The 57,671-nt window shown below is 61.2% G+C and carries 50 protein-coding genes (2 of these 50 only partly in view); 31 read left to right on the top strand and 19 right to left on the bottom strand.

Going from position 1 to position 57,671, the window contains the following annotated elements; all coding sequences use genetic code 11:
* The 4 genes from ABEH28_RS22010 to gloB all read right to left on the bottom strand — a co-directional run.
* Positions 1-563, bottom strand: partial view of an extracellular solute-binding protein gene (locus ABEH28_RS22010; protein ID WP_346631086.1) — the 5' portion only. The gene continues 1,333 nt to the left of window position 1, outside the view; the window shows 563 of its 1,896 coding nt (coding positions 1-563); the start codon lies at positions 561-563; its stop codon lies off the left edge, out of view.
* Complete coding sequence (locus tag ABEH28_RS22005) at positions 560-2,389, bottom strand: extracellular solute-binding protein (protein ID WP_346625393.1); 1,830 nt, start codon at positions 2,387-2,389, stop codon at positions 560-562. The genes ABEH28_RS22010 and ABEH28_RS22005 overlap by 4 nt, the downstream gene beginning before the upstream one ends.
* 146 nt (positions 2,390-2,535) lie before the next feature.
* Entirely contained in the window at positions 2,536-4,149 is a 1,614-nt protein-coding gene (locus ABEH28_RS22000) for a LysM peptidoglycan-binding domain-containing protein (RefSeq protein ID WP_346631085.1), read from the bottom strand.
* A 99-nt stretch (positions 4,150-4,248) separates the two neighbouring features.
* Positions 4,249-5,028 (bottom strand): hydroxyacylglutathione hydrolase, encoded by a 780-nt coding sequence (gene gloB / locus ABEH28_RS21995; RefSeq protein WP_346631152.1) that lies wholly within the window; start codon positions 5,026-5,028, stop codon positions 4,249-4,251.
* Between the two features lie 99 nt (positions 5,029-5,127).
* Between gloB and ABEH28_RS21990 the strand changes: the two genes are divergently transcribed.
* From ABEH28_RS21990 to ABEH28_RS21975, 4 genes are all read left to right on the top strand, one after another.
* Entirely contained in the window at positions 5,128-5,886 is a 759-nt protein-coding gene (locus ABEH28_RS21990; protein ID WP_065986459.1) for a methyltransferase domain-containing protein, read from the top strand.
* 46 nt (positions 5,887-5,932) lie between these two features.
* Positions 5,933-6,385 carry a ribonuclease HI gene (gene rnhA, locus ABEH28_RS21985; RefSeq protein WP_192174096.1) on the top strand — a complete coding sequence of 151 codons (453 nt, stop codon included), beginning with the start codon at positions 5,933-5,935 and terminating at the stop codon, positions 6,383-6,385.
* A gap of 258 nt (positions 6,386-6,643) precedes the next feature.
* Positions 6,644-7,390: a DNA polymerase III subunit epsilon gene (dnaQ, locus tag ABEH28_RS21980; RefSeq protein WP_192174125.1), complete on the top strand. Its 747-nt coding sequence runs from the start codon at positions 6,644-6,646 to the stop codon at positions 7,388-7,390.
* Positions 7,391-7,481: 91 nt separating this feature from the next.
* On the top strand, positions 7,482-8,048 hold the full coding sequence (locus ABEH28_RS21975; RefSeq protein ID WP_346631084.1) for a GNAT family N-acetyltransferase: 567 nt from the start codon (positions 7,482-7,484) through the stop codon (positions 8,046-8,048).
* Positions 8,049-8,127: 79 nt separating this feature from the next.
* On the opposite strand, the gene ABEH28_RS21970 is transcribed toward ABEH28_RS21975, so the two are convergent.
* Positions 8,128-8,340, bottom strand: a complete 213-nt coding sequence (locus tag ABEH28_RS21970) for a hypothetical protein (protein ID WP_192174094.1) — start codon at positions 8,338-8,340, stop codon at positions 8,128-8,130.
* 331 nt (positions 8,341-8,671) lie between these two features.
* Here ABEH28_RS21970 and ABEH28_RS21965 point away from each other — a divergent pair, with 331 nt between their 5' ends.
* Both ABEH28_RS21965 and ABEH28_RS21960 read left to right on the top strand, forming a co-directional pair.
* The gene (locus ABEH28_RS21965; RefSeq protein WP_282372575.1) at positions 8,672-9,235 is read left to right on the top strand and encodes an NAD(P)H-dependent oxidoreductase; all 564 of its coding nucleotides are present in this window, start codon (positions 8,672-8,674) and stop codon (positions 9,233-9,235) included.
* A 227-nt stretch (positions 9,236-9,462) separates the two neighbouring features.
* Complete coding sequence (locus ABEH28_RS21960; protein ID WP_346631083.1) at positions 9,463-14,760, top strand: DUF6543 domain-containing protein; 5,298 nt, start codon at positions 9,463-9,465, stop codon at positions 14,758-14,760.
* A 59-nt stretch (positions 14,761-14,819) separates the two neighbouring features.
* On the opposite strand, the gene ABEH28_RS21955 is transcribed toward ABEH28_RS21960, so the two are convergent.
* The 3 genes from ABEH28_RS21955 to egtB form a co-directional block, all read right to left on the bottom strand.
* Positions 14,820-15,971: an acyl-CoA dehydrogenase family protein gene (locus ABEH28_RS21955; protein ID WP_346631082.1), complete on the bottom strand. Its 1,152-nt coding sequence runs from the start codon at positions 15,969-15,971 to the stop codon at positions 14,820-14,822.
* Between the two features lie 3 nt (positions 15,972-15,974).
* Positions 15,975-17,072 carry an enoyl-CoA hydratase/isomerase family protein gene (locus ABEH28_RS21950; protein ID WP_192174091.1) on the bottom strand — a complete coding sequence of 366 codons (1,098 nt, stop codon included), beginning with the start codon at positions 17,070-17,072 and terminating at the stop codon, positions 15,975-15,977.
* Positions 17,073-17,430: 358 nt separating this feature from the next.
* Positions 17,431-19,578, bottom strand: a complete 2,148-nt coding sequence (gene egtB, locus ABEH28_RS21945; protein WP_346631081.1) for an ergothioneine biosynthesis protein EgtB — start codon at positions 19,576-19,578, stop codon at positions 17,431-17,433.
* 459 nt (positions 19,579-20,037) lie between these two features.
* On the opposite strand from egtB, the gene ABEH28_RS21940 reads away from it, so the two are divergent.
* From ABEH28_RS21940 to ABEH28_RS21925, 4 genes are all read left to right on the top strand, one after another.
* Positions 20,038-21,210 (top strand): XdhC/CoxI family protein, encoded by a 1,173-nt coding sequence (locus ABEH28_RS21940; protein ID WP_282371709.1) that lies wholly within the window; start codon positions 20,038-20,040, stop codon positions 21,208-21,210.
* A 94-nt stretch (positions 21,211-21,304) separates the two neighbouring features.
* Positions 21,305-22,984 carry an MFS transporter gene (locus tag ABEH28_RS21935; protein WP_346631080.1) on the top strand — a complete coding sequence of 560 codons (1,680 nt, stop codon included), beginning with the start codon at positions 21,305-21,307 and terminating at the stop codon, positions 22,982-22,984.
* 119 nt (positions 22,985-23,103) lie between these two features.
* Entirely contained in the window at positions 23,104-24,219 is a 1,116-nt protein-coding gene (locus tag ABEH28_RS21930; RefSeq protein WP_244656017.1) for an HlyD family secretion protein, read from the top strand.
* Between the two features lie 237 nt (positions 24,220-24,456).
* On the top strand, positions 24,457-25,668 hold the full coding sequence (locus tag ABEH28_RS21925) for a cytochrome c biogenesis protein DipZ (protein ID WP_346631079.1): 1,212 nt from the start codon (positions 24,457-24,459) through the stop codon (positions 25,666-25,668).
* Positions 25,669-25,700: 32 nt separating this feature from the next.
* Here ABEH28_RS21925 and ABEH28_RS21920 read toward each other — a convergent pair whose 3' ends face one another.
* Complete coding sequence (locus ABEH28_RS21920) at positions 25,701-26,243, bottom strand: cytochrome b (RefSeq protein WP_192174085.1); 543 nt, start codon at positions 26,241-26,243, stop codon at positions 25,701-25,703.
* Positions 26,244-26,245: 2 nt separating this feature from the next.
* Positions 26,246-26,398, bottom strand: a complete 153-nt coding sequence (locus tag ABEH28_RS21915; protein WP_346631078.1) for a hypothetical protein — start codon at positions 26,396-26,398, stop codon at positions 26,246-26,248.
* Positions 26,399-26,804: 406 nt separating this feature from the next.
* On the opposite strand from ABEH28_RS21915, the gene ABEH28_RS21910 reads away from it, so the two are divergent.
* The 6 genes from ABEH28_RS21910 to cysC are packed head-to-tail and all read left to right on the top strand — an operon-like array spanning position 26,805 to position 32,123.
* Entirely contained in the window at positions 26,805-28,031 is a 1,227-nt protein-coding gene (locus ABEH28_RS21910) for a transaldolase family protein (protein ID WP_346631077.1), read from the top strand.
* Complete coding sequence (locus ABEH28_RS21905; RefSeq protein WP_346631076.1) at positions 28,028-28,765, top strand: sulfotransferase family protein; 738 nt, start codon at positions 28,028-28,030, stop codon at positions 28,763-28,765. The genes ABEH28_RS21910 and ABEH28_RS21905 overlap by 4 nt, the downstream gene beginning before the upstream one ends.
* The gene (locus tag ABEH28_RS21900) at positions 28,762-29,493 is read left to right on the top strand and encodes an SDR family oxidoreductase (RefSeq protein ID WP_346631075.1); all 732 of its coding nucleotides are present in this window, start codon (positions 28,762-28,764) and stop codon (positions 29,491-29,493) included. Before ABEH28_RS21905 ends, ABEH28_RS21900 begins: the two co-directional genes overlap by 4 nt.
* A gap of 45 nt (positions 29,494-29,538) precedes the next feature.
* Positions 29,539-30,741: a hypothetical protein gene (locus tag ABEH28_RS21895; RefSeq protein ID WP_346631074.1), complete on the top strand. Its 1,203-nt coding sequence runs from the start codon at positions 29,539-29,541 to the stop codon at positions 30,739-30,741.
* Complete coding sequence (locus ABEH28_RS21890) at positions 30,710-31,492, top strand: class I SAM-dependent methyltransferase (protein WP_346631073.1); 783 nt, start codon at positions 30,710-30,712, stop codon at positions 31,490-31,492. The genes ABEH28_RS21895 and ABEH28_RS21890 overlap by 32 nt, the downstream gene beginning before the upstream one ends.
* 28 nt (positions 31,493-31,520) lie before the next feature.
* A complete protein-coding gene (gene cysC / locus ABEH28_RS21885) occupies positions 31,521-32,123 on the top strand; it encodes an adenylyl-sulfate kinase (RefSeq protein ID WP_346631151.1) in 603 nt (200 codons plus the stop codon).
* A 164-nt stretch (positions 32,124-32,287) separates the two neighbouring features.
* Here the strand turns inward: cysC and ABEH28_RS21880 are convergent, their stop codons facing one another.
* A complete protein-coding gene (locus ABEH28_RS21880) occupies positions 32,288-32,527 on the bottom strand; it encodes a hypothetical protein (RefSeq protein ID WP_346631072.1) in 240 nt (79 codons plus the stop codon).
* Between the two features lie 49 nt (positions 32,528-32,576).
* Positions 32,577-32,840, bottom strand: a complete 264-nt coding sequence (locus ABEH28_RS21875; protein ID WP_346631071.1) for a hypothetical protein — start codon at positions 32,838-32,840, stop codon at positions 32,577-32,579.
* A 372-nt stretch (positions 32,841-33,212) separates the two neighbouring features.
* On the opposite strand from ABEH28_RS21875, the gene ABEH28_RS21870 reads away from it, so the two are divergent.
* Both ABEH28_RS21870 and ABEH28_RS21865 read left to right on the top strand, forming a co-directional pair.
* Entirely contained in the window at positions 33,213-33,911 is a 699-nt protein-coding gene (locus ABEH28_RS21870; protein ID WP_346631070.1) for a haloacid dehalogenase type II, read from the top strand.
* 46 nt (positions 33,912-33,957) lie between these two features.
* Positions 33,958-35,136 (top strand): MFS transporter, encoded by a 1,179-nt coding sequence (locus tag ABEH28_RS21865; protein WP_346631069.1) that lies wholly within the window; start codon positions 33,958-33,960, stop codon positions 35,134-35,136.
* Between the two features lie 216 nt (positions 35,137-35,352).
* On the opposite strand, the gene ABEH28_RS21860 is transcribed toward ABEH28_RS21865, so the two are convergent.
* Positions 35,353-35,976 carry a glutathione S-transferase gene (locus ABEH28_RS21860; protein ID WP_346631068.1) on the bottom strand — a complete coding sequence of 208 codons (624 nt, stop codon included), beginning with the start codon at positions 35,974-35,976 and terminating at the stop codon, positions 35,353-35,355.
* Between the two features lie 369 nt (positions 35,977-36,345).
* Between ABEH28_RS21860 and ABEH28_RS21855 the strand changes: the two genes are divergently transcribed.
* The 8 genes from ABEH28_RS21855 (at position 36,346) to ABEH28_RS21820 (ending at position 48,725) form a co-directional block, all read left to right on the top strand.
* A complete protein-coding gene (locus ABEH28_RS21855) occupies positions 36,346-37,143 on the top strand; it encodes a hypothetical protein (RefSeq protein ID WP_192174072.1) in 798 nt (265 codons plus the stop codon).
* 890 nt (positions 37,144-38,033) lie between these two features.
* A complete protein-coding gene (gene wecB, locus ABEH28_RS21850; protein WP_282371737.1) occupies positions 38,034-39,251 on the top strand; it encodes a UDP-N-acetylglucosamine 2-epimerase (non-hydrolyzing) in 1,218 nt (405 codons plus the stop codon).
* A gap of 46 nt (positions 39,252-39,297) precedes the next feature.
* On the top strand, positions 39,298-41,511 hold the full coding sequence (locus ABEH28_RS21845) for a hypothetical protein (protein WP_346631067.1): 2,214 nt from the start codon (positions 39,298-39,300) through the stop codon (positions 41,509-41,511).
* A 12-nt stretch (positions 41,512-41,523) separates the two neighbouring features.
* On the top strand, positions 41,524-43,632 hold the full coding sequence (locus ABEH28_RS21840; protein ID WP_346631066.1) for a glycosyl transferase family protein: 2,109 nt from the start codon (positions 41,524-41,526) through the stop codon (positions 43,630-43,632).
* Positions 43,629-46,205: a bacteriophage N4 adsorption protein A gene (locus ABEH28_RS21835; protein WP_346631065.1), complete on the top strand. Its 2,577-nt coding sequence runs from the start codon at positions 43,629-43,631 to the stop codon at positions 46,203-46,205. The genes ABEH28_RS21840 and ABEH28_RS21835 overlap by 4 nt, the downstream gene beginning before the upstream one ends.
* An 8-nt stretch (positions 46,206-46,213) precedes the next feature.
* Complete coding sequence (locus ABEH28_RS21830) at positions 46,214-46,879, top strand: alginate O-acetyltransferase AlgF (protein WP_346631064.1); 666 nt, start codon at positions 46,214-46,216, stop codon at positions 46,877-46,879.
* On the top strand, positions 46,876-47,865 hold the full coding sequence (locus ABEH28_RS21825; protein WP_346631063.1) for a twin-arginine translocation pathway signal: 990 nt from the start codon (positions 46,876-46,878) through the stop codon (positions 47,863-47,865). Before ABEH28_RS21830 ends, ABEH28_RS21825 begins: the two co-directional genes overlap by 4 nt.
* Positions 47,862-48,725, top strand: a complete 864-nt coding sequence (locus ABEH28_RS21820; RefSeq protein WP_346631062.1) for a hypothetical protein — start codon at positions 47,862-47,864, stop codon at positions 48,723-48,725. The genes ABEH28_RS21825 and ABEH28_RS21820 overlap by 4 nt, the downstream gene beginning before the upstream one ends.
* A 33-nt stretch (positions 48,726-48,758) precedes the next feature.
* On the opposite strand, the gene ABEH28_RS21815 is transcribed toward ABEH28_RS21820, so the two are convergent.
* The 4 genes from ABEH28_RS21815 to ABEH28_RS21800 all read right to left on the bottom strand — a co-directional run bounded on the left by ABEH28_RS21815 (position 48,759) and on the right by ABEH28_RS21800 (position 51,890).
* Positions 48,759-49,529: an SDR family NAD(P)-dependent oxidoreductase gene (locus tag ABEH28_RS21815; RefSeq protein WP_346631061.1), complete on the bottom strand. Its 771-nt coding sequence runs from the start codon at positions 49,527-49,529 to the stop codon at positions 48,759-48,761.
* Positions 49,530-49,844: 315 nt separating this feature from the next.
* Positions 49,845-50,576 carry a carbon-nitrogen hydrolase family protein gene (locus tag ABEH28_RS21810; protein WP_346631060.1) on the bottom strand — a complete coding sequence of 244 codons (732 nt, stop codon included), beginning with the start codon at positions 50,574-50,576 and terminating at the stop codon, positions 49,845-49,847.
* Between the two features lie 180 nt (positions 50,577-50,756).
* A complete protein-coding gene (locus tag ABEH28_RS21805; RefSeq protein ID WP_346631059.1) occupies positions 50,757-51,644 on the bottom strand; it encodes a serine hydrolase domain-containing protein in 888 nt (295 codons plus the stop codon).
* Between the two features lie 45 nt (positions 51,645-51,689).
* Complete coding sequence (locus ABEH28_RS21800; RefSeq protein ID WP_282371993.1) at positions 51,690-51,890, bottom strand: hypothetical protein; 201 nt, start codon at positions 51,888-51,890, stop codon at positions 51,690-51,692.
* 35 nt (positions 51,891-51,925) lie between these two features.
* Between ABEH28_RS21800 and ABEH28_RS21795 the strand changes: the two genes are divergently transcribed.
* Positions 51,926-52,225, top strand: a complete 300-nt coding sequence (locus tag ABEH28_RS21795) for a hypothetical protein (RefSeq protein ID WP_346631058.1) — start codon at positions 51,926-51,928, stop codon at positions 52,223-52,225.
* A gap of 65 nt (positions 52,226-52,290) precedes the next feature.
* Here the strand turns inward: ABEH28_RS21795 and ABEH28_RS21790 are convergent, their stop codons facing one another.
* Complete coding sequence (locus tag ABEH28_RS21790) at positions 52,291-52,668, bottom strand: DoxX-like family protein (RefSeq protein ID WP_346631150.1); 378 nt, start codon at positions 52,666-52,668, stop codon at positions 52,291-52,293.
* Between the two features lie 5 nt (positions 52,669-52,673).
* Positions 52,674-53,126 carry a thiol-disulfide oxidoreductase DCC family protein gene (locus tag ABEH28_RS21785; RefSeq protein ID WP_346631057.1) on the bottom strand — a complete coding sequence of 151 codons (453 nt, stop codon included), beginning with the start codon at positions 53,124-53,126 and terminating at the stop codon, positions 52,674-52,676.
* Positions 53,127-53,321: 195 nt separating this feature from the next.
* Here ABEH28_RS21785 and blaOXA point away from each other — a divergent pair, with 195 nt between their 5' ends.
* The 4 genes from blaOXA to ABEH28_RS21765 form a co-directional block, all read left to right on the top strand.
* Positions 53,322-54,236 carry a class D beta-lactamase gene (gene blaOXA / locus ABEH28_RS21780; protein ID WP_346631056.1) on the top strand — a complete coding sequence of 305 codons (915 nt, stop codon included), beginning with the start codon at positions 53,322-53,324 and terminating at the stop codon, positions 54,234-54,236.
* A gap of 72 nt (positions 54,237-54,308) precedes the next feature.
* Positions 54,309-54,806 (top strand): HIT family protein, encoded by a 498-nt coding sequence (locus ABEH28_RS21775; protein WP_346631055.1) that lies wholly within the window; start codon positions 54,309-54,311, stop codon positions 54,804-54,806.
* Positions 54,807-54,996: 190 nt separating this feature from the next.
* On the top strand, positions 54,997-55,905 hold the full coding sequence (gene glsB / locus ABEH28_RS21770; protein ID WP_192174060.1) for a glutaminase B: 909 nt from the start codon (positions 54,997-54,999) through the stop codon (positions 55,903-55,905).
* A gap of 262 nt (positions 55,906-56,167) precedes the next feature.
* Positions 56,168-57,671, top strand: partial view of a PAS domain S-box protein gene (locus tag ABEH28_RS21765; RefSeq protein WP_346631149.1) — the start only. The gene runs 1,916 nt beyond the window's last position; only the first 1,504 of its 3,420 coding nucleotides appear in the window; its start codon is at positions 56,168-56,170; its stop codon lies beyond the right edge, outside the window.

Genomic DNA, 57,671 nt, shown 5'->3' with positions numbered 1-57,671 from the left:
TTGTGCTTGAACTTGAACAGCACCGTGGTCGGGTTTTCGGCGACGGCCTGATCGACGTCCGCGTAGTAACTGCGGTACAGCGGGGAGCCGTCCTTGATCAGGGTCTCGAAGCTGAACACCACGTCTTCGGCGCGAACCGGATGGCCGTCGTTGAATTTAGCTTCGGGGCGCAGGTAGAAACGCACCCAGCTGTTGTCCGGGGCTTTTTCGATCTTGCCGGCGATCAGGCCGTACTCGGTGAACGGCTCGTCCAGGCCCTGGCGGGCGAGGGTGTCGTAGATCAGGCCGATGTCGTCGGCAGGCACGCCCTTGCTGATGAACGGGTTGAGGCTGTCGAAGCCGCCAAAACCGGCGCTGCGCAGAATCCCGCCTTTGGGCGCGTCCGGGTTCACGTAATCGAAGTGCTTGAAGTCCGCCGGGTATTTCGGCGCTTCGTTGTACAGGGTGATGGCGTGTTGCGGGGCCGCCTGGGCTGCACCGGTCACGCCCAGCAGAAGCGGGGCCAGCACGAACGGACTCAGAAACAGGCCGCCGGCGCGGGTCAGGGAGCGCAGGGCAGTCATTGGGTTTTCTCCGAAGGCTTGAGCCACCACGCACGCAGGCCCAGGGTGTAGGGCGGGGTGGTGACCATGGCGAACCGGTTGCGGTACGCCAGACGATGATTATTGAGGTACCAGTTGGGGATCATGTAGTGCTGCCACAGCAACACGCGATCCAGGGCGCGGGTGGCCGCCACCTGGTCATCCCGGGTTTTTGCCGCCAGCAACTGGTTGAGCAGGTTGTCGACCACCGGGTTGGCAACCCCCGCGTAATTTTTGCTGCCTTTGATGTTGGCCTGGCTGGAATGGAAATACTGCCATTGCTCCAGCCCCGGACTGAGGGTCTGGTTCAGGGTCATCAGAATCATGTCGAAATCGAACTGGTCCAGCCGCTGTTTGTATTGGGCGCGGTCGACGGTGCGCAGGTGCGCGTCGACGCCGATCCGCGTGAGGTCTTCGATGTAAGGCTGCAGGATTCGTTCTAGGTTGGGATTGACCAGAAGTATTTCGAAACGCAACGGCTGCCCTGCGCTGTTGGTCAAGCCGCGCTCGGTGAATGTCCAGCCCGCGTCGGCCAGCAGTCCCAGCGCCTTGCGAATTGAGTCCCGGGGCACGCCGCCGCCGTCGGTTTTCGACACCGCGAAGGGCTGGGTGAACAGCCTGGTCGGCAACTGCTCGCGGTAGGGCGCGAGCATGAGGAATTCGCGGCCGGCGGGCAGTCCGCTGGAAGTGAATTCGCTGTTGGGGTAGTAGCTCGTCGAGCGCATGTAGGCGTCGTTGAACAGCGTGCGGTTGGTCCACTCGAAGTTGAACATCAGCCCCAGGGCTTCGCGCACGCGGATGTCGGCGAACGCGCCGCGACGGGTGTTCATGAACAGCCCTTGGGTCTGGGTGGGGATCTGGTGCGGGATTTGCGCCTTGATCACCTTGCCCTCGGTCACCGCCGGGAAGTCATAACCGGTGAGCCAGTTCTTCGCCTGATGCTCGATGTAGATGTCGAACTCACCGGCCTTGAACGCTTCGAACGCCACGTCGGCGTCGCGGTAGAACTCCACCTCGACGCGGTTGAAGTTGTACTTGCCGCGATTGACCGGCAGGTCCTTGCCCCAGTAATCCTTCACGCGTTCAAACACCAGACTGCGCCCCGGCCGCACCTGGGTGATGCGATAGGGGCCGCTGCCCAACGGAGGCTCGAAGGAGGTGGCCTTGAAGTCGCGGTTCTTCCAGTAATGCTGCGGCAGAACCGGCAGCTCGCCGAGGCGCAGAATGAGTAATGGGTTGCCGGAGCGCTTGAACACGAAACGAATGCGATGGCGGTTGAGGATGTCCACCCGCTGCACTTCCTGCAACGCGGTGCGGTACTGCGGGTGACCGTCCTTCAGCAGCGTTCTGTAGGAAAACGCCACGTCGTAAGCGGTAATCGGCTTGCCGTCGTGAAAGCGCGCTTCGGGGCGCAGGTTGAAAACGACCCAGCTGCGGTCGTCGCTGTATTCGACGGTTTTGGCGATCAGGCCATAACTGGAGGTCGGTTCATCACCGGAGGGGTCGTATTGGCCGGTGCCGACCATCAGCGGTTCGTTCAGCTCGCTGACGCCATACTGGCCGAAGTTGGGCGTCGAAATCGGGCTGCTGCCCTTGAAGGTGTAGGGGTTGAGGGTATCGAACGTGCCGTTGGCCATGATTCGCAGGGTGCCAGCCTTCGGCGCCTCAGGATTGACCCAGTCGAAATGCGTGAAGCTGGCAGGGTACTTGAGGACGCCGAATTGTGCGTAACCATGGCTTTCGCTGATGGTCGCGGCGGCTGTCGTGCTCAAGACCAGGCTGAAAGTCAGCAGCAGGTGACGTATCAAGTCGGCGGTCGATCCAGGCAGCGGTCGGTCACAGTAACAGCTTGTATCGGCTGGAAAAAGGGTGGGGCGGGCGGCTGGAGGGTGCCGACCTGGGCGAGAGCCTGGGGGAGCGCGCTGGCTCCCACCAGAGCGCGGCGGGCGCTAGATCAATGGGGCAAATAAACCGTCAACGTCTGCCCTGGCTTGAGCGCCTGGCCGCTGCGCGGATTCCAGCGCTTGAGGTGCTGCATTTCGACGTTGAAGCGCTTGGCGACGAGGTACATCGAATCGCCTTTCTGAATCTTGTACTGCATTGACTTCTTGCCGGCGTCCTCGCCGCTGGCGCTGCTGTCGGCCTTGGCCACGGCACGGGAGCTCGCTTTCGCCGGTTTGCTGTTGTCCTGCATAACAAGCGTCTGGCCGACCTTAAGGTTCTGGCCGGACAGCTTATTCCAGTGCTGCAAATCCTTGACGTCGACCTTATTGATGCGCGCGATCTGCACCAGGTTGTCGCCCTTCTTCACCCTGTAGCTGCGGGTGCGCGCGGGCTTCTCGTCCACCTCGGCAACTTCTTCGAACACCGGCATCGCATATTGCATGCCCGGTTGCACCGGAATCGTCAGCGCCTGGCCGCGTTTCACCTGGTTGCCGGACAGCTTGTTGATGTCCTTGAGGGTGCTGGTCGAGACCTTGTAGCGGCTGGCGATGCTGGCCAGGCTATCGCCCGGGCGTACGCGGTATTGCTGCCAGTCGACCAGCTCTTCGGGCTTCATGTTCGACAGGTTCGCCGTCAGCAACTGGGATTTCGACGTAGGCACCAGCAAGTGCTGGGGACCATCGATGGTCAGGCGCTTCTTGAACGCAGGGTTGAGCTGCACCAGTTCGTCTTCGTCGATGTTCGCCATGGCGGCGACTTTCGACAGGTCCATGCGCTGATTCAGCTCGACCACCTGGAAGTACGGCTTGTTGTCGATCGGGTTGAGGTTGACGCCATAGGCGTCCGGCGACATGACCACTTGGGACAGCGCCAGCAGTTTCGGCACGTAGTCGCGGGTTTCCTGCGGCAGCGGCAGGTTCCAGTAATCGGTGGGCAGGTTGAGCTTTTCGTTGCGTTCGATGGCGCGGCTGACTGTGCCTTCGCCGGCGTTATAGGCTGCCAGTGCCAGCAGCCAGTCGCCGTTGAACATGTCGTGCAGCTTGGTCAGGTAATCCAGCGCTGCCGTGGTGGACGCCGTGATGTCGCGGCGGCCATCGTAGAAATTGGTCTGGCGCAGGTTGAAGTAGCGGCCGGTGGACGGAATGAACTGCCAGATCCCCGCCGCATCGCTGCGCGACAAGGCCATCGGGTTGTACGCGCTCTCGATCACCGGCAGCAGCGCCAGCTCAAGGGGCATGTTGCGCTCTTCCAGTCGCTCGACGATGTAGTGCATGTACAAGCTGCCGCGGTTCCCGGCCGTTTCGAGAAACGACGGGTTGTTCGCGTACCAGAGGCGTTGCTGATCGATGCGCGGGTTGAGGTCGTTGCCGTCTTGCAGCTGGAAACCCTGACGCATGCGCTCCCAGACATCATGGGGCGGGGCCAGCGGCACGGGTTTGCGCGCGATATAAACAGGTTTTGGTTTGGTGCTGGCGACGGGATGTGCAGCGCTGGCGCCGTTGCCGGATTCCAGGCCGCCGGTGCTCTGGCAGCCTGCCAGTGTCGCGCTCGCGACCACCGCGATTGCCTGGGCCAACCGAGTCAATGTGTCGGAATTGAAGGTTTTACGTATAGATGACGACATTGGCTGGGGGATAGTTCCAGGCGAAAATGTCGGGCGATTCTAGAAAGTGGCTGCTGAACGGTCAACCTTTCAGAATTTCCGTGCTGATTCGCCGCCTGTTTAGAACTTATCTTTCCATGCCCGCAGCACCGCAAAGACCTCTGTGGGCGTTGCGTTGTGGGTTCCGCTCCGTTCGTCTGCTTTTTGTTTCACGGAGATGACGGAGGCTCGCAGAAACGGATTGGTCTTGCGCTCGAGCGCCAGCGTCGACGGCACGCTGATGCGATTTTGCGCACGCCATTGCGTCACTTGCTCGAAGCGTTCCACTACGTCGGCATTCTCCGGCTCGACCGCGACGGCAAAGCGCAGATTGCTCAGGGTGTATTCGTGGGCGCAGTAGACGAGGGTGCTGTCGGGCAGCTCGGCGAGCCGGCTCAGGGAGTGATGCATCTGCTGCGGGGTGCCTTCGAACAACCGCCCGCAACCGGCAGCGAACAGCGTGTCACCGCAGAACAGCAGCGGCTGTTGCGCGTCGGCGTGGTAAAAGGCGATGTGGCCCAGGGTGTGGCCGGGGACTGCATGGACGGCAAAGGTCAGGCCGAGTACGGTGAGCTGATCGTTGTCGGACAGGGCCACGTCCCGCGCCGGAATCTTCTCACTGGCCGGGCCGTAGACCCTGGCGCCGGTGAGCGTTTTAAGTTGCGCGACGCCGCCGGTGTGGTCGGCGTGGTGATGGGTGATGAGAATGTCGGTCAGGCGCCAGTCCGGGTTGCGTTCCAGCCAGGCAATGACGGGGGCAGCATCGCCCGGGTCAACCACGGCGCAGCGCTTGACGGCATTGTCTTGTAACAACCAGATGTAGTTATCGCTGAAAGCGGGCAGGGCATCGACCTGTATCATGGCGCGGTTCGCTTGGCTGGAAACATAGAGAAGCATCTTAGGGTCTGAACTGACTCGAGGCGAGTCTCTATCGCAATGACCCTCTCATGGAGACCGGAAATGACCGATGAAGCGTTCGCCCAGGCCGATCCTGAATGGCTTGAGCTGATCAGCGCCGCCCGCGACTGGCTGTCCGGGCCCCTGGGGCAGTTGTTGCTGGAAGAAGAAAGCCGCGTGCTGGAACAAGAGCTCGAACGTTTTTTTGGCGGCTATCTGGTGCATTACGGCCCGTCGGCACAAACGCCGCCAGCCGCAAAGCAAGTGCAGCGCAACGTGCGGCTGGGCGCGCCGTTGCCGGGCGTTGAAATTGTCTGCGAAGAGCAGGCCTGGCCGTTGAGCGAGCACGCCGCCGATGTGGTGGTCATGCAGCATGGCCTGGATTTCTGCCTGTCGCCCCACGGCCTGTTGCGCGAAGCCGCCAGCAGCGTGCGTCCCGGCGGGCACCTGGTGATCGTCGGGATCAATCCCTGGAGCACTTGGGGCATTCGTCATTTCTTTGCCAACGATGCCTTGCGCAGGGCCCGCTGCATCTCGCCTTCACGGGTCGGCGACTGGCTCAACCTGCTGGGCTTCGCGCTGGAGAAACGCCGCTTCGGGTGCTATCGTCCGCCGCTCGCTTCGCCCAAGTGGCAGGCCCGTCTGGCCGGACTCGAACGTCTCGGCGATGGCTGGCAAAGTCCCGGCGGCGGCTTCTATCTATTGATCGCGCGCAAGATGAGTGTCGGATTGCGGCCTGTGCGCATGCCGCGTCGCGAGCCGATGGGCAAACTGCTGCCGTTGCCCATGGCCAAGGTCAATCGGCGCACGCCCGAGCCTTGATTGTCCGGCTGGCGCCACGCTTTCTCAATTTTCTGGAAACATCGTAATGAGCGATACCGTAGAACTCTTCACCGATGGCGCCTGCAAGGGCAACCCGGGCCCTGGCGGCTGGGGTGCGTTGCTGGTGTGCAAAGGCGTTGAAAAAGAACTCTGGGGCGGTGAAGCCAACACCACCAATAACCGCATGGAGCTGCTCGGCGCCATTCGCGGCCTGGAAGAGCTGAAGCGGCCATGTGAAGTGATCCTGGTGACCGACTCGCAGTACGTGATGAAAGGCATCACCGAGTGGATGACCAACTGGAAGAAGCGCGGCTGGAAGACAGCGGCGAAGGAACCGGTTAAAAACGCCGATTTGTGGAAGCAGCTGGACGAGCAGGTCAGCCGGCACAACGTGAGCTGGAAGTGGGTGCGCGGGCATATCGGCCATCCCGGCAACGAACGCGCCGACCAGTTGGCGAACCGTGGGGTGGATGAAGTGCGCGGTATCAAGCACGGCTGATGGCTGAGTCCTGCGCGGGATCTCCGTCGTCCAGATGCTGCGCGGTCGTGGAGCAAACACGGACCCTGTGGGAGTGAGCTTGCTCACGAATGCGGCATTCCGGCTGCTAGAGATTGAGTGGAGGCACTGACCTCTTCGCGAGCAAGCTCGCTCCTACACTGGCAGGTGCGGTCTGGCGAGGCTGCCCACATCCCAAAACCCCCATGCTAATATCCGCGCCTGAAGCTGAGGCGGTAGGCAATGACTGTACAAAACATCATCACTGAACGAAGGGTTGTCCTCGATACCGAGACCACCGGTATGCCCGTCACGGATGGCCATCGGGTCATCGAAATCGGCTGCGTCGAGCTGGTTGGCCGGCGTCTGACCGGGCGGCATTTCCACGTTTACCTGCAACCGGACCGGGAGAGTGACGAGGGCGCCATTGGCGTTCACGGCATCACCGACCAGTTCCTGATCGGCAAACCGCGTTTCGCCGAAGTCGCCGACGAATTCTTCGAGTTCATCAAAGGCGCTCAGCTGATCATCCACAACGCGGCGTTCGACGTCGGCTTTCTGAACAACGAATTCGCCCTGATCGGCCAGCACGATCGCGCCAACCTCAGCAGCTACTGCACCATCCTCGACACGTTGGCCATGGCCCGCGAGCGGCATCCGGGCCAGCGCAATAGCCTCGACGCCCTGTGCAAACGCTACGACGTCGACAACTCCGGCCGCGAACTGCACGGCGCCTTGCTCGACTCCGAGATTCTCGCGGAAGTCTATCTGGCGATGACCGGTGGCCAGACGACCCTGTCGCTGGCCGGCAACAACGATGGAGAGGGCGGCGCTGATCGTCCTTCCGAGATCCGCCGGATCGCCAATCGCACGCCGGGCCGCATCATCGTCGCCAGCGAGGCCGAGCTGGCGGAACACGAAGCGCGTCTGGCCGTGATCGCCAAATCCGCCGGTGCCCCGGCCCTGTGGACTCAGTTGCTCGAAGCGCAGACTCAGGCCGAAGCCTGACGATGGCAGCGGCGTTCAAGGCCCTGCTTGCGCCAGGCAGCGGCCTTGAGAGAAGGTGATGTCGATCCGGTAATGGTGCAGGAGGCCCATGGTGAACACGTCCAGCCCGACTTTCAGCATTCGTGTCGCTGACGAGTGCTTCGAGGATTACATCCTCAACAGCGAATTCACGTTCACCGTTACCGGTTATGCCCGGGTCCAGATCGGCGAGCCCGTGGCGCAGTGGCCCGTCGAAGCTGTCGAGCCCTACCTGAAAAACTACGGTATCGATTCCGAAGAGTTCTGCCATTATCGGGACGCCGCCGACAGCACTGTGCTGGTGGCCTGGCTCGATGAACAGCCGGTCGGGCATGTGGTGGTCAGCCAGCACTGGAACGGTTTCGCCCACATCGATGAGCTGGCAGTCGACAACGGCGCGCGGCGCAATGGCGTGGCGCAAAAGCTGCTGGACGTGGCGCAGTTCTGGAGCCGCAAGCGTGGTCTGCCGGGCATCACCCTGGAAACCCAGAACAATAATCTGGCGGCGTGTCGGTTATATGAGCGCTACGGATTTGTGGTCGGCGGGGTGGATCATCTGCGTTATCGCGCGATAGATCCGGGTACGCAAGAGGCTGCGATTTTCTGGTATCTGCTGTTCGACGGGCCTGTCGTCGATTGAAGCTGCAAGCCCTTATGTCCTGACTCGTGGCCGCGCGGCGTGAGCGGCCTGTGTAAAGAACCGGGCTAGCAGCAGCGCCTCAGCGCTCTCTTGTCAGTACGACCTTGCTTTGAATCAACTCGAATTCCTCTCCGCTCAAGTGCTTGACGCGGTCGCCAATGGCCAGGCGATAAGTTGAAACGGGCTCCTTGCCATCAGCCTCATCGGGCTGTGATTCACGGAATTCATGCACCGAGTAAACGCGTCCCTCCGCGTCCCGCGCATGAAATTGCCCAACTAGAACTGAAGCCATTTGCTTTGTAACCTCTGGAAATAACTGCTCGTTTTCGCTCGCATCCTAACACCGCGAGTGAATAAACCGTGTCCGCTTGTAAGGTAATTCCCAAATTTCTATTAGGACCTTATTCGCCTAAGGCAGTCAGACCGCGGTTTTCAGGGGGAGTTTTCGGCCCTCGGAAAAATAGTCGCGAGCGACGGTCGCGCGGCCCGCGCGACGCACATGCGCCGATAACCCACGCTACAGCATCGAACCCTTCGATGATTAGCAACGGAAAAACAACACAGAATTGCGCACATGTTTCATCTATAACTGTTATCTCCTCCAACAGCAGAAGGTCCGTTTCATGAGCCAGGTTCATTCGATTGCAGTCATCGTCGGCAGCTTGAGGAAAGATTCCATCAACCGCAAAGTGGCCCGTGCACTGGCCGAACTGGCGCCGCCAAGCCTGAAACTGAGCATCGTCGAAATTGGCGACCTGCCGCTCTACAACGAAGACATCGACCATGATTCGCCGCCCGCCGCGTACACCGCCTTTCGTGAAGCCTTGCAGGGGGCAGACGGCTTTCTGTTCGTTACCCCGGAATACAACCGCTCGGTGCCGGGCGCGCTGAAGAACGCCATCGACGTCGGCTCGCGCCCCTACGGCAAAAGCGCGTGGGGCAGTGCGAAGCCGGCGGCGGTGGTCAGCGTTTCGCCGGGCGCCATCGGCGGTTTTGGCGCCAACCAGCACCTGCGCCAGTGCTTCGTGTTCCTCGACGTGCTGTGCATGCAGCAGCCGGAAGCGTACCTGGGCAACGCGGGCACCTTCTTTGACGAACAGGGCAAGCTGAACGAGAAAACCCGTCCGTTCCTGCAGAACATCATCGACGCCTTCGCCGGGCACGTTGAGCGCACGTCGAAAGCCTGATCGGCTGGACTGTCTTCCGATGAAAAGGCCTGCACGCCACTCTACGTGCAGGCCTTTCGCATTCATGGCCGGACGTCGCCGCGTCTTCGCCATTCAATCCTGAATTTCCCTCCCCGTGTACAGCGTTATGTACCGCAGTTGCGGTGGATTTCTTCCCTACGCTCCCAGCCTTTCCTGCCCCTGCCTGGCCGATGCCAGCCGCGGGCGTTTGTGCTCAAGGAGCTGCAATGCCTACCGTTACCACCACGTACTTCAACAGCGCGTCACTGCGACAGCGCTTTCTCGACGAAGTCGACCGCGCCGTTGCTGCCGGCGTGCTCCGCTCATCTGAACAGACCTGGCTTAAACGCGCGGCAGGCGCGATGGGCGCCGATGATCCCGATCCGGTCAGGGTCGATCGGTTGCTGCTCAATGACGGCCTGCCTACTTCGCTGGAACTCAGTGCTGCGCTGATGTTCAGCCACGGCCAGACCAGCGACCCACGGATATTCCTGTTCACGCTGGCGTCCGGCGTCGAAGCCTTCGACGGTCGCCAGCAGTTGCTGGAGGCGTTGCTCGGCCGGTTTGCAAACAACGACCCTTCGGCAGCGTTCGAGTACGAGAAAATCGACGACAACGTTTTTCAGGCCCAGATGCAGGCCATCGTCGAATATCAGGCAAATTCGGTCAGGCAGTTCACCGAGCGACTGAAGCTGACGCCAGACCTGGTCGGCGCTGTCACCTCCGCGTTGGCCCTGCAACTGCGTCGGCTCTTGCCGGATCAGCAGATTGATCCGGCGAGGCACCTCATGCGGATGGTGCAACCGGCTTTCGGTGCCGGCGACGAGCTTGTGCTGATGACCCAGACGCTCTCTCAAACGGCGTTTGAAGCGTTTTGCCATGCCGAGCAGGCGCCGGGCGTGACGCCGCAATTCATGGATGCACAGGGCCGAGTGGTGAGCGAACGCGATGCACAATTGTTCGCTCAGGCCATAACCGACACGATGTCTGCGCTGCCGGACCAATTCGCCTGGCTGCTGCGTGATTACTGGAGCCAGCAACGCGGGACCGGTTCCTGCCGCGACATGGCGGTTCAGGTCTACGCGACCAGCCTGTGCCATGAACTCTACCGTTACGGCCACGAGGGTAATCTCAGTCGGCAGGAGCACGAAATGTTGAGGCCGTTGCTCATGTCCGGACCGCAATACATTTCGTCGGAAGCTCAATTGCGCTGCAGACGTCTTGTGCTGCACCTGGCCGACGGAACAACCACACAACTGGCCGGTACACTGGTGTTCGATTTCTCCCCGGCCGAGCTGCCGCTGCTGTGGTTTACCCCGGAGCACGGCCTGCGCCGATTTGCCAACCTGACGGCACTGAGTGCGTTTTGCTCAACCCCGGAAGGGCGCGAAATGTTGCGCCCGGTACTGGCCCTTGTGGACCAGCCGCTGTTACTGCGTGAAGGTGATTTGACCCTTACGCTGGATAGTATCGACGGGCCCTTGTTCCGCGAACGGGTGGACTCCGTCCTTGCGCTCCAGCTGCGTAACCTGCAGTACGTGAAGGGTTTGTCGGCTGAGCCCGTGAAGGTCTCAGCGATGTATGACGATGCGCTGGACGTGCGTTACCTGATCGACCCGCGTCAGGTGCATTTCACGGCGGGGCGCTGGCGGCACGATCAGCCGATGGACTTCGCTGCCGTCTGGTGCAGCAGCGCCAACGATGACCTGATTCAGGTCGTCCCGGCGCCAGAGCCTGACAGCGCCGTCCTTGAACCTTCCGCCTCCGGACCTTCCCGGCCCACTGCGCTACAGCCGTCGCCCCCGTCGTGGCTGGAGAGAACCCAGGTATCCGATGCCAGTGCGGCCCACCTGCGCCAGTTGGACAACTTTCTGGTCAGCTACGCCGAGCAGGCACTGCAAAGCTATCTATGCGCGGCTTCGGCACGCGGCCTGCGCGCGAGTGAGATACGGGTGCGCTGGCTGGAATCGCTGCCGGTTGCCGCCTCCGATGTCGAGCCGAGTTCTGTCGCCATCAGTGAGTCCTTGCGCGCCACGTCAATGGATCTGGTGGCGCTGTTGCTTGAGCGCGTCAGTGGGCACCGTCCTGATCCCCTCTCGCACACGGCGCAGGTGCTGCTCACTTCTCAAGCTGCAGGGGCGCACCTTGATGTCGAACTGATTAACGTCATGCTCGAGCGCGTTGCTTCGGACTTCGTCGAGCGCTACCTCGACCGATTTGGGCGATCGCGCACGGCCCTTGCGCGTCTGGGCGACAGGCAGCTGCAACCGGTTGCCATGGCGTTGGTGCTCAGGGAAGACGCGTTGCGCCTGGACCTGGCGCTGAGGCAGCGAATGGAGGTGGTCCCGAGCGAGGCGGCGCACATGGTCATGCAAGTGCTCAACGCGCCTGTCCGTGCGCAGAGATCAGAATCGGGCCTGTCGATGACCGAGGTGTTTTCGCTGTCGGTGGTATATGGACCCGGCGCCGAGGCCACCCTCAGCGATTCAATGGTGCTCTGGCAACCGCGGCGGACCGGTGCAGGTTTGATGTTCTGGAGCAGCGTGCAGGGCTGGGAGCCTTTCGAATCCGTGCAGGCATTGACCGACAAACTAGGCAGTCGATTGCGTAGCGTGCACAGCGAGCGCTGGTTGGCTCTGGTGGGGGAGCGCGACCGTACGCTGTTGCGCAACCACCTGCGGGCGCAACCGGCGGAGCAGGTCCGCTTTGATTTCAGTCGCTGCAATGGCCATGCGATCGAGGCGTTGCAACAGACTGTGTTTAACCGCCAGTTACAGAACCTCCAGCAACTGTGCGCCCGTGCCCGGCGTTGTCGTTTTGAAGCCGGGCTGTTCACTCGCGTTGCCCGCGCCACCGAACTGGATGCGCAATTGGTCGACATGCTCGACGCTCTGGCGGTCCGAATCGACAACACATTGTTTGAAGAGCTGTTGCCGGACTGGTTCAAGTCTGCATCGGCCAGCGACATTCGTGCGTATAACGAGATATGGCGTCGCTTTTTTCTCGCCAGCGAAGGTGACGAGGATTTTCTCTTTGACCTCCCGACGCTGACTGAATACGCGCGCAGCAGGCTGTTGGATCAGATGCGCAAGAATTTCCCCGAGCGCGATCTGGACCCTGACCAGATCACCGTTACCCAGCGTCGCTACGTCGCCGCGCCCCCCGGCGTTGGGCAGATCCCGTCAGCGATTCCCGCCGCCACCCTTGAGCACAGTGAGTCTCTCACTGATTACGCCATCAATCGCTTCGTTGATTTTCCAGAAGCGGCGTTGAGTATCCACTCTGCCGAATACCCCGATATCGGCCGCCTGATGACCCCGGACTATGTGCGCAGGACTGTCCGTGGGCTGGACGTCGGCGCAGGGTTCCGAACGCTGTTGCGGCAGACGTTGACTCCAGCGGACGTCAACTGGGGAAAGCGCAACACGCTATTTGTCAATCAACTGCCACCGATGATGCAGGCGGTGGCAATGCAGCAGAAGCTGCAAGGAAAGCTGAGTCCCCGAGCCTGCGAATTCATCTCGCGGGTGGTTGAAATGCCCGACGGTATTGCCCGCGAACCGTTGGACGGTGAGCGCACGATCATCAGTACCCTGCGGCTGGTCGCCGATGAGGGAATGACGCCCGATGCTGTCAAGGGCGTTTACCTGATCTGTGCCGAGCACCCTGACAGCGGCCCGGTGATTTTGCACGCGGTGTTCCACCCGGATTTAGTCTTCCGCGAGTACGCCAGCCTGTCTGCACTGCTGGCCGATCTGCGCAGTGACGCAACGCTGCAACACCTGGTGTTCGAGCGACTGGACCCGGAGGTGCGCAAGCGATATGAGCACGGCGGGTTCATCGAGCCTCATCTGCCGTTCTTTGACCAGGGGCCGGGCGATGTGCCCACTCACACACCGGGGCCGGTCACGGTTTCGCTGGCTGAAGAAAAAGGCAACTCGCTGCAGTTCATGTTCACCGACACCGTGAGCCTGCTGGTGGACATTGGCGCGTCCGATACGGTCACCACCGAAGAGGCCGATCAGGCGTCGCGCAAGTTTCTGGCTTCGCTGGGGTTGGAGCAGGCGCTGAGCATTGTGCCCGGCAAGTTTGCCGCCATGGTCGCGTTTTGGCAGAGCCATACGCTGTTTCGTGCATCGGCTGCGTCGGCGGCCGGGCGTCACTGGGGCGAGGCTATTTCCGAATTTTCTGCCGCGTTGGGCGTGATGGTGACGGCCAGGGAACAGGCCGAGAAGGACGAGCTGATCGGGGGCGATCTGGTCACGGACGAGGAGTTGACGCCGCCAGAGTTTTCCTGGGGCGGCGTCACACTCACCGCCGAGCAACTGAAGCGTTTGCAGGCGCTGGAAGCCCGAAACATCTCGCTGAAAGACCTGCGTCGCGATGAATTGCTGAGTCTGTTTATGGACCCCGCCAACGGAAAGGCCTATGCGGCGGTCGCCGGACGGGTCTATGAGGTGCGCCGCCAGGCCAAGGATGGCAGATGGATGATCATTGGCGCTGACCGCACACTCGGCCCGCGCCTCAGGCTGGATGACAATCAGCGCTGGCAGTTGGACATCGAGTCCGGTCTGAAGGGCGGGGGCGGCGCAATGACCAAGCTGCGCACCCACGCGGCGGACGTCAGCGCCGATGACGTGTTGCTCATCGAAGCCAGTGGCATGCCCGAGATACGCAAGTTTTTTCGGGAACGCGCGCAGCATATCGGCGAGGCTCATCTGCAGGCCAAACGCTACCTTGAAAACGCTCTGGATAACCTGAACGTGCATGAGCCTGGGACTCCACTGCACCCGCGCGTCTCGCAGATCATCGGTGATTTTTTCGGTGTCAGTACGCCCGATCACGAGTTGCTGGTCGATACCGAACGCGCGATCAAGACGCTGTTCGATGAGGTCATGGATGCGTCGTTGTCGCCTTACTCATCGCCCCGGTTTGTGGTGGGCACCAACCGCGCGGGCCACGCAGCCACCATGGGCTTTGTGATCAAAAGAGACCCGAAAAAGCGCGTGTTCCTGACTGACCGGTATTTCGATGCGCCGCAGTTTCCGCTCACGCCCGAGGCGGCCACCCAAGGCTTTGATTGCCCGGCCCATTACCGCGCCGCGACGCTGATCCACGAACTCTCGCACCTGGCGCTCGATACCCACGACATTGCCTATCTGGAAAGCACGGCACCGTATCCGGACCTGTTGCAGGAAAACACCGCCAACAACATCAAGCTGAAAGCGGATATCCAGCTCATGCAAACCCATGGCCTGTCGCATCTGAGCGGAAGAGATGAGCTGTTTTTGCATTTGAAGGAGGGCGAATGGCGTGATTTCGATGAGGAGGAGGGCTTCGAGCATGATGCAATCCTGAAGCTCACCCGCAGCAAAACCATGGATGAAGCCCGTGAGGCGTTTCTCGGCGATGCACGCAAACGCAGTCGAGTTCTCCTGGCCAATGCCGATTCGGTGACCCTGCTTGTCCTCCAGTTGGGAAGACGCAGCTTTGTCGCGCCAAGCCCCGCGCCGGGCGGTCGTTGAGTGACAGACGCCGAGCCCTGAGGGGTTCGGCGTTTCTGGGGGGGGGAGGGGCCTGACCCTTACAGCGCGTAGTGCCGCAGCTCGCGGGCGATCAGCAAACGCTGGATTTCGCTGGAGCCTTCGTAGATTTGGGTGATCCGCGCGTCCCGGTAGTATTTCTCCACCGGATAATCCTCCAGATAGCCATAGCCGCCGTGGATTTGTATCGCTTTGGAGCAGACCCACTCGGCCATTTCCGAGGCGAACAGCTTGGCCTGGGACGCTTCGGACAGACAGGGTTTGCCGGCCGTTCTCAACCGCGCGGCGTGCAGGACCAAGAGGCGAGAAGCATTGATGCGGGTGTGCATGTCGGCCAGCAGATTGGCGATGCTCTGGTGCTCGATGATCGGCTTTTCGAACTGCACGCGGTCACGGGCGTAACCCAGTGCCGCCTCAAATGCCGCGCGAGCGATGCCCAGGGCCTGGGCAGCGATGCCGATGCGTCCGCCTTCCAGGTTTGAAAGGGCGATGGACAGTCCTTTGCCCCGTTCACCCAACAGGTTTTCCGCCGGAATCCGGCAATCGCTCAGGGTCACGGCGCAGGTGTCGGAGGCGCGGATGCCCATCTTGTGTTCCATACGGTCGACGCGATAACCGGGGTTGTCGGTGGGCACCAGAAACGCTGACAGGCCGCGCTTGCCCAGCTCCGGATCGGTGACGGCGAAGACAATCGCCAGCTGCGCGCGCTTGCCGTTGCTGACGAACTGCTTGGCGCCGTTGAGCACCCATTCGCCGTCTTTCAATTCGGCACGGGTGCGCAGGTTGTGGGCTTCGGAGCCGGCCTGGGGTTCGGTCAGGCAGAAGCAGCCGATGGCCTTTCCGCTGGCGAGCTTTTCCAGCCACTGTTGTTTCTGCCCGTCGCTGCCGTAGTTGAGCACCGGCCCGCAGCCCACTGAACTGTGCACGCTCATCAGCGTACCGGTGGCGCCGTCGGCGGCGGAGATTTCTTCGACCGCCAGCGCGTAGGCGACGTAGTCGATGTAGCTGCCGCCCCATTCATCCGGGACGACCATCCCGAGCAGGCCCAGTTCGCCCATCTTCGCCACCAGCGCGTCGTCGATCCAGCCGGCTTGTTCCCAGGCTTGGGCATGGGGCGCGATTTCATTGCGCGCGAAGTCCCGCGCCATGTCGCGGATCATCACTTGCTCTTCGGTCAGTTCAAGATCTTGCATAGGTCACCCCTCATGACCGCTGAAGAAGCTTGCCACGTGCTCGGCATCCAATGCCTGCACGCTGGAAGGGCTCCAGTGCGGTTTCTTGTCTTTGTCGACGATCAAGGCACGCACGCCTTCGATCAAGTCACCCCGTTCAAACCACTGGCGGTCCAGATGCAGCTCCAGGGCGAAACAACGCTCCAGCGGCAGATGCCGGCCGCGGCGCAGCAGCTCCAGGGTGACCGCCATCGCCAGCGGTGAACGGGTTTGCATCAGATGCGCCGTGTCGAGGGCCCAGGCATGGGTGTCGTAGACGCTGACTTCCAGCAATTGTTCGATGATGCTCGGGACGTCCGGCAGGCCGAAGAAATGATCGATGGCCGGGCGCAGTTTTGCCAGCGGCGGCGCAGGCAAGTGCTGCACGCCGAGTTTCGCCAGCGCGCCCTGCAAGTCCTTGAGCGGGGTCAGGCTCCACTTCAGGTTATTGAGCTGCAGATCGAGGTCATTGAGGCGTTCGCTGTTGAGGTACCAGTCCGCCATCCCGCAATACAGCGCATCGGCGGCCTGGATCTGCACGCCGGTAACGCCCAGATAAATCCCCAACTCGCCGGGCACACGGGGCAGAAAGTAGCTGCCGCCCACGTCAGGGAAATAACCGATCGCCACTTCCGGCATCGCCAGACGGCTGCGCTCAGTGACCACGCGAAGGTCCGCGCCCTGGGCCAGGCCCATTCCACCGCCGAGCACGAAGCCGTCCATCAAGGCGACGACGGGTTTGCGGTAATGATGAAGGGTGAGGTCCAGCGCGTATTCTTCGACGAAGAAATCCAGGTGCTCGGTTCGGCCGGCCTGAAAGCTGTCGTACAGCGAGCGGATGTCGCCGCCGGCGCAGAACGCCTTTTCGCCGGCACCGCGCAGGACCACGGCGTAAACGTTGTCATCCTTTGCCCAGGCGTCGAGCTGGTACTGCAGCTGCCGGACCATGTGCAGGTCGATGGCATTGAGGCCCTGGGGGCGGTTGAGGGTGAGGTGACCAATGTGATTGCGTACGTCGGACAGAACGCTCGCGCAGGCGGATTGCTGCGCCGCGTATTCGGCAGGTATGACCTGAGCCGTCATCGCTGACTCCCTGTTGATTATTGTTGTACTCAATCCCCGGCTGTACCGCCGGGGTCCGTGAGGGTGCTAACGGATGCTACCAGCGCCATTTTGCAAATGACAATGAAGTTTCCGGCAGGGATGAGCACATCAGCGCTGTCACGCCTGCAAGCTGAACAACGCCATCGCTGGCTGACCACCGACTTGTAGGAGCGAGCTTGCTCGCGAAGAGGCCCTTACACCCGATATATCTTTAGCGCCTGAGATGCCGCCTTCGTGAGCAAGCTCACTCCCACAGGGTCCGCGTCTGCTGCGCCATCTGTGGTAGCCGAGCCACATTGGGAAATCCTGGAAGTTGGAGGATTTCCGTTGCCCCCTGTCACGCCTGCAAGCTGAACAACGCCGTTTGTGGGGTGTCGCTGATCCAGCATTCGCTGACGGTCCAGCCCGCACGCGCGGCCAGTTCGGTGAACGATTCAACCGTGAACTTGTGGGAGTTCTCGGTGTGCAGGCGTTCCCCGGCGGCGAAGCGGAAGGTGTGGCCAGCAACGGTGACGCTCTGCTGTTTGCGGCTGACCAGGTGCATTTCCATGCAGGCCTGTTCCGCGTTCCAAACGGCCAGGTGATCGAAGGCAGACACGTCGAAGTCGGCGTGCAGCTCGCGATTGATGCGGGTCAGCAGGTTCTTGTTGAACTGCGCGGTCACGCCGTCGGCGTCGTCGTACGCGGCCACCAGCGTCTGCTCATCCTTGACCAGATCGACACCGACGATGAAGTGGGCGTTTTCCCCCAGCACATCGTGGGCGCTGTGGAGGAAATCAACGGCCTGCTCGTGGCTGAAGTTGCCGATGGTGGAACCCGGAAAGAAACCCACGCGGGTGTGGCCGTCGGCTTCTTCAGGCAGGGTGAGCACCCGGGTGAAGTCGTCGACTTGTGGCGCGACGATCAGCGCCGGGTAACGCTGGCGCAATGACCGCGCGGCCTTGTTCAGTGCTGTCGCACTGATGTCGATCGGCACGTACACCGCGATGTGCGGCGCGGCATCCAGCACCAGACGGGTCTTCTCGCTGGCGCCACTGCCAAATTCCACCAGTGTTGCGCCCGCCGGAATGGTCGCAGCGATCTCGCCGGCGATGCGTTTCAGCAACCCGGTTTCGGCGCGCGTCGGGTAGTACTCAGGCGTTTCGCAGATGGCTTCGAACAGGTCGGAACCCGCTGCGTCATAGAAATACTTGGGCGACAGTGTTTTCTGCGGGGCGCCGAGACCGGCCACCACATCGCGGGCGAATTCGCTGTCGTTCGGGTCAACCACGCCGGGTTGACGGCTATCACGGGCCAGGCGCAGGCCCGAGACCATCCAGCGTTTGTCGGCGTGGAAGAAGTTGCGGTAGGTCAGGCGGCAATGATCGGGCGATGTGACGCTGGCACCGCCGCGCAGGACCATCTGATTGACCATGAACTTGCCGTTGTACTCACCGACTGCGCCCACTGAGGGCTTGAAGCCGGGGTAGGCGCTGTAGGCACTTTGCGTCCACTGCCAGGCGACGTCGTCCACTTGCTCCAGCAAACCGGCGCGGGCGGCGGCTTCCCATTCGGCTTCGGTGGGCAGGCGCGCATCGGCCCATAGCGCAAACGCGGCGGCTTCGTAATAACTGATGTGCGTGACCGGCGCCGAAGGGTCGATCGACTCAAGGCCGCGCAGGCTCATGCGCTTCCAGCCGTTCTCGTCGTGCTGCCAGTACATGGGTGAATTCCAGCCGTTTTCCTGCACCAGGGTCCAGCCTTCGGACAGCCACAAGGCTGCGGTGTGATAGCCGCCGTCGGCAATGAAGCTCAACCACTCGCCGTTGGTCACCAGCCGGTCGCTGATTTCGAAGGACTGCAGATAGGTGGTGTGGCGAGGGCCTTCGTTGTCGAACGAAAAGCCGTCACCGTCGTGGCCGATTTCGGTCAGGCCGGCGCTCAGCGGCTTGAAATGACCACGACGGCCCGACAGGTCTTTCGGCCAGCGCGGGCTGTAGGCCGGTTTCAGCGACGACAGGCTGAACAGATGAAGGATGTCCATCAACAGCAGTTCCTGATGCTGCTCTTCGTGGGCCAGGCCGAGTTCGATCAGGCTGGTCATTTCGTCGCTGAGCGGCGTCATCAGCAGCGTCGTCATGTTTTCGTCGACGTGCCTGCGATAGGCCAGGACCTGATCGACGCTCGGCCGGGTCATCAGGCCGCGCTGCGGACGCGGATGACGCGGGCCAACAGCTTCGTAATAAGAGTTGAACAGGTAGCCGAACGTCGGATCGAACGCTTCGTAGGCCGGCAGGTTCGGCGCCAGCAGAAAGGTTTCGAAGAACCATGTGGTGTGCGCCATGTGCCATTTGGCCGGGCTGGCATCGGGCATCGACTGCACCACCATGTCCTCGGCGCTCAAGGGCTCGACCAGAAATTCGGTACGGTCGCGCACGCTCTGAAAGCGCTGGCACAGGGTGTGGGTGGAGGATGTTTCGCGAAGCTGGCGTAATTGGCGCGTCATCAGGTGCTCTCCGGCGTAGCCGATGCCCGGTGGACCCGGTGGAGTGATTCCACGCAGCCAGGCGGTACGGCGATTCAGGGTTTGAGGCGTGCGTTGTGCGGAATGTTCAACCGAAATATCCAAATGAAGGACGGCCACTTCCCACGAGTACGTTGATGCCTTGGATCATCAGCGTTTTGCATGGATTTAACGGCACGCACCGAGTGTAGTCCCGGCACGGGCTGATTCGCGCAGTCGGTGACCGATGGCCAATCTGCGCGCCGTCTGCGGTAACCTGCTGGCCATTCGCTGCAAGTGCACGGCGCACAACACGTGTTTCGCGGGCAAAAGCTGAACCTGCGCGGCGACTCACAGTCTGCACAACAGCACTTGCGTCACGGATGGCAGTGGCTTTTCAGGGTATGTGTCAGGTGACAAATGAATCACGCCAGATGAATGAACCGGTTTTTGGGGACGCGCATGAATGATCTATCCAGTCTGCTGGGGGCGCTTGATGAAGCGCAGACCGGGCAGCAGGAAGTGGTGATCGCCACGGTGGTCAAGGTCGAGGGTTCGGCTTACCGACGCCCGGGTGCGCGGATGGTGATCGCGCCGATGGGCGAGGCGACCGGCACCGTCAGCGGCGGCTGCCTCGAAAGCGACGTCAGCAAAAAGGCCTGGTGGCTGACCGCCAATGGCAAGCCGTCCCTGCGCACGTACAGCACCGGCGAGGACGACGACGAACTCGAAGACGCCGAGCTCAGCTTTGGCCTGGGTTGCAACGGCACGGTGCACATCCTCTTCGAACGGATAGATCCCCAGGCGGCAAGTCTGGTGGCGGACGTGTTGCGCGAGGTCAAGGCCAGCGGTGTTGGCGCTGCGCTGGCGACGGTGATTGGCACACAAAGCGAACGTCATACGGCGCTGGGCGAGCGGGTGGCGATTCGTTCATCCGGGCAGGTGCAAATCGACATGCGTGAGCGCTGGCTGGCGACGGCGGTGGCCGAGGACCTGAAAACGGTGCTCGCTGCCCGCCGCTCCGCCACCCGTACCTACGACAGCGCGGACGGCGCCGTTGAGGTGCTGTTGGAGTACATCGCAGCGCCGCGCCGGCTTGTGATCTTCGGTGCCGGGCATGACGCGATGCCCTTGGTCAGCATGGCGCGGCTGCAGGGCTGGCACATCACGGTGATCGATGCGCGCTCGCATTTCGCCCGTCCCCAGCGTTTTCCGGAGGCCGATCAGGTGCTGTCGGCGCCGCTGCAGCCAATGCCCGAATTGCACGCGATGGTCGCCGACGCTGCCGTGGTGGTGATGACCCACAGCCTGAGCCAGGACCGCCACTGGCTGGGGCAGGTGCTGCAATCGACGCCGCGCTACATTGGCCAGCTCGGACCACGCAGCCGCACCGAACGTTTGCTCGACGAGCTGCCGGATCAGGCCCGTGAAGCCGCTGCTCAGGCCAGCCTGCATTACCCGGTCGGGCTGGACCTGGGCGGTGACGCGCCCCACAGCGTGGCGTTGTCGATCCTCGCCGAGATCAACGCGGTGTTCAACGGCCGCAGCGGCGGGATGCTCAAGCACCGGCAGGCGAGCATTCATGCGGTGGATGTCACACTGGAGCAGGCGCGGGAGCTGAGAATGATTAGCTGAGCATGATCAGCTAGCCTTCACAGGCGGCCGCTTTCATAGCGGCTGGCCCCATCGCTTTTCAGTGGCTCGGCACGGCATTCATCAGGTCCGCTCAATGAACGACAAGTACAGACCCCACGACTGGGCTCCCCACGAGCGACCGACGTTGCCGGGCTCGCCGTCGACGCCCTTGCACGCGACGCCCAAGCGCTGGGCCTATGCCATCGTCGGGGTGATCGTGGCGTTGACCGGCGGGCTGGGCAACGCGCTGGTGGTCGCCAACCTTCAATACCTGCAAGGCTCGCTGGGCGCCACCCAGGCCGAGATCGCCTGGCTGCCCGCCGCGTATGTCATGACCAATGTGTCGATGAACCTGCTGCTGGTGAAGTTTCGCCAGCAGTTTGGTCTGCGCGCGTTCACCGAAGTATTTCTGGTGCTGTACGCGCTGGTCACCTTCGCGCACCTGTTCGTCAACGACATCGAATCGGCCATCGCCGTTCGCGCTGCCCACGGCATGGTCGGCGCGGCACTGAGTTCGCTGGGCCTGTACTACATGATTCAGGCCTTCCCGCAGAAGTGGCGCATGAAAGCCCTGGTGCTGGGCCTCGGCACCGCTCGACTGGCCACGCCGCTGGCGCGACTGGTTTCCGAAGACCTGCTGCAGATTGCCGAATGGCGCGGGCTTTACCTGTTCGAACTGGGCATGTGCCTGCTGTCCCTGGGTTGCGTGCTGATTCTGAAACTGCCCCCAGGCGACCGCTTCAAAGCCTTCGAGAAACTCGACTTCCTGACCTTCGCCTTGCTCGCTTCAGGCTTCGCTGCGCTCTGTGCGGCGTTGTCGCTGGGGCGGATTGAATGGTGGCTTGAAGAGCCCTGGATCGGCATCGCCCTGGCGTCGTCCATCGTGCTGATCCTTGCCGGGCTGTGTATCGAGCACAATCGCACCCGACCGTTGTTGATCACCCGCTGGCTGGGCAGTGGCCGGATGATCCGCTTCGCCTTCGGCGTGCTGCTGACGCGGATCGTGCTGTCGGAGCAATCCACCGGCGCGGTCGGTTTTCTTCAGGGGATGAATCAGGGCACCGAGCAGCTGCACACGCTGTACCTGTTCATGCTGTTGGGCAGCGTCGCCGGCCTTGCGGTCAGCGCGCTGACGATTGATCCGCAGCACCTGTTCAAGCCGCTGATCATTTCCCTGGCGCTGATGGCGATCGGTTCGAGCATGGACAGCTTCTCCACCAGCCTGACCCGTGAACCGCAGATGTATTTCAGCCAGTTTTTGCTGGCGTTCGGCGGCACCTTCTTCCTCGGTCCGACCCTGGTGCTGGGCATCAGCGGGGTGATCAGCAACCCGCGCAACATGGTCAGTTTTTCGGTGATGTTCGGGATTACCCAGAACGTCGGCAGCCTGATCGGCTCGGCGCTGCTGGGCACCTTTCAGGTCTGGCGCGAGAAATTCCACTCGGCGCACATTGTCGAGCACGTCACGCTGATCGACGCTCAGGTGCAATCGCGCCTGCAAAGCGCGAGCGGTGCGTATATTTCGGCCATCGCCGACCCGGCCGCGCGTACCAGCCTGGGCATTCGCTCGCTGGCAACCGCCGCCACCCGTGAGGCCAATACCCTGGCCTACAACGACGTATTTATGCTGATCGCAGTCATCGCGGTGCTGACCATGATCTGGATCACCAGCCGCGCCACCTGGCTGTGGATCACCACCGAGCCGGTCGCGCCGTTTACGCCGGCCACACCTTCGGCATCTCCCTTTACACCTTCTGGCGCTCAACCTTCATGACAGAACCTGGCAAACCTTCTGGCACCCCTCCAAACAGCGCTTCAGGCGGCCCTTCTGGCAATGCGGCGCCCAACGCCGCCCCGTCACAGGCAACTTCCGCAGCGCCCGCGCCGGCGGTCATGCCGGCCACCACGCAACCGCGTTCGGCGCGCATACGCCTGGTGTCGGCGATTCTGTTCGGCGGCATTGCCCTGGCGGGTGTGCTGGTCGTGCTGTACGCGTGGCAGCTGCCTCCGTTCAGCAGCCCGATCGAAAGCACCGAGAATGCCCTGATTCGCGGGCAGACCACGATCATCGGCCCGCAACTGAGCGGCTACGTCTACGAAGTGCCGGTGCAGGATTTCCAGTGGGTCAAGCAGGGCGATCTGCTGGTGCGCATCGACGACCGGATTTATCAGCAGCACCTGGATCAGGGCATTGCTCAGTTGGGCGTTCAGCAGGCCGCGCTGGCCAATAATCTGCAACAGCGGCGCAGCGCCGAGGCCACCATTGCCCAACGTCAGGCCGCTATCGCGAATGCCCAGGCGCAGAGTGACAAGGCCGCTGCCGACCTTCGCCGCGGTCAGGCACTGGTGACCGATGGCTCGGTGTCGAAAAGCGAATTTGACGTGACCCGCGCCGCGGATGCGCAGGCAAAAGCGGCATTGGCCGAAGCCAAGGCGGCGCTGGAGATTTCCCGTCAGGACCTGCAAACCGTGATCGTCAATCGCGGCTCGCTGGAAGCGTCGGTGAAGAATGCCGAAGCTGCCATCGAGCTGGCGCGCATTGACCTGACCAACACGCGCATCACTGCGCCGCGGGACGGTCAGCTGGGGCAGATCGGGGTGCGCCTGGGGGCGTACGTCAATTCCGGCGCGCAGTTGATGGCGCTGGTGCCGCGCCCGCGCTGGATTATCGCCAACATGAAGGAGACCCAGATGGCCAACGTGCGTCTGGGTCAGCCGGTGAGTTTCACCGTCGATGCCCTGGAAAATCTGAAGATGCGCGGCCGGGTGCAGCGCATTTCCCCCGCAGCGGGGTCCGAGTTCAGCCTGCTGCCTGCCGACAACGCTACCGGCAACTTCGTCAAGATCGCCCAGCGCATTCCGGTGCGCATCACCATCGACGACGATCAGCATGACGTGGACCGCCTGCGCCCGGGGATGTCGGTGGTGGTCAGCATCGACACCAGTCAGGACGGCGCCGTGCCGCCGGACCCCGTGGATGGCAAGGTGGATTCGGTGAACGGCCGCTGAATCGGCCCGCCTGTATCGCCGTGTATCCCGCTCCACGGCAGATACGTGCTGATTCATTCACTGATTTCCCGGACACACCGGCGACACCTCCCGGACGTTGAATGGCGGCTCCGAGGCAACACGCCTCGGCCGCCCTTACATCCAACGTGCCCAGTGCCCGGAGCCCGCCATGAACTGGAAGAAACTTACCTCCGCCTTTCTGTCCGCCACGCTTATCAGCGATGTGAGTGGCCGGCCATGTTTCTGATCGCCTTTCTCGGCGGCATCGTCACGGTGCTCAGCCCCTGCATCCTGCCAGTCGTACCCTTTCTGTTTGCCCGGGCCGATCGGACGGCGGGTTCGGTACTGATGACCCTGTTGGGGCTGACGCTGACGTTTGCGCTGGTCTCAAGTCTGGCGGTGGTCAGCAGTGACTGGGTCGTGGCGGCAAACGGTATCGGCCGCAATATCGCGCTGGTGATCCTCACGCTGTTTGCCCTGTCGCTGCTTTCCGCCCGCGTGGGCCACTGGCTGATGCTGCCGCTGGTGTCGCTCGGTAATCGGCTCGACCCGGCGACGCGGCGCTTGTCCGGTCCGTCTGCCTCATTACTGATCGGCGTTGCCACCGGGCTGCTGTGGGCGCCGTGCGCCGGGCCCATTCTGGGGATCATCCTCACCGGGGCCATGCTGCAAGGGCCCAGTGCGCAGACCAGCCTGTTGCTGCTGGCGTACGGGCTAGGCAGTGCGGTGTCGTTGGGGGTGCTGATCTTCGCCGGACGCGGGTTGCTCGCGCGGCTGAGACTGTCGCTGCCGGTCACTGCCTGGCTGCGGCGTGGCGCTGGCTTCGCTGCGTTGCTGGTGGCCGTGACCATTGCCACTGGCTCGCAAAATCAACTGCTTGCCGGCACCTCATCCGAGGGCGCAGCAGCGGTGGAAAAGGGCCTGCTCAGCGGCGTGCCCAAAGTCATCGATTACGTCGTCTCCAGCGTCAAAGCTGCAGCGGCACCGGACGTCAGCAGCCAGGGCGCGATGCCTTCGTTGTCCGGCGCTACCGCGTGGCTTAACTCGCCGCCGCTGAGTGAGGCATCCCTGCGCGGCAAGGTTGTGCTGGTCGACTTCTGGACCTTTGACTGCATCAACTGCCAGCACAGCGTTCCTTACGTCAACGAATGGGCAAAGAAGTACGAAAAGGACGGCCTGATGGTCATCGGCGTGCACACGCCCGAATACCCGTACGAACGGCTCATCGACAACGTGCGCAAGCATGTCGCCAGGCTGGGCCTGAATTACCCGATCGCCATCGACAACGACTACGCCATCTGGCGCGCTTTCGACAATCAGTACTGGCCTGCGCATTACCTCATCGACGCCGAGGGGCAGATCCGCTACACCCACTTTGGCGAAGGCGCCTACGACACCCAGGAGCAAGTCATTCGCCAGCTGCTCGACGAGGCCCACGCAAAGGGCTGAAGCGAGAGGCGCTGACGAATGAAAGGTCGCGCTTACACCATGCGTTTGACAGTGTTGTCCTTGCGCACGAAGTGGTGCCAAATCGCCGCGACCACGTGCAGGCCGATGACGTAGTAAAAAATCGTGCCCAGCAGGATGTGGTAATGCTCCAGTGTTTCGGCGGTGTCCTTGGACATGTCGAACGGCGCCGGAATGCTCAGGGAGGTCAGGGGGATGGGCAGGGCGCCGCGTTCCAGCAGCACGGTGAACAGACCCAGCAGGGGTTGCGCGAACAGGAAAGCGTACAGCGCGTAATGGGACAACGTAGCCGCCAGACGCAATACGCCCTCCAGGGGCGGGGTGATGCCCGGCGGCGTATGGCGGTGGCGCTCGGCGATGCGGAAAAACGCCATGACCAGCACGACGATGCCGACCCAGAAATGCGTTTGCACGACGAAGGTTCGCGCGTCACTGCCACGGGCCAGTTGGGTACGGCTCAGGATCAGCGCGTAGGCGAGCACAATCAGGATCGCCATCACCCAGTGAAACCAGCGGGCTTTGTAGCTGTAGCGTTCGGTATCGGAAGGTTTGCTCACGGTCAGGTCTCTTGGTCTGTTTTTTTGATCTGGCGCGGCGCAGTCACTGCCGCAGCGCTTTCATAACCCAACGTCTGGCGGCCGTCGAGGAGAACGTGCAATTCGAACGGCGCCTGGGGCCTCACCCCCTTGCCCTTGAAACCTGCCCGTCCCATTAACTCCTCCTTCCGAATGTCTAACTAACTTGAATGGTATGACTAACTAATTTAGAGATTGTGGCGCCGATATACATTTTGCTTATTTCCGCTCGATACTATTCTGCACATGTTCCTGTACTTCATTTTTAATGTCATTCGTTTGAGTAACTTCAAATAGTGGAAGAATTTTAAATATCCCTTCATATTCATATTAGAAATAAACAACGCCTGCACCTATTCTGATTTGGCATTAAAATTCCGTTGAATTCCGTTGAATTCCGTTTGACAGGTCTGCCGCTTGGATCCATCTTAATGCCTCGACGGCTCAGCCCCCTGACTATCAGCTTGAAAAAGCTGGCATTTTGCCCATATTCAACCGGGGCCTCGACGTTCGTGAATCTATCGAAAAGGGAAGGGCATCTTCATGGATGTTTCAGGCTTCGTTCACCTTTTAAAACGTCATAACTCCGATGCGCAAGTCTGGTTTGATTCGTCGCCGACTGTATATAAAGGCTGCGTGAAGAAGTTGCTGTGGGCTTATCCGGATACGCACAATTTTATTACCGGATTATTGCCCGATGAACCGGATAGTTCGGATGCCGGCGTCAGCGGGGCCACCACCAACCCGACGCTGATCAGTCAGGCGGTCATGAGCAATGCAGCTCATTACCGTGATTTTCTCCACACCCTGCCCCCTTCGATGTCGGCAGACGCTCGGCTGCGACAGCTCTACGACCAGGTGGTCATCGACAGCGCCCAACCGTTGCTGCCGCTGTTCAAGCGTTCAAGAGCCCGATACGGCTGGCTGTCGGCGCAAATCGAGGGCGGGCACTGGATGAATCAGGACGCGCTGGTTGTCCGCGGCCTTGAGCTGGCGGCGCTGGCGCCGAACATCATGATCAAGATCCCGGGCAGCGCCCAAGGCTATCGCGCCATCGAACAATTGGTGGCGCGGGGTTGCTCGATCAACAATACCTTCTGTTTTACCGTTTCCCAGCTGGATGCCTGCCTCAAGGCCATTCACGCCGGGCGTCAGCGGGCGCTCGTCAACGGGGTGAGCACGGAGCGGGCGCGTTACGTGGTCAGCTTCATGATCGGTCGGCTGGGTGCGGAAGCGGAATTCGAGCGGCAAGCGCGGGGCAGTCGTATCCACCTCAGCCGCACGGATAAACGCTGGGCCGAGCTGGCGGTGTATCAGGCGATGCAGGCCCTGATGCGGCGGCGCGAGACACCAGCGCAACTGTTGTTGTGCAGCATTAGGGTCGACACCGATGCGCGTGGGCGCGAGCATTGTTGGCACCTGCAGCGCACCGGGGCCGACACCACGCTGTACACGCTGACACCCCAACTCATCGAGTTCCTCGTGCGCCGTCAGCAGGCCGGGCACAGCATCGCCCCGGCGACGGAATGGGTGCAGATTCCCGGCAAAGTCCTTGATCGTCTCCTGGCCATTCCGTATTTCAACCAGGCGTACTTTGAACGCGGCCTCACCCCGGACGAATACGCCCGTCATCCGGCGTTCCTGACTGCAGGCAATGACGTACGCCTGGGCGTGCAGCGCCTGCGGGGTTTCATCAACGACACCCTGGATCCGCCAGGTGTCACGCCTCGCATTGCGCGTCGTCCAGCGACCGTGGAGGGGCGGGCATGAACCGGATGATTGGCCTCTGGGCCCATCCGCGCTCGCGATCGACGGCGCTGGAAAGGGTGTTCATCGAGCGCGGTGATTTCGAGGTTTTCCACGAGCCGTTTTCGCACATGGCGTACGACGAACAATCAGCCATTCCCCATGGGGACCTCAACTGCGGGATGCCCCGTGACTACGAGTCGATCAAGGCGCTGTTGCGTGACACCCGCCAGCGCGCCCATGTTTTCCATAAAGACATGGCCTATCACTGCCTCGACCGGTTGAAGGCCGACGCCGAGTTTCTAACGGAGCAACAGAACGTCTTCATCATTCGCGATCCGGCCCGGGCGATTCTGTCCCATCACGCCATCTTCCCGCAGATGCCGGCGCACGCGATCGGTCATCAAGCGCTGTACGAAATCTTCCGCGAGGTCAGGCGGCTGACCGGCCACACCCCCTGTGTGATCAACGCCGAGGACCTGGCAAGCCACCCGGAGCGCACCGTGCGCAGGCTTTGCGACCACCTGCAACTGGATTTCATGCCCGAGGCATTGAGCTGGAGTGCAACGTGCCCCGAGCAATGGAAGGCCTGGCGCAGCTGGCACAAGGAGGCCGAGAACAGCACCAGGATCATGCCCGGCAGTGCTGATTTCGATGAGCGTCCTCTGCACGCCAATCCCCACCTCATGACGTATTACCAGCTGCATCGACCTTTCTACGAGCGTATGAATCAGTTCACCGAGCAGGGACAGCCATGAAAAAAATCGTCATCACCGGCGCCGCCAATGGCATCGGCAAGGCCACCACCATAGCCTGCGTCAAAGCCGGCTATTACGTCATCGCAGCGGACATTGACCGGCTGGGCCTGCAGTCGCTTCAGGCAAGCCTGCCGCTGCACCGATTCGAAACCCACCTGGCGGATTTCTCCCAGGCGCACGTCTATCAGTCGTTTATCGGCAACCTGTACGACCTTCACAAACACCGGGCGCTGTATGCCTTGGTCAACAACGCCGGGATCTATCACGGCAAAAGTGTCTACGACTACAGCGACTCGGAAGTGGACGAGATCTGGGCCGTCAACCTCAAGTCGCTGGGGTGCCTGTCCAAGGACTTCGCGCGGCGGGAGTCGGCGGCGGGCTACTCGCGCAGCATCGTCAACATCACATCGGTGGCAGGGGAGGTCGGGAGCATGGATGCGTGGTACGGCGCGACCAAGGCGGGCGTGATCGGCCTGACCAAATCCAACGCCTGGAACTTCGCTCCCCGGATCAGGGTGAACGCCGTGTCCCCGGGGCTGATTCGAGACACCTCGATCCATGATCGTATTCCCGATCCCCGCCGCAGGGAGTACGAGCGACAGGAAATCATCAAGGAGCCCATCCAGCCAGACGGCGTCGCCGACGTCATTCTGTTTCTGCTGTCGGAACAGAGCCGCCACCTGACCGGAAAAGTCATCGCAGTGGATAACGGCGCTTACCCGCGCTAGTGATCGGGAACACCACCGTCCCTCACGTCTTTCAGGGAGAACACCATGCACCGCAAAAAACTGCTCATCGTTGGCGGCGGCAACCTGTGCCTGCAAATCCTGCAGATCCTGGCCCCGCGCAATCAATTTGAATTCCACGTCGCCAGTCGCGATCTCGAAAAGGCCACGCGGATGTGCAATCTGATCCGACTGGCCGCGCTGCAACAGAACGTCACGGTCCAGATTCACAGCCATCAGATGGACCTGCGCGAATCGTGCATCAGCCGCAATGCGGAAACGCTGTTACAGATCCGGCCAGACATCATTCTCAACTGTGCCTCGCTGCAATCCTGGCGGGTGATCACGCAACTGCCGGCCGAACGCTTTGCTGCTCTTGATCAGGCGCAGCTCGGGCCCTGGCTGCCGATGCACCTGGCGCCGGCCTACGCGCTGATGCGAGCCGTCAAACAGTCCTGTCCGAAAAGTCTGGTGGTCAACGCGGCGTTCCCCGATGCAGTCAATCCGATTCTTTACAAGGTCGGCATGGCGCCGGACATCGGCATCGGCAATATCGCCAACCTGATTCCGGCCACCCGCAGCGCCGTAGCGCATCTGTCCGGCTGCCTGCCAACGCAGGTCTGCGCCAAACTCGTTGGCCACCACTATTTCAGCCACAGCGTCCCCCGCCATGGTCTGCCGCCGCAACGGCTCGAAGCCAGCTTCAACCTGACGTACTGGATTGATGGCGAAGAGCGCACCGACGAACACACGGCGGAGGCTATTTTCGGTTGCGTCGCCCGTGAATTCAGCCGATTGGGCGGCGTTGACGGGCAATATCTCACTGCCGTGTCGGCCGTGACGGTGCTGGAAAATCTCCACGCCGAGCATGAGGTGCGGGTCCACGGTCCAGGCCCTCAGGGGTTGCCCGGCGGTTATCCGGTCAAGGTCGGCATGGGCAAGGTGCTGCTCGACCTGCCGTACGGCGTGACCCGGGAAGAGGCGATCAAGGTCAACGAAGCGGGGCAGCGGCTGGACGGCATCAAACTGATTCGCGCCGACGGCACGGCGGTGTTCGGTGAGGCACAGATGCAGGTCATGCAGCGTGAGCTGAATTTCGCCATGGCCGAGATGCGCGTCTGCGACGCCGCCGCCTGGGCGGAGGAACTGGGTAGCAAATACCTGGCGTATGCCGAGGGCGCTCAGCACAACAGCGGTCATCACACAGGAGTCGCCGCCCATGCCGCCGGTCATCGCGCTTTCGCCTGCTGACCGACTGGCCGTCGCCGATCACGACTATGCCGGGCAATACGCCGTGGACTTCGTCGAGCGCTGGGATGAATTGATCGACTGGGACAAACGCGCGGCCGGCGAGGGGTCGTTCTTTTATGATCTGCTGCGCCGGACGGGGGGCTGGCGTGTGCTGGATGCCGCGACGGGCAGCGGCTTTCATGCGGCGCAGTTGCACAAGGCCGGCTTCGACGTCACCGCCTCTGACGGGAGCCCGACCATGGTGCAGCGGGCCCGACGCAACTTCGATCGGCTGGGCGTCGACGTGCCGGTCCATCGTTGCGACTGGCAAGCGCTGGATGCCCGCGTACTGGGGAAGTTCGACGCGGTGCTGTGCCTCGGCAGTTCGCTGTGCCACGTGTTCGACCGCGAGGCTCGCATCGCCGTGCTGAAAAGGTTTCGGCAGATGCTCAAACCCGGTGGACTGCTGCTGATCGATCAGCGCAATTTCGAAGCCATCCTCGCCGGCCGCTTCAGGTCATCGGGGCGCTATTACTACTGCGGCGACACCTCCAGCGTCAGCCTCGGCGAGCTGGACGAGTCGGTGTGCGAGTTCGTCTACCGCTTTGCCGACGGGGCGCAGTATCGGCTGCGGGTGTGCCCGATTCGTCCGCGCCAGTTGCAGGACGAACTGCGCGCGGCCGGCTTCCGCGCCCCCCATGCGTACGGCGATTTCAAACCGATCTACGACGTCATGAACGTGGACTTCATTATCCACCAGGCCCACGCCTGACCCTGACTCAAGGAGGAGCATTGTCATGATCAGCCATACCCCTGGCCTGACGCAGCACCACAACCTGGTGCCGTATCCGTTCACTCAGATCATTCCGCCCACGTGCGTCGCCAGACCCCGGGTCATCTGGTTGACCGGCCTGTCGGCGGCGGGCAAATCCACCATCGTCGACAGCCTCAACCCGGTGCTGCGCGCACGCGGGTTGACGACCTGCATTATGGACGGCGACTCCCTGCGCACCGGTCTGTGCCGCGACTTGAGTTTTTCTGCGGAGGATCGTGAGGAAAATGTGCGGCGGGTGGCGGAAGTCGCGGCGTTGATGGTTGAAGCGGGGTTGACGGTGATGGTGGCGTTGATTTCGCCGACCCGCTCGGCTCGGAAGTTGGCCCGCTCGATTGTTGGCGATGCGCGGTTTGTGGAGGTGTTTGTGGACGTGCCACTGGCGGTGGCTGAAGCGCGGGATCCGAAGGGGTTGTACCGCAGGGCCCGGGCTGGGGGGATTCCGGGGTTTACCGGCGTGGATTCGGCGTATGAACCGCCGGTGTTTCCGGAACTGCATATTCGCAGTGATCAGGTTGAGGTGGGGCGGGCGGTGAGGATGATTGATGACTGGTTGTTGGCGCGGGGGTAGGCGATGGCCGCATGGGTTGCGATCCAACACCCCCGCCGTGCGAGTCCGTGATTCCCCTCGCCCAGATCGATCTCCCCCGGCTGAAGGCGGCCCCACTAAATCAACGTATTCATCCGGTGGGGCCTTCTTGAGACGAGCCGCTCCCATAGCCGCTGAGCGCGCAGTTACTTCTCCTTGATGTGGGACAACGCCTTGTTCGCCTGGTCGGCGCATTTCTTGAAGTCGCCCGATTCATGGGCTGCTTTGGCCTGTTGATGCTCATGGTGACCTGACGAGGTGAAGTCAGCCTCCGTCGCTGCCTTCAGCTTTTCGAGTGCCGCTTCGCACTCGTGGTGATCATCCTTGGCAAACGCAGGTCCTGCGACGATAAGTGCTGCAAGCAGAGATAAAGAAAGAAAACGCATTGACCACTCCTTTCAAATAACAGCCTTTAATAAGCGGAAATTGGCGTAATCAAAGATGCTTCTTGGCTTCTTTATCCAGATGCTTATCCGCTTTATGACGCTCCTCGTCGTCATGTTTAACGCCTTTATCCACCTCGCTGGCGTCACGCTTGACGCCTTTGTCGGCTTCTTTGGCATCATGATCGATGCCGTTATCCAGCTCACGGTTGTCATGACGAATGCCTTTTGCCACGTCGTCTTCGGCGAGGGCCAAAGGAACAACGGACGCAGTCATCAGCGCAGTGATGAGCGCAGACGAAACGAGCTTGTGCATGGTAATACTCCTGAGCGAACGTCGAGGTCCTCATGACCCCATCGCTTTTCAGCGTAGACAAAGTCCAGCAAGATGAAAGGGGTTTGGCGACCTCATCGGTGGCGGGGCCTCTTCGGTTGGAATCTACTAAAAAAAAGACCCGAACAATGACCGCACATTCTCACCTTCAAGCATTCCTGTGATCGGTCATGGCGGGAATGTGCTTGGGTTTAGCGCAACCACGTGGTGGTTCGAAGAAACCGACTGCGCTCGACCGATCAGACGCGCATTCCCGCGCAACTCTTCAAGCATGCTGACTACTGAGTTTAAGCGCGTACCCGTACATTCCTGATCAGCACGCGATCTCACTGCGCAGCCTCGGAGAACACGTCCATGCTTGAGCTTGATTCCCGCATCAAAGTCATCACTTTTGACTGCTATGGCACCCTTGTTCAATGGCATGACGCCGTACGGCGAGCGGCTGCCTCCATCCTTGAGCGGCATCTGACGGTTAAGGCCTCGAAGGAAAGCATCGCAAGTTTCGCGGCTCGCCTGCGTGAGGTAGCGATGGAGCATCAGCAACAATCGCCTTTCCTTGAGTACGAAACGGTACTCGATGCGAGCCTGAACCAGGCGTTGCGTGAAACCGGTCATGACGCCACGGCGGCAGATCTGGAAACATTGCTCGCGACCCTGAGGAGGATCGAGCCCCACCCTGACGTACCCGAAGCCCTTGCCCGGCTGCGCCAGCATTACCGGATTGCCGTCATCAGCAACACCTCGGATGAGCTTATCGCCGACACCATAACGGCAATCGGTACGCCAATCGATTTCGTCATCACGGCCCAGCAGGCGAGGGCGTACAAGCCTGATCACGCGCTTTTCCGCCACGCTTACGCCACGATGGGTGTTACAAAAGAGGAGACGATCCATGTCGCCATGGGCCAGTTCAGTGACTTGAAAGTCTGCCAGGAACTGGGAATCCGGTGCGTCTGGATTGATCGAGAGGGCGAACCCCTCGATCCCGCCTGGAAACCTGACGCCGTATTGAAGGACCTTTCCGGACTGCCGCAGTTGCTGATGCCGTCCTGACACGCCGGCTCGACTGTCGGACACCACGCTTATAAGGGGGGCTCACGTGCTGGTTACCGGAATCCTCTGGATAGCGTTTTTCATCATCAACTTCAACGTAGTGATGATGATTCCGCTGCTGCCTTTCATTCAGCGTGATTTGCACCTTTCTCCCAGCGAGTCCGGGTGGATTTTGGCTGCTTTTCCAGTGGTGGCGCTGATCAGTAACCTGGCGCTTGGCCCGCTGATTGATCGCCTCGGCAGGAAGCTGTTCATCATCGTGGGGGGCGTGGCTTGCTGCCTCACGCTGCTGCTCACCGCCGCATCCCACAGTGCTTCGATGATCGTGCTGAGCCGTGCGGCGACAGGCCTGTTCATGCCGATGATCGGCGCATCCATTTTTGCCGCCCTGGCGGACTATGTCCCCGAGGCCAAGCGCGCCAGAGCGGCCGGGTATGTCACCACCGCAGCGCCGATTGCCTTTCTGTGCTCACTCTCCATGGGCGTCGTTGTGGGAGGGCTGCTGTCGTGGCAAGTCACGGTCATCGGCCTGGCGGTTGTCTGCGCCGCTCTTGCCGGTCTGGCGCTCACCTTCCCGGCACCGCCTTCAGCCTCGTTGTCCTCCTCCACAATTAGCCGGGCCATGTACAAGGAGCGATTGACGTCGCTGTCGGCCAGCCCCGGAACCCGCCCGTTGATGGCGGCGTACTTTTGCTGGTCGATTGGCGTGTACGTCTTTCTGGGGCTTTACCCGAGCTGGCTCGTGCAACACGGGCTTTCATCATTCAGCGTCGATACCGTCGGCTCGGTCATCTTCATTGGCGAGGTCGGCGGACTCTTCGGCGCGATGCTTTCCGCGAGGCTTGCCAGCCGATTCAACAGTCCGTTGCGTTTGTGCGCCGTCGCCTCGGTAGCGATCGCGGCGGTGATTCAGGTGATCCCATGGGGCGAAGGCTCGCCGTTTGCACAAGGCGCGGCCTACATGGCCTTCGCGTTCGGACGAGACCTGATGCTGGCGCTGATACTGGGCGATGCCATGCGGCTGGTTGAAGCGTCGCGAAGAGGAAGTATTAATTCATCGCTCAATGCGGTGTATCAAACGGGGGGCACGCTGGGTGGGTTGTTGAGCGCCTGGCTGTATGGCTTGAGCGCCGGGTATTTTGCGAATGTGGTGGTCGCTTCGTTGGCGTTTGTGGCTTCTGGGGTTTTGCTGCATGGAATTTCGGGGGCGAGGTTTCGTTCTTGAGCGCGGGGCGGTGTATCTACGAACTAGACTTCTTGCTCCCAGGCAAACGCTGATCATTAAGCAAGACGTGTTGAGCAGACGCATACGCAGAAGGGCTTGCCGCGAACCTACTTAGCTAACAACCGTCGGCGCTATGCGCCGACAGTACTTTTTTACACACTCTGGGCCGAAAGCTGCAACAGGCGCTCCTTACGGGTACCCCTTTTAATATCGACCCTAGGGCTCCCCATTTCTGCCATGCAAACGAAAGCCGACGCGCTCGTTGAGCCTCTCATAATAATCCCTCACCGCTGGCAATTCAGGATGTTCCATCGGGGTTTCAAACCATCGATTGACCGAGAGACCAATCGGTATGTCAGCCAGCGAAAACCTGTCACCGGCGACATATGCGCCCGTCGAAGCCAACTGGCGCTCCAGTATTTGCATGTGCCGGGCCCAATCCGCGCACCCGGCGGCAAGCGCGGCAGGATCTTGATGGGCAGGCGAATACCTGACTAACGACATGAATGCGTAGCTCCAGGACCGGTTGAGGTCTGAGGCTTGCCAATCGGTCCATTGGTCGATTCTTGCCCTTATTCTCGCTTCGGTGGGATACAGCCCCCACGCCTCATAGCGCGTGGCAAGGTAGCGAATGATGGCGTTGGATTCCCACAAAGTGAAACCATCATCCTGGATGACCGGGACCATGGCATTGGGATTCAATGCAAGGAATTCGGGCGAGCTGGTGGGTTTGAAACCTGCGCCCCAGTCTTCACGCTCGAAAGGGATGTTGATCTCTGTACAGGCCCACAAAACCTTTCGCACGTTGATCGAAGTCGCTCTGCCCAGAATCCGCACCATGTCTTAGTCCTCGTCTTGAGATGGGAAATCGTCTATGGCGATGGTGCATGGGTCAAGGGGCATTTTGTTGAACGCTTATGGCCGTTCTCTTTCGGTCATCGTTTGCAGTAGCGCTCTCGCGGAAGCGCGCGACGGGAAGAACATTCGTTTGCGGATGTATCCGCATGCACCGCAAAGATAAGCATCCTTCGGCCCCATTTCTTTACGCGGAACCGATCTGCCCTCCCGCGCCACACAAGGGCTACCCACTCACCACGCGAACCTCACAGCGATCGCCCCGTTACAACATCCAGCACGCCTGCACCTGTGCAAGCGGTCATGAGTGGGCTTGGGGCACTGCCAACCGACCTTTCAGTTTGGAGAAAAAACGTGAAATTACCCGGACTCGGCGCCTCGCCGCCCAAGACACCTGATATCACTCCCCATGCCTCCAGGCCCGACGGCAAACCAACCCCTGATGCTGCAAAGCCGTCGAACACCCCCACTGATTCCGGCAACGGCGGCAGCCGAGCCACCGGCAACTTCAGCAACGTGGCTCAAGGCACCGGGGCTCTGGCCAGCGGCGGCTCAGCGATTTATCGGGCTGATCAGAGCACACAGAATTCGCAGTACGCCACGCAGTCCGCCACGGGCGCGGTCAACTATGGCAGCCCTGCCGGGAATGGCGGGCCGGCCGTTATGCAAAACAAGTCGCTGGCTGAGCAAAGTCAGGGGCTGAGCAACAGCGGTGAGGCGTCGAAGCCGTCTTCTCCCTTGATGGAGCTGCTTGATAAGTTAATCGGGGCGCTGCTGCAGCCGTTCGGCGGCGGGGCGAGTGCGCATTCCGCCGGCGATTCGGCCCGGAGTCAGACCAGGGATGCCCATGTGGACGAGAAAGGTGCTGACAAGAACGGCCTGGCTTCCGCCGCTGGCGAAGTGGGCAAGGCAATGTGGATGGTCCCCGGTTTGAGTGGCGTGGCGACAGGCATCGGTGAGTCTGATGGCAGTGTTGGCGGGATACTCAAAGGCGGTGTCGAAGGCGGTTTGCATATCGCCGAAGGTGGGGCCAAAGGCCTGATCGGCGGGGGCGGCAATCCGGTAGCCATGGCGGCTGGCGCCTATGCCGGCGCCTTGTCAGAAACCAAAGCTGCACCAGAAGAGGTGCGCACCGTAGCGGGCACGCTCTAAACGATTCTTGCCGCATGCTTCTTTCTGGGAGGCATGCCTGGCAGGAGCGGCAGTCAGGTTGGCGCGCGTCGGCTGTGGATGTTTCCTTCCCCTTTCCCCTTTCCCCTTTGCGCCCGACGTGGGCTTCCAGGGTGGCCTGTTGGCGGGCGACAAGGTAGCGCGAGATCGAGGCGAGGCACGGTTTAATGCACACCGACCCTGACCCTGACCATTCGAAGCGAATTTCCCCCCCCCCGAAGGCATCACGCTGAACAGGTAAGTACAGCGAAGATGCCTTGCGCTGCATGAAAGCCACCGCGCGGCGACCTCATATATTTCCTTTCCGATACATAACGGGCTTGCAACTCGACATGTATTGTCAGACACTCTCGCTATCGGTTTCGACAATATACAGGCGCCATTAGGGTGACTATGCAAAGTGCATTGGATTAACTGTCTCTATGCAAACCCTGGTATAGCTTTCGGCGCGACAACGGTATATAAGAAAAGATCCAATTTTGCAGACGAGCGGCGCGTGTTAATGCTCGTTTCCCCGGAAACACTGGCGCAAACGCCTGTTTAGTTGCTTCGTAAGTTACCCTTCTCAACTAAAACAAAACCCCTAAGTGACTGTCCATTACTTCGAAAGTTTCACACTGGCGAATTAAACATTCATTTTGCATATCTGCCTTTGCAGTCATCGATATTAATGTTAATAATCCGGCCTGCTCCGGGAAGCAAGGCAATGCGCCATCTCACACGAAGTGAAATATCAAGCCTCCATTCTGATTAAGTCCCCGGCCCCATAAACTCAATATCTCTGTTTGCTCAAGAGGCGATCACGCCTGGAGCATCGAGAAGGCGCGGACAAGCCGTGTGAGGAGGGCATCATCGCTCGTAGTCATTCCGGGATTAAAATCCTGTCGATTTTCGGTACACGTCCGGAAGCCATCAAGATGGCGCCGTTGGTGAAAGCGCTGGCTGCAGAGCCGGGTATTCACTCGCAGATCTGCATCACCGGCCAACACCAGAGCATGCTCAAGCAGGTGCTGGAGCTGTTCGATCTGAAAGCCGATTTCACGCTGGATGTGATGACGCCGCATCAGACCCTCAACTCGCTGACCGCCGCGCTGTACGGAGCGATTGATCCGGTGCTGGAAATCACCCGGCCCGACCGTGTGCTGGTGCATGGCGACACCACGTCCGCCATGGTGGCGTCGATGTGTGCCTTCCATCGCCGCATCCCTGTGGGTCATGTCGAAGCCGGCCTTCGCACTGGTGACATCTACAGCCCGTGGCCTGAAGAAATGAACCGCCGCTGCATCGATTTGAGTGCCGACCTGCTGTTCGCCCCGACCGATGAGTCGCGCCGCAATCTGCTGGGCGAGCGCTTGCAAGGGCGTTCGTTCGTGACCGGCAACACGGTCATCGATGCCCTGCAGTTGACCGCTCGACGCATTGAGGAAAACGCTGAACTGCGTACCCGGCTGGATCAGCAATTCTCGTTCCTGCGGGGCGACCGCAGAGTCTTGCTGGTGACCGGCCATCGTCGGGAAAACTTCGGTGACGGCTTCCTGGACATCTGCAAAGCCTTGCGTCAACTGGCCAAGCGCAGCGATATCCAGATCGTTTACCCGGTGCACTTGAATCCCAACGTCCTGGGCCCGGTCACCGAGCACTTGGGCGACCTGGCCAATGTGCACCTGATCGAACCGCTGGATTACCTGGCGTTCGTGCGCCTGATGCAGCGCGCCCACGTGATCCTTACCGATTCCGGCGGCGTGCAGGAAGAAGCGCCGAGCCTGGGCAAACCGGTACTGGTCATGCGCGAGGTGACCGAGCGGCCCGAAGCCGTTGCCGCCGGCACCGTGCGGCTGGTCGGGACGTCACCGGACTCGATCATCAGCGGCGTCAACGCGCTGTTTGACGATGACCTGCTGTGGCGACGCGCGTCCCAGGCGGCCAACCCCTATGGCGACGGCAAGGCCAGTTCGCGCATCGTCGATGCCTTGATGGGCCGCCCGGTCAACGACTTCGTGGTCGGCCAGCTGCACGTGCCCAAATACCTTGAGCATGGGCAACGCGCCCCGACACCGGACAGCGACCGTCCGGCTTCCACGTACCAATAACGACCGATCGAACGACCGCCCCTCTATCAGCTTGAGATCTGCCTTAATGAAGTCTTCCGTTGCCACCCAAACGGGCGCGCTTAGCGCCCTTGTCTGTGGCGTGAGCCTGCTCGCGCTCGTGCCCAACTTTGCCCTGGCGGCGGACAGCCCGCTCACCGAGGCGATCAACCGACTCAACGCCGATACCCAGCAACACCGGGAGATTCGCCTGAGCGATCTGGGCATCGATGCACCCATCGTGCTCGGCTCCACGGATTCGCGCCGCGAACTGTACCTGCCGGTTCCAGCCGGTGTGCCATTGACCGACGCGTCGCTGACCTTCGATGCCAGTTACCTCAACGGGGAGGGCGGTCGCAACACCTTGCTGTTGTCCCTGGACGGTTATCCGGTACGGGCCGAAGGGCTCAGCGAAGCGCAAGGCAACGCCAGCTCCACGCTGGGCGTCGACAAAGCCGCTCGCAACAGCGGTTCGGTGCGCCTGGGCGTGGCCTGGTCGTCGATCGTGTCTCGCGTGTTGTGTGAAGACGAACGCGCGATTGGCAACGTGCTGCGCATCGAACCCGACACCCGCCTCAATTACAGCTACGACGCCAACCTGTTGCAAGACGTCGGCGCTGCCTGGGCAGCCTTGCCGGGCAAGCCGGGCATCATGGTCGCTCCGGGCAGCCTGACAGCCGGCTCTTACGACGCCGCCTGGCGCCTGGGCGTAGCCCTGGAACGGATCGGCAAACATGCGCGCATCCTGTCGTTCCCTGCCGTACAGGACAGCGTTGACCTCAGCGCCCTGCGCATTCCGGCCGAACTGCAGAGCATTCCGGCCTTCGCCGCCCTCAACGGCAAGGGCTCGCATACGCTGGCGAACCCGGCGGAAATCGGCGCATTGCTGATGCTCGGCCAGACCCCTGATGTGCAGGCCGACCTGGCCATCAACGACCCGCAATTGCTCAAGGCAATCAACGAATCTCTGGACGCCCTGCAAAGTCAGATTCAAGGTCTGGATGCCTCAGCGGGCGGTGCGTTTACTCAATGGCGCGAACGTCACGTGAACGCCGGTATGGCCGCCAAGGGTACGGACAATGTGCGTCTGGCGCTGCTCGGCACCCGTCCGGTACTGATGATCGCCCCTGACGCGGCCGGCAAGGCCATGGCCCTGTTCAGCAGCGCCTGGAACAAACTGGCCCGCAGTCGCACGCTGACCGTCAGCGAAGCGCAGATGCCGCTGAGTGCCGACGGCCGTGTGGCCCTGAGCAATCTGGGCGGCAACCCCGGCACCATCGACGTGCTCGCCAAGTCCGACTGGAGCGCTTCGTTCCCACTGGGCAGCGTGGCCTACGACGGTCGCCTGCCCGTCAAGGCCGTGATCGATGTGTCCGCCGCCCCTGGCGCTTCGGACACCGCTCCGGTGGCGTCACTGTTCCTCAACGACTACCTGATCGGCGCGCAACAGTTGCTTGCCAACGGCGAGAAGCAACGCATCGAAGCGCGCATCCCGAGCTACGCCCTGGGTTCCAGGAACGTCCTGCGGGTCTCGTTCCAGCGTCAGCCCGTCAGTGATCGCTGCCTGGAAACGCCGCAAGCGTTCCCGGTTTCCGTATTGCCGACCAGCCACATCGTGCTGGACAAGATTTCTCTGGATGACGGTTTCTCCGGCATGGCCGCCCGTTACGCAACGAACACGCAAATCCTCGTGCCTCAGACTTACCTGGATCACCCGGCCAGCAGCTTGCCGCAGGTGATCTCGGTGGCTGACGGGGCGGGCGTTTCGCCGCTGCGCGCTGAACTGAAAGTCAGCAGCGATCCTAAAGCCACGGTCACGCCGGACAAAGACTTCCTGGCCTTCGAGCTGCCGCTCAAGGACAGCAAGGAATCGGTTCAGGTCGATGACCAGGGTCGCCTGCGTATCAACCACAAGGACCAGCCGCTGCTGGACCTGTCGCCGCTCAACCACCTGGCGTCACTGCAGGCGGTGGATGCCGGTGGTCAGCACGGCCTGGTCTATCGCGTTCTTGGCAGCGAAGCCCCTGTGTTCGCCAAGCCGGTGCTGTTGACCCGCGGCGACGTGTCAATCCTGGGCGACAACGGTGTCGTGAACACCTTCGATACCCAGGATCCAAACGGCAGCCAGTTCATCGACAGAGAAGAGCCCAAGGGCCTGGACGCCTGGCGCACACCTTCGCTGTTGTGGCTGATCCCCGGCGGCATCCTGTTGGTGCTCATCCTGATGTTGGCTGGCCGTAGCGCCCGTCGCAATCGCCAGTAACGGAACCCTTCGATGACGTCGCTTTATTGGCCGTACTGGCTGGCCCATTACTACAGCTTCCTGGAGGTCGCGACCATTGTGGTCGCGGTGCTGATCCTGATCTCCAGCCTGGACGATCTGTTCATTGACCTGTGGTACTGGTCTCGCCGCCTGTTTCGCAAGTTCACTGCGGACCGCAAATACCGGCCACTGACCGCCCGGCAATTGCTGGACCGGGACGAACAGCCACTGGCGATCATGGTTCCGGCCTGGCTGGAATACGACGTCATCGCGCCGATGATCGAGAACATGGTGTCGACCCTCGACTACCAGAACTACGTGGTCTTCGTCGGCACCTACATCAACGACCAGCGCACCATCGATGAGGTGGAGCGCATGCGTCGGCGTTACAAGCAATTGCATCGCGTGGAAGTCCCCCATGCCGGTCCGACCTGCAAGGCTGACTGCCTGAACTGGGTGATTCAGGCGATTTTCCTGCATGAACAGACCCACGGCATGACCTTCGCCGGCGTCGTGCTGCACGACAGCGAAGACGTGCTGCACCCGCTGGAATTGCGCCTGTTCAACTACCTGTTGCCGCGCAAGGACATGATCCAGCTGCCGGTCGTTTCCCTGGAACGCAACTGGTATGAATGGGTAGCTGGCACCTACATGGACGAGTTCGCCGAATGGCACGGCAAGGACCTGGTGGTCCGCGAAAGCATGACCGATACCGTGCCTTCGGCCGGCGTCGGCACCTGCTTCTCGCACCGGGCCTTGAAAGTGCTGGCCGGGGAAACCCAGAACCAGCCGTTCAACACCGACAGCCTCACCGAGGACTACGACGTTGGTGCGCGCCTGGCCAAGGTCGGCATGAACGCCATTTTCGTACGCTTCCCGGTGGAGTTCCGGGTGCTGCGCAAGTCGTGGTTCCGCAAACCCTACGAATCCACCCTGAAGATGCCACTGTGTGTACGTGAATTCTTCCCGGACACCTTCCGCACGGCGTTTCGCCAGAAAGCGCGCTGGACCCTCGGGATCGGCCTGCAAGGCTGGGAACAGATGGGCTGGAACGGATCGCTGGCCAACCGATACCTGCTCTTTCGCGACCGCAAAGGCGTGGTGACAGCGTTTGTCAGCATCCTGGCCTACGTGATCCTGGTGCAACTGGTGGCGCTGATCATCCTGCGCCAGAGCGGGTTGTGGAACGTGAGTTTCCCGACGCCGTTCGAATCCAACGGCTGGATCAAGTACCTGTTGATTGCCAACGGTCTGGCCTTGGGCTGGCGCATTCTGCACCGCTGCTACTTCACGACGGTGCTGTATGGCTGGCAGCACGGTTTGCTGTCGATCCCGCGCATGGTGGTGGGCAACTTCGTTAACTTCATGGCCGCCTCCCGGGCGTGGCGCATGTTTCTGGTCGGCAAGGCGCTCAATCGCAAGCTGGTCTGGGACAAGACCATGCACGACTTCCCGTCCACCGACCTGGTGGCAGCCGCACCGCGCAAGCTGGGCAGCGTGTTGCTGTCCTGGCAGGCGATCAACGACACCAACCTGCAAACGGCGCTGGACGAACAACAAACCCGCCATATGCCACTGGGCCGCATTTTGCTCAGCCACGGCTGGCTGGATGACGAAACCCTGGCTGAAGCCATCGCCTTCCAGAACGATCTGCCGCGGGTGTTCGATGTCGCCCACAAAGCCGACGCCTCGCTGCTGGCCGACGAGTTTGCGCTGCGCTGGCGTGTTGTGCCGCTGGGGACCAACGAGGCAGGCCGTGCGCAGATCGCTGTCGCCAGCCCGCTGTCCGCCGAAGGCCTGCAACAGATCAGCGATGAGCTGGGCAGCGAGCCGGTACAACTGATCGCCCGAGAAAGCGAGATCGTCGCGCAATTGCGCAACGTCTACGCGCTCGATGGCCAGCCGGTGCCCAATGCCCGCGCGCCGATGCTGGGCGACCTGTTGATCGAAATGGGGCTGCTTGACCGCGACGTGTTCAACCGCACCATGCTCAATTACCGCCCGCAGCACCACGGCCGCATTGGCGACTATCTCGTCGACAGCGGCGTGCTGCCTCGGACCACCATCGAACAGGCCGTGGCCCGTCAGCACAGTCATTACCCAACGGAGCTCCCGGCATGAACCGCCCCTTCCTGACGCTCATGGCCACGGGGCTGACCCTTTTGCCTGCGCTGGTCCATGGCGAAGTTCTGCCCCTGCCGTTGACCGGTCCCGCTTACCAGGCGGCCAGTGAGGCCTACAGCGCCTACGACCGCAAGGACTACGACCTGGCCATCGCCAAGGCCCGCGAAGCCTTGCGTCAGCGGGCCGATGTCACCCGTCTGAACCGGCTGATCGTGCAGGCACAACGTGACAAGGAACAACGCGACAACCCCAAGCGCTATTCGCAGTCGCCGTCGCGCCCGGCCCCCGGTTTCAGCGCGGCGGCCCAAGCGTTCAAGGCCTATGATCGCGATAACTTCGGCGTCGCCGCGCAGTCCGCTCGCCAGGCGATCGCCCAGGCACCCAAGCGCATGGATTATCGCCTGCTGCTGATCGAATCCCTGCAACGCCAACAGCATCTGGAAGAAGCCGATCAGGCCACCACCGAAGCCCTGCGGGTTTTCCCAGATGACGACACCTTGTTGATGCGCCGCGAAGCCATTCGCCGCCAACTGGCCGCGCCACTGGCCATCGCCGGTTATCGCGCGCTGGAACAAGGCAACCTGCCGCTGGCCGTGGATCAAGCCCGCAAGGCCGTGGCCTGGGCACCGGAAATCGGCGCTAACCAGCAATTGCTGATCAGCGCGCTGATCGCGACCCAGGATTACCGCGCCGCCGAACTGGCCGCGACCGGCGCGCTGGCCCAGGACGATGGCGAAACCGCGCCGTGGATTCTGCGCAGCTATGCCCTGGATCGTCAGGGCAAGACTCAGGCGGCACAGGCCGACCTGAACCGGGCCTTGTCCATCGAAGGCTTGCTGGATTCTGAAGTGCGCGAGATTCGCTTTTTCGCCGCCGACCTGGCGCTGGCCAACAACGAGCCGCAACAGGCTCTGGACCAGTTGCAGAAGCTGCCCGCCGACACGGGCGGTGAAGTCGCCCGCCGTCGCGCCGCCGCCCAGGTCGCGTTGCGCCAGAAGAACAATGGCCTGAAAACTGCGACGCGTTTTCCGGCGCCGGCCCTTAACTGCCAGGAAAGCGCGTTCGGCCTGATCTGCGATATCTGGCCGGGCAACCAGCGCGATGGCGGCACGGACACGGCGGTGCAGGCTTACGCTGCGCTGGCCCGCAAGGACGCCGCTTCGGCTGCGGCTCTGGCCAGCGAAGCCATTCGCCGGGCGCCGCAGAATCCGGCCTATCGCAGCCTGCTGGTCAGCGCCCTGACCGAGCAGAAGCGCTTGCCCGAAGCGATAGCGGCGGCCAGCGATGGCCTGCAAGCCAATGGCGACGACGCCCGCCTGCTGGCCCAGCGCGGTCGGTTGCGCCAGCAGACCGGTGACGATGCCGGTGCCCGCAAGGATTTCACCCAGGCCCTGGCCCTGGGCAGCTTGCCCACGTATGAAGAAGCCAGCCTTTATGCCGAGCTGGGCCAACGTCGCACGGCGCGGGAACGTTTGCAGGTAGCCCGCGACGCTGGCGAGCTGGACGGCATGAGCGACCTGCAAGTGGCTTACCTGTCGGTGCAGGCCGGCGACGATGACAGCGCCCATGAGTCATTCCGCAAAGCTGACGCCGCAACGCCTCTAGCGCCGACGGCGACTCAGGACGCGGCCTACAACGCGATGCGGGTCAGTGACGACGAACACTCTGTGGGTTATTTCAAGCGGGTTATCGACGCCAAAAATGCCGGCGAACTGGACATGACCGACCAGCAGCTGTTCGACACCCGCCGCGCCGTGGCCGATGTGTCGCGCACCTGGGGCCTGACCAGCACCACCAGTTATCGCGGCAGCAGTTCCAGCAGTGGCTTGAGCTCGGCGCCCAGCACCGGCACCAGCAATGGCAATAACGGGAGCGGCAGTAGCAGCAACGACAGCCTGCAAAACAGCACCGAACTGTCGTGGCGTCCGCTGGGTTACCGCAACGCCCGTTTCGTCGAGCTGTATGGCCGGGTCACCGATACGCTGTGGAGCAAGAACAGCGACTCGGACACCGGCCTGGATGCGCTGCAAGGCGCCTTGGGCGTGCGGGTCAAGCCGTTCACCTCGCTGAACGTCATGGCGGCCGTGGAACGGACCTTTCCCCTGGGGTCCTCCGACATCGACGGCGACTGGCTGTTGCGCCTGGGTTACGGCTCCAGCATCGGCACCGATTTGCGGGTTGATGTCCCCAGCTGGTGGACGTCGCAGTTGTTCGCCGAGACCGGTCATTACGTCAACGACTCGCGCAACTACATCAACAGCGAATGGCAAGGCGGTCGCAGCTACGCCATTGGCGGTGCCGGCTCGCGCTGGGTGACATTCCCCCACGTGGTGGCCGCGTACGACTACGACTCGAAGATGGACAGCGACACCCGCTCCGACGGCAGCACCGAATATTCTTCCGGCCATGCCGCTGGCGTCGGCGTGGGCAACAACGTGCGCTACTGGTTCCGCGAAGACGCGTACAACGCGCCGCGCTCCTATGTGGATTTTTCGTTGCAATACCGAGTGAAAGTGTCTGGCGATGACCGCGCCAAAGGTGTTTTCGCTCGCCTGACTTACTCCTATTGAGGACGGATATGCACCCTCGTATGTATTGGCTGATGGGGCTCGGACTGAGCCTGGGCATGGCGTCGACAGTGGCTCAGGCTGCGTCGGAAATCGCTCAACTCTATGCGCCGAAACTGCCGGAAGGCTCGGCTTGGGTGCGGGTGGTCAATCCCGCCGACGGCGCCGTGCAAGTGAGCGTGGACAACAAGCCCGGCGTTGCCCTGTCTGCGCAGTCGGTGGTGGCCGGTCCTTTCCAGGTGGTGGATTCGCGGCAACCGCTTCGCATTACGGTCAACCAGCGTGAGCTCAAGGGCCTGAACGTGCCGAAAAACGCCTTTGTCACGGTGATTCTGAACAGCGATCCGGTGGCCGCCCCCCGGGTGGTGATCGACCCGCAGCCGCGGGGCAAAGACTTGCGCGCCGAACTCAACGTCTACAACCTCAGCGCCGGCTGTGACAAAGCCGAGATCAAGCTGGCAAACGGTTCCAGCGTGTTCAGCCAGCTGCCGCTCAATGGCCAGGCGCAGCGGACCATCAATCCGGTGCAGGCGACCCTGATTGCCAGCTGCGATCAAGGCGCCAGCCTGCCGCTCAAGCTTGAGCCCTTCAAGGCCGGTGACCGTTACAGCCTGTTCCTGATCGGCTCACGCCAGACCCCCCGCCTGATCGGCCTCGTTGACCAGACTGCCCCATGACCTTTCTAGTAAAACCTCGCCACATCCTGCGCCGTCCTTCGATATCCGGCCTGATTGCCGGCGCGCTGCTGAGCCTGTCCGGCGCCGCTGCCCAGGCCGACTCGGCAGTGATCACCGGGCAGGGCGGCTGGTTATTTCCTGCGTGGGAAAGCCTGAACACCGTCGACAACCCCGGCATTGCGCGCGACATCGCCCTGATCAAGGATGTCCAGCAGCAACTTGAACGGGAGAAAATCGCCCTCGTGGTGCTGGTGGTGCCGATGAAAGCGCCGTTCTACGCCCAACGGCTACCCGCCGACCATCCGTTGAGCCCGGCCGTGGTGCAGCGCTATGACCGTTTGCAAGGCGAACTGGCCAAGGCTGGCCTGACGACCCTGAACATCAGGCCGATACTGCAAGCCACGGAGCAGGGCAAGCAGACGGCGTTTTACCGGGCCGACTACCACTGGACCGCCTGGAGCGCTGAAAACACAGCCGATGCCACTGCGAAACTGATCACCGCACGCTATCGCCTGCAGGGTGAGCCCGGCGGCGGTGCAGTGCTGGGGGAATGGTTCGACAAGCGCGCCTTCGGCGATCTGGCCAGCAACTTTCTGCCGTCCATCAAGCGCAAGGCCATCGGCCGAGACATTTACACCGTGCGCCATCAGGTCGAGAAAGACCTGCTGATCGACGACGCCCCGGCACCTGTTCAGGTCATCGGCAACAGCTTCGTGCAGCCTTACCTTGGCTATACGCAGAAACTGTCCAACGCCCTGGACCGCCCGGTCACACTGACCTGGAACCCCGGCGACGTCGGCCCCTGGGCGACACTGCTGCAGTACCTGGAATCACCGGACTTTGCTCAGCACAAGCCGCAGGTGATCGTCTGGCAATTCAACGAGGGTCAGTTCCACCTCGGCCCTGATGCAGCAACCCAATGGAACGCCAAGGGCGTGACGTCGCTGAACCAGTGGCACCAGCGCATCAAAAAGGCGCTTCCTTGAAAGTTCTCGGCAGGACCCCCCGGCGTGCCACTCTAGGTGTTCTGCTGCTTGCAGCGACACTGGTCACAGGCACCGCCATGTTTTACGCCACCACGCAAAAACGGCTGGACCCCGGCATCGTTGGAATTGTCTGGCAGCCCGATAACAAAACAGTCGGCATCAAGGGGCAATGGGATCAGCTGGGTGCCAGGGAATTGCTGGTGCAATGGACCGTGGTCGACGATCAGGCATTCGTGCCAGGCACCGGTCTGCCGAGCGTACCGGTGCTGCCCGATTGGGCACGTATTGCCAAAGAGCCTTGGGCCCAGGATGTAATCATCGGCCTGGCCGGATATTTCAGCGAAAACCGCTCCCGGGACAACATCGAGCAACTGGCTGCCGTCTCGGAGCGCATCGCCAAACTGCCGACGCCGTTGCACGTGACGGGCTATTACTTCCCGGCTGAAGTCGACCCCAGCTGGACCCGCGCCAAGGAGCTGCCCGCGCTGCTGGCCAAGCTTCCGCGTCCGTTGTGGATCAGCGTCTATGACGGCGCCAACATCGGCCCGGTCGCCACAGCCGACTGGCTCAAGCAATGGCTGCCAGACGACATCGGTGTGTTCTTTCAGGACGGGGTTGGCGTTTACGCCCGCACCGCACCGGTCGCCCGCACCTACGCCGACACCCTGCGCGAACGCCTGGGCAAGGACCGCGTGCGCATCATCGTCGAAGCCTTCCGCCCCAACTACGGCGGCGGCTTCCGCTCCGCAACGGCCGCCGAACTCAAACCGCAGCTGGCCGCCTACGACGGTTACCCGCTTTACCTGTTCGATGGCCCGCATTATGTGACGCCAGCCTTGGTGAAAGCGTTGGCGAAGTAGTTGTTGAATTGATGTTTCCGCGAGTGGAACACGTCACCAGACAATAGGTTTGTCGTTCCAGTCCCAAAAGGTCCCGCTGTCGGCCGGCCCGTGTGCGCCGACCACCTCAAGAATGCGGTCCGCCGAGTACGCCGGTTCGAACAGTTGGCCCTCAGGCACGTTCGCCTGGAATGGCCGAGACAGCTCCGTGTCGGTCGTGCCCGGATGTATGGCCAGGACAGTCGAGGCAGGGTTCAGGCGTTTCAATTCGATACTGGCGGTGTGCAGCAACTGGTTGAGCGCCGCTTTGCTGGCCCTGTAGCTGTACCAGCCACCCAATCGGTTATCGCCAATGGAACCAACCCTCGCGGAGAGCGCCGCGAACGTAGCAGGCTGTTTGCGCAATAACGGAAGCAGGTGTTTAAGCAGCAGGATCGGCGCAAAGGTGTTGGTCGCGAAGCTCGCTTGCAGGCCTGCAAGGGTCAGTTGTGCCAGCCCCTTTTCTGCTCTGGCGCCGTCCTGATGAAGAATGCCCAGCGCACTGATAACCAGGTGCAGATGGCCGCATCCGGCAAGCGTTTCGCTCACGAGCGCTTCGAGGGATTGCTCATTGCGCGCGTCACAGTCGACAGGTTTCAGACGGTCGCCGTATTGCGCTGTAAGGGTTGCCAGCTCTGTGGAGGTGGTGGCGCTTCGCGATACTGCCCACACCTGAGCCACCTCATCGCGAGCCAGCAATGCCGCGCAGAGTGCCAGGCCGATACCTCGACTGGCGCCGCAAATCAGCACGTGAGCTTCGCTGTTCAGTTCGGGTATCAAACGCATAAGGCACCTTGATGGGCGTGGCTGAAGTGTTTTTATGACTTCGGAGGAGGGCATGACGTTCAGGAGGGCGGTTGCCAGGAAATCGGCACCTCAACGAACGGGGCCGAATGCTGAGTGTTCACCTGGCCAGGTGAGTGGCTGAAGTACGTCTCTGAGACGGCTGCGACTACCACAGCCTGGACGACAGCGACACCCAGGACATTAGCGCCGAGCCTGCGAACGACCGTTATTGGTCGATCAGCGCCTGTCGCAGTGGAAAGCCATCGACCCAAACCCGCCCGTCATTCCTGACGCGGCGGAGAGCATGAGCGGATTTCAGACCAGTGTGAAAACACTCGCTTCTCCGGTCTGAATGTCATACGCCATCAATGCCTCGTTAACGGCATCGGCGCTGCACACGAGTTCACCGTGACTGTTCCAGATTGAAGAGCCACCCGCGGCGACATAATCGTCGGCGGGACCTACACAGTTCGCCATCACCACCGTCATGGAATGCTTTTTGGCAATCATCGGATAATGACTGTTTGCCAGTGCAGTCCCTCTCGCAGACTTCGCCACGCTCGCTAAATACACCTGAGCGCCAGACGCTGCGGCTTCTTCTGCATGGCTGGGTTGCAGTGATTCGTAGCAGATGGCGGGGGCCAGGACAAAATCTGCCTGACTCAGCACAAGCTTCCGAGTGCCCGGTGTGAAAAAAGGTAATTCGTCAGGGTGCAGATGCTGTTTCGAATAGCAAGTGCGCTCCAGCCCGGGCTGGAAACTGATCATGCTGATCTCGGTGCCTTTAGCTCCCCTGGTTGGTGCACCCACAGCGATGAGCATCCCGTACCGGTCGCTCAATCTCTGGAACTCATCAAAACGGCTATCACTCGGATGCACCGCCAGGACCTCAGCCAGCCTCGGCTCGTAACCCGTGAGGGAAAGCTCGGGAAACAGCACGAGATTGGCACCCTGGCTTGCCGCCAAGTGGATGACCTCAATGTGTCTGGCGATGTTTTTTTCGTACTCCCCCGGCACAGGGAGAATCTGCGCAGCGATTAGCTTCATTTCCCGTCTCGCGTCCTTGTTTAGGGTTTACTTGAAGAGCGACTGAACGGTTGTTCCGCCGCTGCTGTTAACGTCAACGTATGCTGCATGACCGTTGGCATTTTGAACAGTGAGTGGTCGTGAGTGTGTACCGACGCCAATGGCCGCTTCTGGCCTGAGCGCTGGGGTACCTCTCGGCAATCACGTCCCCTGACGCAGGACTTGGATCAGCTGTTCAGCAACAAAGGCTTCGACCGCTCCTTCACTGGCGTTCACTTCAAACGCTGCGCAACACGCCGATGTGTCACCGTCGCAGATACGGTAAACGGCAATGACGCTGCCAGGTCTGCAGCCGGTGTGTCCGCACAGGGTAAAACCGCCATCAATCGAACCCTGCATGACACCAAGGCCATAGCCGGCAGTGACCCACGGACGCCCGGGAATCGCGCCGCCCAATGCTCGTGCTGCCTGCATTTCCTGAAGCAGGTTTGTCGGGAGAAGGCCACCGGACATGAGCCGATCCAAGAATACCGCCGCTTGCGAAATCGGGCCGATGAGCAAGCCATGGTAGACCCAGGCGGGGTCATAGTTTGAAGTGCTGACTGGATGAGTGGTTTGTAAGTCTGCTCGCGTTTTGGCGAAGCGGACGTTCGACAGGCCCAGAGGGTTAAGTGCTCGTTGACTCACCGCATCATCAAGCGCCAGGTCCGTTAGCCGCTCTATAAGCTTGCCGATCAGCATGTATCCGACATTCGAGTAGCGCCAACCGGTTCCGGGGTTGTATCGAAGTCGAGTGCCGTCAAGCCGTCGCATCATTTCGTCTGTTGACCAGGCTGACTCGCTGTTTGAAACGGCGGCGTGATACTCCGCCAGTTCGCCATAATCAGCGAGACCTGCCTCATGCCGCAGTAGCTGGCGCAATGTGAAGAGCTGATCGGGAATAGGTTCGTCCAATCCGATCTGCCCATCACGCACTAAGGAGAGGGCCGTTGCCGCCAAGACTGTTTTCGTAAAGCTCCACCAAGGCACCATCAGTTCTGATGGGGCGGGGGGTTGTGGCTGACCATTTGATATGAGCGAACTGAGCATTGGCGTCCTTGGGTTATCTGCAGATCCAGGGCTCGACAAGATATCTCATTCAGTCTTTTTCGCCGGAGCCTTCTGATGCACATCTGGTGGACTCATCCATCCTTTGTAGGACTTTGTTTCATGCAGGGAAAAATCGCTATTCTGGCCGGTGTAGTCGCTTTTATTGAAGACTGTTCTGATCCACTGCAGATGTTCCCCAAAGCCTGTCTTCAGCCCATTCGCTTCAAGTAGGATGTTTCGGGGCATTTACATCGCTCGTCAACGCGCAAGGAAGCGGAAATATGACTCACGCCAAACGCAATAAAACACTCAGCGGCTCCTTCGTATTCGCTGGCTTTGCGTACGGCGTATTGCTGTTTTTCTTAGTTCTCATCTGGTTTTTGCCTGAGCGTGCGCAAGTGATCGCACATTTTCGGGCCTATATGTTGCCCGTTATTTTATTCGGGGCGACGGGGAGCATTGTGTATCGCGAGGGCAAGGGGACCGCTGAGAAAGCAGGAAAGTGCTTGATGGCATTGGCCTACCTGTCCTGTGGTGCCTTTTTCGGCTTGTTCATCTATACATTCCTGACCGGCAAGTAGTCCGCTATCGTTCCAGGCGGACAGTCGTCACCTAAAGTTCTTACAGTTCAGCAGCGTTCCCGACTTCACCAAGTTGACTGATCCCTTGTGCATGTAGCCCACGCGATGGCACATAACGCCATTCCCGCCACATTCAACGTGACCGGATTGAACGCGTCCAGGAGCATCGAAGGTTGCATAACGGCTACGTCCACCAGCAGACCGAGCAGGGTGAGTCCGCTGAGCAGCAGCGGCCAGTGGAGCCGAGGTAGAAGAAGCAGCACTGCGGCCAGCACCAGTTCTGCCAAGCCTGCCGCCTGGACCAGCCATGTTGCGTGTTCCAGCCCGTGAGCCTGCAACAGCATCTGCTCGCCGGGGCTTAATGCGATGAGCTTTGGCACCAAGCCGTGGTAAGCGAACATGAAAGCCAGGCTGCCGCGTGCCAGCCAGTGAACCTGGCGCATCCCGTTCACGAAAATTCCTTGAGGAAGCGCCGTTGATGGTCAGGTGTTGGCAGCAGGCACACCTCGTGTTTTCCAAACAGACGATAGCGGTTTAGCGCGACGCGGTCGTACGCCCAGTCACGAAACCACTGTGGAAAAATACGCAGCACCCGAAACATTGGCCACCCTCCCGGCAACAGAGTAACCACTTCGAAGAATGCCTCCGAGCGCACCCAGTAATGTTGGTCGCGAATGACCGCCATGGTGTCGAACGCATCGACGGGCAACCCTGCCCAGGCCAGCAGCGCCTGGCCTTCGGGCGACTGCACCGATGCCAGTCGAACGCGATGATGACGGTCGTGCCGGATCAGAAACTTCGCCCAGCCGTTACACAGTTTGCAGACGCCGTCGAACAGCACCACGGTTTCACCAGGGGCCAGAAACGGCGCGGGGGCAGGGCGGACCAATGAGACAGGCATGCTGGATTCTCTGCGGGGGGCGATGGAAGCATTGTATGGCGCGCTGTCGTAGCGTTTCCAGTCAAGGCAAAGGAGTCGTCTGTGCAACCAAATACCTTTGATTCGATTTTAATACGCAGAGCAGGGAATTTCGCTTACCTTGCACTTGATCCGGTCAGCTGTGAGCGAACCGTCGAACAGGCTTGAGGAAAGCTGATGTTGGATAAGCGGCTCGGAGAGAGTCTGCGTGAACTGCGGAGTCATATTTCCCACGCGGGAGAGGCTCTTGCATCACCGCCTAAAGGAATAGAGTTCATGTTTATGCGCCGCGTTGCGTTAGGTTTACTGATTATGGGATTCAATATCTCGGCAGCATTGGCCGGGACTATTTGCACGATCGTCGCTGATACAAGCAGTGGTGAGCTGTTGCTTGAAGAGGGTGATTGCAGCAGTCGAGTGACCCCCGCCTCAACGTTCAAGATCGCCATCAGCCTGATGGGCTTCGACGCAGCCTTTCTGCAAAACGAGCATTCTCCTACTTTGCCCTACCGTCCCGGCGATCCTGACTGGGGCGGAGCCGCCTGGCTGGAGCCGACCGATGCAACGCGGTGGTTTCAGTATTCCGTGGTGTGGTTCTCGCAACGCGTCACGCATGCGCTTGGAGAGGCGACGGTCAAGCGATATGCCGAGTCATTCGATTACGGAAATACCGACCTGACGGGGGATCCGGGGAAAAACAACGGCCTTGACCGTGCCTGGATCAGCTCCTCGTTGAAAATCTCTCCTCGCGAACAGATCACCTTTCTGAACAGACTGGTGAACCGTCAACTATCCGTGAGCCCTCATGCCTACGATATGACGAGCCGCATCTCGCAAATTGCGCTGCGGCCAGATGGTTGGGATGTTCACGGTAAAACAGGCACAGCATTTCCTCGGATGGGAGACGGCAAAAGCGATGAGGCTCATGGATACGGATGGTTCGTCGGTTGGGCGACGAAGGGCGAACATTCCCTGGTTTTCGCCCGTCTCGCTCAAGATGACCACGCGCAGCCGGTGCCCGCAGGACTACGGGTTCGTGATGCGTTAATGGATGAGTGGCCCGAGCTGGCCAGATCGTTGGTGAAGCGATGAGTGAAACGCGGCGGGCCGGGCGGCATCCGTCTTGACCGTTATAGAGCTGTCATCAGCGTACAGGGCCACCTTATGCATATACCCCCTAGCTTCGTCATCCACGAAGCCCCCCACTGGCTCATCAACCACCGCCTGGACAGCCACCTCCCGGGCTACCTGATGCTCAGCGCAAAGCAGATGACCCACTCGCTGGCAACCCTGCCAAACGAAGCGCTGACCGAGCTAGGTCCATTACAGGCGAAAATCCAGCAAGCCATCGAAACCCACCTGCACCCCAACCGCCTCTACATTGGCCGTTTCGGCCATGACGCGGGTCACTCCATTCACTTCCATTTCATCCCGATCTACCCGTGGGTCGAGGCGTTGTTCTGGCAGGACGAACGCTACAGATCGCTGCAAACTTTCGGCTCGCTTCCTGACGGTTCCAACCAAACCGACGGCGCAGAACTGACCCTGTTCGTATGGCGAGAGTTCTGTGAGCGTCCTGACCCGCCATCCATAGAAGGCCCATCTGTTGACCTAGCCATCGCGGCGCTGCGGCAAGCATTCAGTCCCGACACCTCGATCTGATGGCAGGGCAAACTTCCCAAAAAATCCGCCCCATAAGCGCTGTCGGCCGGCCAACGCTTGCCAACCCAAAAGTGCACACCCACTCGCAACAAAAACCAAAATCCTGTCCAATTGTGTGATCTCACCCCTCCAGCATTCGTCATGAACCCTAACCCCTGCTGCCGTCAGGGGATCAACGCCAGGACCTTCCATGCAAACGCTGTTGAACGAGATTCTCGACGAAGTGCGTCCCTTGATCGGCCAGGGCAAGGTGGCTGATTACATTCCCGCGCTGGCCGATGTGCCGGCGCAGCAGTTGGGCATTGCCGTGTATGGCAACGATGGCACCTATTACTGCGCCGGCGACGCGCTGGAGCCGTTTTCGGTGCAGAGCATTTCCAAGGTGTTCAGCCTGGTTCAGGCGATCGGCCATTCCGGTGAGGCCATCTGGGAGCGCCTGGGTCATGAGCCGTCGGGTCAGCCGTTCAACTCGCTGGTGCAGCTGGAGTTCGAGCGCGGACGGCCGCGTAATCCCTTTATCAATGCCGGCGCTTTGGTGATTTGCGACATCAACCAGTCTCGTTTTGCCGCCCCCACATTATCGATGCGCGATTTCGTGCGGCGGCTGTCGGGCAATCCTCACGTCTTGATCGATGCCCGGGTGGCGGATTCCGAGTATCAATTTCGCGCACGCAACGCGGCGATGGCGTACCTGATGCAGTCCTTCGGCAACTTTCATAACGAGGTCGAAACCGTGCTGCGCAGTTATTTCAGTTGCTGCGCGCTGAAGATGAGCTGCCTCGATCTGGCCCGGGCGTTCTGCTTTCTGGCGAACAACGGGTTCTGCAAGCACAGCGGTGAGCAGATCCTGACGCCGCGCCAGACTCAGCAAGTGAACTCGATCATGGCCACCAGCGGGCTGTATGACGAAGCCGGCAATTTCGCCTACCGCGTGGGGTTGCCCGGCAAGAGCGGGGTAGGGGGCGGAATCGTGGCGATCGTGCCAGGGCAGTTCACCGTGTGCGTGTGGTCGCCGGAGCTGAATGCCGCCGGGAATTCCCTCGCCGGAATGGCGGCGCTGGAGTTGCTGAGTTCGCGAATAGGTTGGTCTGTTTTCTGACAGCCTGCGTCGTCGTTTCACGTTTGCGGAATCATTCAAAAGAATGACCTGCGCGCGCGTTGGTCGCTTTTCCGAAAAAGCTGATTCAAGCCGTGTCGAGGGCGAAGAGTTACCCGATACAATGCCGCTTTACCCTGTCCAGTTCGAACCAGTCTGCGGGATGCCGTGGCGATGTCGGGAGATCCGTTTGACTACTGTTCCAGTCGATCCTAGCGGCGATGAGCGCCTGTCTCATGTGCTGAACGCCAGTGAGCGGCTGGTGATGGCGGAATCAGTGGACGAGGTCGTCGCCGTGCTCCGCGACGTGGCCCGTGCCACGGTCGGCGCGGATGGCGTTGCGGTCATTATTCAGGATGAGGGACGCTGTTCTTATATTGCGGAGGATGCAGTCTCACCGCTCTGGCAAGGTCAGACCTATCCGGCCGACCACTGCGTTTCGGGATGGGTCATACGTCGCGGCGAGACGATTGCGATTCGTGATGTCCGGCTCGATCCACGCATTCCGCAGGACGCCTACGCGCCAACCTTCGTCCGTAGCCTGGTCATGGCACCCATCGGTCGACCCGTTCCGGTCGCGGCGCTCGGCGCTTATTGGTCGCAGGTCCGCAGTCACGACGACGACACGGTCAAGCGCCTGGAAAGCCTGGCGCGGCTGGCAACCATCGCGATCGAGAACGCACGGCTGACCCAGGCACGCAATCGCGCGGCTGCGCTCGGGGCCGCGCAGAACCGTATCCTTGAACTGGCTGTTGAAGAAACGCCGCTGAATGTTGCCCTGGACGCGATCGTCCGCGAGGTGGAAGCACTGTCGCCGTCCCGCTTCCTGGGCAGCATCCTGCTCCTGAGCGAGGAGGGCGGTCAGTTGCAGCATTGCGCCGGACCGAGCTTGCCCCTTCCATTTATCAACGCGGTTGAAAGCATCACGGTCAGCCCAGGTGCTGGTTCAGGCAGTCGCGCGACGACCCCGAACCCACTGGCGTCCGTGTCCGAGATTGCCCATGACCTGCAGTGGGCCGAGTTCCGGGCGCAGGCCATCGGCCACGGTTTGCACGTCTGCGCGTCAATCCCCATCCGGTCGGCGCAGGGCGCCATGCTCGGTACGTTTGTCATGTATCACGCCGATCTGCGCGAGCCGTTATCGGCGGATCTCGAGATCTGCGATTTCGTGGTCAAAACGGTGGGCCTCGTCGTGCACCGTGCGCGAGCCGAGGACGCAATCCGCAGCAGCGAGGCGCGCTACCGCCAGATCGTCGAAGGCGCCGAGGACTTCGCGATCATCACCTTCGACACGAAAGGTGCGGTCACCGGTTGGAACATCGGCGCCCAGCGCGTGATCGGCTACAGTGCCGACGAAGTCATGGGGCGTGGGGGCGATCTGTTCTACACCGAGTCGGACCAGGCCGAGCGGGTGTTCCAAGGCGAACTCGAACTCGCCATGGCGCGGGGGCGGGCCATCAACGAACGCTGGCACGTTGATAAGAATGGTGCGCGCTTCTGGGGCTCCGGATTGATGATGCCGCTGGCCACGGAGCAGGGCGGCTTCGTGAAAATCTTCCGCGACCGCACGGCCGAGCACCAGGCCGAAGCGGCGCTGCAAGAGAGCGCGGCGCGACTGAGCTTTTTTGATGAGCTCGACAGCCGCCTTTTCAGTATTCGCCGGGCCGAAGACGCGATGCTTGTCGCCACCGAGATGCTCGGGCGCAGGCTCAACGTGTCGCGCTGCGCCTACGCGGATGTCGACGTCGACAATGACCGCTTCTGGATTC

The organism is Pseudomonas sp. Ps21-P2, assembly GCF_039672565.1.
In the GTDB taxonomy this organism is placed as follows: Bacteria; Pseudomonadota; Gammaproteobacteria; order Pseudomonadales; family Pseudomonadaceae; genus Aquipseudomonas.
The sequence above is the reverse complement of the archived record's forward strand: the minus strand, read 5'-3'. Positions and strand labels throughout refer to the sequence as shown.

Bases quoted from the DNA above. Each gene is read 5' to 3' on its own strand.
- ABEH28_RS22000 (WP_346631085.1), bottom strand. From the start codon at position 4,149: ATGTCGTCATCTATACGTAAAACCTTCAATTCCGACACATTGACTCGG.
- gloB (WP_346631152.1), bottom strand. From the start codon at position 5,028: ATGATACAGGTCGATGCCCTGCCCGCTTTCAGCGATAACTACATCTGG.
- ABEH28_RS21990 (WP_065986459.1), top strand. From the start codon at position 5,128: ATGACCGATGAAGCGTTCGCCCAGGCCGATCCTGAATGGCTTGAGCTG.
- rnhA (WP_192174096.1), top strand. From the start codon at position 5,933: ATGAGCGATACCGTAGAACTCTTCACCGATGGCGCCTGCAAGGGCAAC.
- ABEH28_RS21970 (WP_192174094.1), bottom strand. From the start codon at position 8,340: ATGGCTTCAGTTCTAGTTGGGCAATTTCATGCGCGGGACGCGGAGGGA.
- ABEH28_RS21965 (WP_282372575.1), top strand. From the start codon at position 8,672: ATGAGCCAGGTTCATTCGATTGCAGTCATCGTCGGCAGCTTGAGGAAA.
- ABEH28_RS21960 (WP_346631083.1), top strand. From the start codon at position 9,463: ATGCCTACCGTTACCACCACGTACTTCAACAGCGCGTCACTGCGACAG.
- ABEH28_RS21955 (WP_346631082.1), bottom strand. From the start codon at position 15,971: ATGCAAGATCTTGAACTGACCGAAGAGCAAGTGATGATCCGCGACATG.
- ABEH28_RS21950 (WP_192174091.1), bottom strand. From the start codon at position 17,072: ATGACGGCTCAGGTCATACCTGCCGAATACGCGGCGCAGCAATCCGCC.
- egtB (WP_346631081.1), bottom strand. From the start codon at position 19,578: ATGACGCGCCAATTACGCCAGCTTCGCGAAACATCCTCCACCCACACC.
- ABEH28_RS21940 (WP_282371709.1), top strand. From the start codon at position 20,038: ATGAATGATCTATCCAGTCTGCTGGGGGCGCTTGATGAAGCGCAGACC.
- ABEH28_RS21935 (WP_346631080.1), top strand. From the start codon at position 21,305: ATGAACGACAAGTACAGACCCCACGACTGGGCTCCCCACGAGCGACCG.
- ABEH28_RS21930 (WP_244656017.1), top strand. From the start codon at position 23,104: ATGCCGGCCACCACGCAACCGCGTTCGGCGCGCATACGCCTGGTGTCG.
- ABEH28_RS21925 (WP_346631079.1), top strand. From the start codon at position 24,457: ATGTTTCTGATCGCCTTTCTCGGCGGCATCGTCACGGTGCTCAGCCCC.
- ABEH28_RS21915 (WP_346631078.1), bottom strand. From the start codon at position 26,398: ATGGGACGGGCAGGTTTCAAGGGCAAGGGGGTGAGGCCCCAGGCGCCG.
- ABEH28_RS21910 (WP_346631077.1), top strand. From the start codon at position 26,805: ATGGATGTTTCAGGCTTCGTTCACCTTTTAAAACGTCATAACTCCGAT.
- ABEH28_RS21905 (WP_346631076.1), top strand. From the start codon at position 28,028: ATGAACCGGATGATTGGCCTCTGGGCCCATCCGCGCTCGCGATCGACG.
- ABEH28_RS21900 (WP_346631075.1), top strand. From the start codon at position 28,762: ATGAAAAAAATCGTCATCACCGGCGCCGCCAATGGCATCGGCAAGGCC.
- ABEH28_RS21895 (WP_346631074.1), top strand. From the start codon at position 29,539: ATGCACCGCAAAAAACTGCTCATCGTTGGCGGCGGCAACCTGTGCCTG.
- ABEH28_RS21890 (WP_346631073.1), top strand. From the start codon at position 30,710: ATGCCGCCGGTCATCGCGCTTTCGCCTGCTGACCGACTGGCCGTCGCC.
- ABEH28_RS21880 (WP_346631072.1), bottom strand. From the start codon at position 32,527: ATGCGTTTTCTTTCTTTATCTCTGCTTGCAGCACTTATCGTCGCAGGA.
- ABEH28_RS21875 (WP_346631071.1), bottom strand. From the start codon at position 32,840: ATGCACAAGCTCGTTTCGTCTGCGCTCATCACTGCGCTGATGACTGCG.
- ABEH28_RS21870 (WP_346631070.1), top strand. From the start codon at position 33,213: ATGCTTGAGCTTGATTCCCGCATCAAAGTCATCACTTTTGACTGCTAT.
- ABEH28_RS21860 (WP_346631068.1), bottom strand. From the start codon at position 35,976: ATGGTGCGGATTCTGGGCAGAGCGACTTCGATCAACGTGCGAAAGGTT.
- ABEH28_RS21845 (WP_346631067.1), top strand. From the start codon at position 39,298: ATGAAGTCTTCCGTTGCCACCCAAACGGGCGCGCTTAGCGCCCTTGTC.
- ABEH28_RS21840 (WP_346631066.1), top strand. From the start codon at position 41,524: ATGACGTCGCTTTATTGGCCGTACTGGCTGGCCCATTACTACAGCTTC.
- ABEH28_RS21835 (WP_346631065.1), top strand. From the start codon at position 43,629: ATGAACCGCCCCTTCCTGACGCTCATGGCCACGGGGCTGACCCTTTTG.
- ABEH28_RS21830 (WP_346631064.1), top strand. From the start codon at position 46,214: ATGCACCCTCGTATGTATTGGCTGATGGGGCTCGGACTGAGCCTGGGC.
- ABEH28_RS21825 (WP_346631063.1), top strand. From the start codon at position 46,876: ATGACCTTTCTAGTAAAACCTCGCCACATCCTGCGCCGTCCTTCGATA.
- ABEH28_RS21815 (WP_346631061.1), bottom strand. From the start codon at position 49,529: ATGCGTTTGATACCCGAACTGAACAGCGAAGCTCACGTGCTGATTTGC.
- ABEH28_RS21810 (WP_346631060.1), bottom strand. From the start codon at position 50,576: ATGAAGCTAATCGCTGCGCAGATTCTCCCTGTGCCGGGGGAGTACGAA.
- ABEH28_RS21805 (WP_346631059.1), bottom strand. From the start codon at position 51,644: ATGCTCAGTTCGCTCATATCAAATGGTCAGCCACAACCCCCCGCCCCA.
- ABEH28_RS21800 (WP_282371993.1), bottom strand. From the start codon at position 51,890: ATGCCCCGAAACATCCTACTTGAAGCGAATGGGCTGAAGACAGGCTTT.
- ABEH28_RS21795 (WP_346631058.1), top strand. From the start codon at position 51,926: ATGACTCACGCCAAACGCAATAAAACACTCAGCGGCTCCTTCGTATTC.
- ABEH28_RS21790 (WP_346631150.1), bottom strand. From the start codon at position 52,668: ATGCGCCAGGTTCACTGGCTGGCACGCGGCAGCCTGGCTTTCATGTTC.
- ABEH28_RS21785 (WP_346631057.1), bottom strand. From the start codon at position 53,126: ATGCCTGTCTCATTGGTCCGCCCTGCCCCCGCGCCGTTTCTGGCCCCT.
- blaOXA (WP_346631056.1), top strand. From the start codon at position 53,322: ATGTTGGATAAGCGGCTCGGAGAGAGTCTGCGTGAACTGCGGAGTCAT.
- ABEH28_RS21775 (WP_346631055.1), top strand. From the start codon at position 54,309: ATGCATATACCCCCTAGCTTCGTCATCCACGAAGCCCCCCACTGGCTC.
- glsB (WP_192174060.1), top strand. From the start codon at position 54,997: ATGCAAACGCTGTTGAACGAGATTCTCGACGAAGTGCGTCCCTTGATC.